This window comes from Metabacillus crassostreae (genome assembly GCF_016908395.1).
GTDB lineage: Bacteria > Bacillota > Bacilli > Bacillales > Bacillaceae > Metabacillus > Metabacillus crassostreae.
The window spans coordinates 173,015-230,685 of sequence record NZ_JAFBDU010000001.1; the positions used below are offsets into that span (position 1 = coordinate 173,015).

Annotated in this window: 59 protein-coding genes (2 of these 59 running past the window's edge); 46 read left to right on the forward strand and 13 right to left on the reverse strand. The window is 32.7% G+C overall.

The annotated features are described in order from the left end of the window. The 8 genes from JOC75_RS00900 to JOC75_RS00935 all read left to right on the forward strand — a co-directional run. On the forward strand, positions 1-129 hold the final stretch of the coding sequence (locus JOC75_RS00900) for a Cof-type HAD-IIB family hydrolase (protein ID WP_204952255.1). 690 nt of this gene lie to the left of the window's left edge; 129 of the gene's 819 nt are visible here — the last part of the coding sequence; its start codon lies off the left edge, out of view; it ends in the stop codon at positions 127-129. A gap of 77 nt (positions 130-206) precedes the next feature. Beyond that, positions 207-1,247: a LacI family DNA-binding transcriptional regulator gene (locus tag JOC75_RS00905; RefSeq protein WP_204952256.1), complete on the forward strand. Its 1,041-nt coding sequence runs from the start codon at positions 207-209 to the stop codon at positions 1,245-1,247. Positions 1,248-1,494: 247 nt separating this feature from the next. Then, positions 1,495-2,286 (forward strand): HAD family hydrolase, encoded by a 792-nt coding sequence (locus tag JOC75_RS00910; protein WP_204952257.1) that lies wholly within the window; start codon positions 1,495-1,497, stop codon positions 2,284-2,286. A 258-nt stretch (positions 2,287-2,544) separates the two neighbouring features. Then, the gene (locus JOC75_RS00915) at positions 2,545-2,913 is read left to right on the forward strand and encodes a hypothetical protein (RefSeq protein WP_204952258.1); all 369 of its coding nucleotides are present in this window, start codon (positions 2,545-2,547) and stop codon (positions 2,911-2,913) included. 415 nt (positions 2,914-3,328) lie between these two features. Next, positions 3,329-5,560 (forward strand): AAA domain-containing protein, encoded by a 2,232-nt coding sequence (locus JOC75_RS00920; RefSeq protein WP_204952259.1) that lies wholly within the window; start codon positions 3,329-3,331, stop codon positions 5,558-5,560. Positions 5,561-5,659: 99 nt separating this feature from the next. Next, on the forward strand, positions 5,660-6,361 hold the full coding sequence (locus tag JOC75_RS00925; protein ID WP_204952260.1) for a ZIP family metal transporter: 702 nt from the start codon (positions 5,660-5,662) through the stop codon (positions 6,359-6,361). Between the two features lie 227 nt (positions 6,362-6,588). Further along, positions 6,589-6,912 carry an ArsR/SmtB family transcription factor gene (locus tag JOC75_RS00930; RefSeq protein ID WP_204952262.1) on the forward strand — a complete coding sequence of 108 codons (324 nt, stop codon included), beginning with the start codon at positions 6,589-6,591 and terminating at the stop codon, positions 6,910-6,912. Between the two features lie 114 nt (positions 6,913-7,026). Beyond that, positions 7,027-9,090: a heavy metal translocating P-type ATPase gene (locus JOC75_RS00935; protein WP_204952263.1), complete on the forward strand. Its 2,064-nt coding sequence runs from the start codon at positions 7,027-7,029 to the stop codon at positions 9,088-9,090. Between the two features lie 116 nt (positions 9,091-9,206). On the opposite strand, the gene JOC75_RS00940 is transcribed toward JOC75_RS00935, so the two are convergent. Further along, complete coding sequence (locus JOC75_RS00940) at positions 9,207-10,214, reverse strand: hypothetical protein (RefSeq protein ID WP_204952265.1); 1,008 nt, start codon at positions 10,212-10,214, stop codon at positions 9,207-9,209. Between the two features lie 251 nt (positions 10,215-10,465). On the opposite strand from JOC75_RS00940, the gene JOC75_RS00945 reads away from it, so the two are divergent. After that, positions 10,466-10,720: a hypothetical protein gene (locus JOC75_RS00945; RefSeq protein WP_204952266.1), complete on the forward strand. Its 255-nt coding sequence runs from the start codon at positions 10,466-10,468 to the stop codon at positions 10,718-10,720. Positions 10,721-10,890: 170 nt separating this feature from the next. Here JOC75_RS00945 and JOC75_RS00950 read toward each other — a convergent pair whose 3' ends face one another. Together JOC75_RS00950 and JOC75_RS00955 are read right to left on the reverse strand one after the other, a co-directional pair. Then, complete coding sequence (locus JOC75_RS00950; protein ID WP_204952267.1) at positions 10,891-11,622, reverse strand: 3'-5' exonuclease; 732 nt, start codon at positions 11,620-11,622, stop codon at positions 10,891-10,893. Positions 11,623-11,628: 6 nt separating this feature from the next. After that, positions 11,629-13,545: a DUF294 nucleotidyltransferase-like domain-containing protein gene (locus tag JOC75_RS00955; protein WP_204952268.1), complete on the reverse strand. Its 1,917-nt coding sequence runs from the start codon at positions 13,543-13,545 to the stop codon at positions 11,629-11,631. A 165-nt stretch (positions 13,546-13,710) separates the two neighbouring features. Here JOC75_RS00955 and JOC75_RS00960 point away from each other — a divergent pair, with 165 nt between their 5' ends. The 4 genes from JOC75_RS00960 (at position 13,711) to JOC75_RS00975 (ending at position 16,676) form a co-directional block, all read left to right on the forward strand. Next, a complete protein-coding gene (locus JOC75_RS00960; RefSeq protein WP_204952269.1) occupies positions 13,711-14,367 on the forward strand; it encodes a peptidylprolyl isomerase in 657 nt (218 codons plus the stop codon). Between the two features lie 168 nt (positions 14,368-14,535). Then, positions 14,536-15,177: a DsbA family oxidoreductase gene (locus tag JOC75_RS00965; protein ID WP_204952270.1), complete on the forward strand. Its 642-nt coding sequence runs from the start codon at positions 14,536-14,538 to the stop codon at positions 15,175-15,177. A gap of 265 nt (positions 15,178-15,442) precedes the next feature. Then, positions 15,443-16,345, forward strand: coding sequence for an HD-GYP domain-containing protein (locus JOC75_RS00970; RefSeq protein ID WP_239589230.1), 903 nt, complete (start codon positions 15,443-15,445; stop codon positions 16,343-16,345). A gap of 10 nt (positions 16,346-16,355) precedes the next feature. Continuing rightward, positions 16,356-16,676: an 8-amino-7-oxononanoate synthase gene (locus JOC75_RS00975; protein WP_204952271.1), complete on the forward strand. Its 321-nt coding sequence runs from the start codon at positions 16,356-16,358 to the stop codon at positions 16,674-16,676. 159 nt (positions 16,677-16,835) lie between these two features. Here the strand turns inward: JOC75_RS00975 and JOC75_RS00980 are convergent, their stop codons facing one another. After that, the gene (locus tag JOC75_RS00980; protein ID WP_204952272.1) at positions 16,836-17,897 is read right to left on the reverse strand and encodes a PQQ-dependent sugar dehydrogenase; all 1,062 of its coding nucleotides are present in this window, start codon (positions 17,895-17,897) and stop codon (positions 16,836-16,838) included. Positions 17,898-18,161: 264 nt separating this feature from the next. On the opposite strand from JOC75_RS00980, the gene trhO reads away from it, so the two are divergent. The 7 genes from trhO (at position 18,162) to JOC75_RS01015 (ending at position 24,004) form a co-directional block, all read left to right on the forward strand. Beyond that, on the forward strand, positions 18,162-19,106 hold the full coding sequence (gene trhO, locus JOC75_RS00985; protein WP_204952273.1) for an oxygen-dependent tRNA uridine(34) hydroxylase TrhO: 945 nt from the start codon (positions 18,162-18,164) through the stop codon (positions 19,104-19,106). Positions 19,107-19,319: 213 nt separating this feature from the next. After that, complete coding sequence (locus tag JOC75_RS00990; protein WP_204952274.1) at positions 19,320-19,943, forward strand: YitT family protein; 624 nt, start codon at positions 19,320-19,322, stop codon at positions 19,941-19,943. Between the two features lie 206 nt (positions 19,944-20,149). Continuing rightward, a complete protein-coding gene (locus JOC75_RS00995) occupies positions 20,150-20,437 on the forward strand; it encodes a hypothetical protein (protein ID WP_204952275.1) in 288 nt (95 codons plus the stop codon). A gap of 634 nt (positions 20,438-21,071) precedes the next feature. Next, the gene (locus JOC75_RS01000) at positions 21,072-21,623 is read left to right on the forward strand and encodes a spore coat protein (RefSeq protein ID WP_204952276.1); all 552 of its coding nucleotides are present in this window, start codon (positions 21,072-21,074) and stop codon (positions 21,621-21,623) included. Positions 21,624-21,769: 146 nt separating this feature from the next. Beyond that, the gene (locus tag JOC75_RS01005; protein WP_338036535.1) at positions 21,770-22,165 is read left to right on the forward strand and encodes a hypothetical protein; all 396 of its coding nucleotides are present in this window, start codon (positions 21,770-21,772) and stop codon (positions 22,163-22,165) included. 244 nt (positions 22,166-22,409) lie between these two features. Beyond that, entirely contained in the window at positions 22,410-23,387 is a 978-nt protein-coding gene (locus tag JOC75_RS01010) for a ring-cleaving dioxygenase (RefSeq protein WP_204952277.1), read from the forward strand. An 11-nt stretch (positions 23,388-23,398) separates the two neighbouring features. Further along, positions 23,399-24,004 carry an alpha/beta hydrolase gene (locus tag JOC75_RS01015; protein WP_204952278.1) on the forward strand — a complete coding sequence of 202 codons (606 nt, stop codon included), beginning with the start codon at positions 23,399-23,401 and terminating at the stop codon, positions 24,002-24,004. Between the two features lie 88 nt (positions 24,005-24,092). On the opposite strand, the gene JOC75_RS01020 is transcribed toward JOC75_RS01015, so the two are convergent. Then, complete coding sequence (locus tag JOC75_RS01020) at positions 24,093-24,761, reverse strand: SOS response-associated peptidase family protein (RefSeq protein WP_204952279.1); 669 nt, start codon at positions 24,759-24,761, stop codon at positions 24,093-24,095. A 146-nt stretch (positions 24,762-24,907) separates the two neighbouring features. Between JOC75_RS01020 and JOC75_RS01025 the strand changes: the two genes are divergently transcribed. The 6 genes from JOC75_RS01025 to speD all read left to right on the forward strand — a co-directional run bounded on the left by JOC75_RS01025 (position 24,908) and on the right by speD (position 30,364). Continuing rightward, entirely contained in the window at positions 24,908-25,015 is a 108-nt protein-coding gene (locus JOC75_RS01025; RefSeq protein ID WP_146945931.1) for a YjcZ family sporulation protein, read from the forward strand. Between the two features lie 256 nt (positions 25,016-25,271). Then, on the forward strand, positions 25,272-26,108 hold the full coding sequence (locus JOC75_RS01030) for an aldo/keto reductase (protein WP_204952280.1): 837 nt from the start codon (positions 25,272-25,274) through the stop codon (positions 26,106-26,108). A gap of 192 nt (positions 26,109-26,300) precedes the next feature. Further along, complete coding sequence (gene dacB, locus JOC75_RS01035; RefSeq protein ID WP_204952281.1) at positions 26,301-27,770, forward strand: D-alanyl-D-alanine carboxypeptidase/D-alanyl-D-alanine endopeptidase; 1,470 nt, start codon at positions 26,301-26,303, stop codon at positions 27,768-27,770. 243 nt (positions 27,771-28,013) lie between these two features. Further along, the gene (locus tag JOC75_RS01040; RefSeq protein WP_204952282.1) at positions 28,014-28,658 is read left to right on the forward strand and encodes an SDR family oxidoreductase; all 645 of its coding nucleotides are present in this window, start codon (positions 28,014-28,016) and stop codon (positions 28,656-28,658) included. A gap of 88 nt (positions 28,659-28,746) precedes the next feature. Continuing rightward, complete coding sequence (locus JOC75_RS01045) at positions 28,747-29,415, forward strand: GNAT family N-acetyltransferase (protein ID WP_204952283.1); 669 nt, start codon at positions 28,747-28,749, stop codon at positions 29,413-29,415. A 133-nt stretch (positions 29,416-29,548) separates the two neighbouring features. Continuing rightward, entirely contained in the window at positions 29,549-30,364 is an 816-nt protein-coding gene (speD, locus tag JOC75_RS01050) for an adenosylmethionine decarboxylase (protein ID WP_204952284.1), read from the forward strand. A 30-nt stretch (positions 30,365-30,394) separates the two neighbouring features. On the opposite strand, the gene JOC75_RS01055 is transcribed toward speD, so the two are convergent. Then, positions 30,395-30,928 (reverse strand): YceI family protein, encoded by a 534-nt coding sequence (locus JOC75_RS01055; RefSeq protein WP_204952285.1) that lies wholly within the window; start codon positions 30,926-30,928, stop codon positions 30,395-30,397. An 834-nt stretch (positions 30,929-31,762) separates the two neighbouring features. Between JOC75_RS01055 and JOC75_RS01060 the strand changes: the two genes are divergently transcribed. Beyond that, positions 31,763-32,281 carry a DoxX family protein gene (locus tag JOC75_RS01060; RefSeq protein ID WP_204953460.1) on the forward strand — a complete coding sequence of 173 codons (519 nt, stop codon included), beginning with the start codon at positions 31,763-31,765 and terminating at the stop codon, positions 32,279-32,281. A 68-nt stretch (positions 32,282-32,349) separates the two neighbouring features. On the opposite strand, the gene JOC75_RS01065 is transcribed toward JOC75_RS01060, so the two are convergent. The 3 genes from JOC75_RS01065 to fdhD are packed head-to-tail and all read right to left on the reverse strand — an operon-like array spanning position 32,350 to position 34,428. After that, positions 32,350-32,577 carry a group-specific protein gene (locus JOC75_RS01065; RefSeq protein ID WP_204952286.1) on the reverse strand — a complete coding sequence of 76 codons (228 nt, stop codon included), beginning with the start codon at positions 32,575-32,577 and terminating at the stop codon, positions 32,350-32,352. Between the two features lie 12 nt (positions 32,578-32,589). Next, positions 32,590-33,612 (reverse strand): GTP 3',8-cyclase MoaA, encoded by a 1,023-nt coding sequence (gene moaA, locus JOC75_RS01070; RefSeq protein ID WP_204952288.1) that lies wholly within the window; start codon positions 33,610-33,612, stop codon positions 32,590-32,592. Between the two features lie 21 nt (positions 33,613-33,633). Next, positions 33,634-34,428, reverse strand: coding sequence for a formate dehydrogenase accessory sulfurtransferase FdhD (gene fdhD / locus JOC75_RS01075; protein WP_204952290.1), 795 nt, complete (start codon positions 34,426-34,428; stop codon positions 33,634-33,636). A gap of 572 nt (positions 34,429-35,000) precedes the next feature. On the opposite strand from fdhD, the gene JOC75_RS01080 reads away from it, so the two are divergent. From JOC75_RS01080 to fabF, 13 genes are all read left to right on the forward strand, one after another. Continuing rightward, the gene (locus tag JOC75_RS01080; protein WP_204952291.1) at positions 35,001-36,272 is read left to right on the forward strand and encodes an L-lactate MFS transporter; all 1,272 of its coding nucleotides are present in this window, start codon (positions 35,001-35,003) and stop codon (positions 36,270-36,272) included. A 72-nt stretch (positions 36,273-36,344) separates the two neighbouring features. Next, positions 36,345-36,704 (forward strand): Na-translocating system protein MpsC family protein, encoded by a 360-nt coding sequence (locus tag JOC75_RS01085; RefSeq protein WP_204952292.1) that lies wholly within the window; start codon positions 36,345-36,347, stop codon positions 36,702-36,704. A gap of 298 nt (positions 36,705-37,002) precedes the next feature. Continuing rightward, positions 37,003-39,363 carry an FdhF/YdeP family oxidoreductase gene (locus JOC75_RS01090; protein ID WP_204952293.1) on the forward strand — a complete coding sequence of 787 codons (2,361 nt, stop codon included), beginning with the start codon at positions 37,003-37,005 and terminating at the stop codon, positions 39,361-39,363. A 335-nt stretch (positions 39,364-39,698) separates the two neighbouring features. Further along, positions 39,699-41,051 (forward strand): MFS transporter, encoded by a 1,353-nt coding sequence (locus JOC75_RS01095; RefSeq protein ID WP_204952294.1) that lies wholly within the window; start codon positions 39,699-39,701, stop codon positions 41,049-41,051. 88 nt (positions 41,052-41,139) lie between these two features. Beyond that, positions 41,140-41,340 (forward strand): hypothetical protein, encoded by a 201-nt coding sequence (locus JOC75_RS01100; RefSeq protein ID WP_204952295.1) that lies wholly within the window; start codon positions 41,140-41,142, stop codon positions 41,338-41,340. Positions 41,341-41,479: 139 nt separating this feature from the next. Beyond that, a complete protein-coding gene (locus JOC75_RS01105) occupies positions 41,480-42,250 on the forward strand; it encodes a DUF4397 domain-containing protein (protein WP_204952296.1) in 771 nt (256 codons plus the stop codon). Positions 42,251-42,382: 132 nt separating this feature from the next. Further along, positions 42,383-42,622 carry a hypothetical protein gene (locus JOC75_RS01110; RefSeq protein ID WP_204952297.1) on the forward strand — a complete coding sequence of 80 codons (240 nt, stop codon included), beginning with the start codon at positions 42,383-42,385 and terminating at the stop codon, positions 42,620-42,622. Positions 42,623-43,074: 452 nt separating this feature from the next. Then, on the forward strand, positions 43,075-43,785 hold the full coding sequence (locus JOC75_RS01115; RefSeq protein WP_204952299.1) for a response regulator transcription factor: 711 nt from the start codon (positions 43,075-43,077) through the stop codon (positions 43,783-43,785). Then, positions 43,782-45,239, forward strand: coding sequence for a HAMP domain-containing sensor histidine kinase (locus JOC75_RS01120; protein WP_204952301.1), 1,458 nt, complete (start codon positions 43,782-43,784; stop codon positions 45,237-45,239). The genes JOC75_RS01115 and JOC75_RS01120 overlap by 4 nt, the downstream gene beginning before the upstream one ends. Before the next feature lie 7 nt (positions 45,240-45,246). Next, positions 45,247-46,323, forward strand: a complete 1,077-nt coding sequence (locus tag JOC75_RS01125) for a LolA family protein (protein WP_204952302.1) — start codon at positions 45,247-45,249, stop codon at positions 46,321-46,323. Positions 46,324-46,356: 33 nt separating this feature from the next. After that, positions 46,357-48,063: a M56 family metallopeptidase gene (locus JOC75_RS01130; RefSeq protein ID WP_204952303.1), complete on the forward strand. Its 1,707-nt coding sequence runs from the start codon at positions 46,357-46,359 to the stop codon at positions 48,061-48,063. A gap of 27 nt (positions 48,064-48,090) precedes the next feature. Beyond that, entirely contained in the window at positions 48,091-48,243 is a 153-nt protein-coding gene (locus JOC75_RS01135; RefSeq protein WP_204952304.1) for a hypothetical protein, read from the forward strand. 516 nt (positions 48,244-48,759) lie between these two features. Then, entirely contained in the window at positions 48,760-50,004 is a 1,245-nt protein-coding gene (gene fabF / locus JOC75_RS01140) for a beta-ketoacyl-ACP synthase II (RefSeq protein WP_204952305.1), read from the forward strand. 131 nt (positions 50,005-50,135) lie between these two features. Here the strand turns inward: fabF and JOC75_RS01145 are convergent, their stop codons facing one another. Together JOC75_RS01145 and JOC75_RS01150 are read right to left on the reverse strand one after the other, a co-directional pair. Further along, positions 50,136-50,558, reverse strand: a complete 423-nt coding sequence (locus JOC75_RS01145) for a VOC family protein (RefSeq protein WP_204952306.1) — start codon at positions 50,556-50,558, stop codon at positions 50,136-50,138. A gap of 12 nt (positions 50,559-50,570) precedes the next feature. Further along, a complete protein-coding gene (locus JOC75_RS01150; protein ID WP_204952307.1) occupies positions 50,571-50,879 on the reverse strand; it encodes a hypothetical protein in 309 nt (102 codons plus the stop codon). A gap of 262 nt (positions 50,880-51,141) precedes the next feature. Between JOC75_RS01150 and JOC75_RS01155 the strand changes: the two genes are divergently transcribed. Then, positions 51,142-52,239, forward strand: coding sequence for a PRK06851 family protein (locus JOC75_RS01155; RefSeq protein WP_204952308.1), 1,098 nt, complete (start codon positions 51,142-51,144; stop codon positions 52,237-52,239). 95 nt (positions 52,240-52,334) lie between these two features. Here JOC75_RS01155 and JOC75_RS01160 read toward each other — a convergent pair whose 3' ends face one another. Beyond that, positions 52,335-53,012 carry an SIMPL domain-containing protein gene (locus JOC75_RS01160; RefSeq protein ID WP_204952309.1) on the reverse strand — a complete coding sequence of 226 codons (678 nt, stop codon included), beginning with the start codon at positions 53,010-53,012 and terminating at the stop codon, positions 52,335-52,337. 126 nt (positions 53,013-53,138) lie between these two features. Here JOC75_RS01160 and JOC75_RS01165 point away from each other — a divergent pair, with 126 nt between their 5' ends. Next, the gene (locus tag JOC75_RS01165; RefSeq protein WP_146945905.1) at positions 53,139-53,408 is read left to right on the forward strand and encodes a DUF1292 domain-containing protein; all 270 of its coding nucleotides are present in this window, start codon (positions 53,139-53,141) and stop codon (positions 53,406-53,408) included. A 42-nt stretch (positions 53,409-53,450) separates the two neighbouring features. Here JOC75_RS01165 and JOC75_RS01170 read toward each other — a convergent pair whose 3' ends face one another. Beyond that, on the reverse strand, positions 53,451-54,344 hold the full coding sequence (locus tag JOC75_RS01170) for an MBL fold metallo-hydrolase (RefSeq protein ID WP_204952310.1): 894 nt from the start codon (positions 54,342-54,344) through the stop codon (positions 53,451-53,453). A gap of 318 nt (positions 54,345-54,662) precedes the next feature. On the opposite strand from JOC75_RS01170, the gene JOC75_RS01175 reads away from it, so the two are divergent. The 4 genes from JOC75_RS01175 to JOC75_RS01190 all read left to right on the forward strand — a co-directional run. After that, positions 54,663-55,589 (forward strand): DMT family transporter, encoded by a 927-nt coding sequence (locus tag JOC75_RS01175; protein WP_204952311.1) that lies wholly within the window; start codon positions 54,663-54,665, stop codon positions 55,587-55,589. A 70-nt stretch (positions 55,590-55,659) separates the two neighbouring features. Continuing rightward, complete coding sequence (locus JOC75_RS01180; RefSeq protein WP_204952312.1) at positions 55,660-56,226, forward strand: cysteine dioxygenase; 567 nt, start codon at positions 55,660-55,662, stop codon at positions 56,224-56,226. Positions 56,227-56,424: 198 nt separating this feature from the next. After that, on the forward strand, positions 56,425-57,183 hold the full coding sequence (locus JOC75_RS01185; RefSeq protein WP_204952313.1) for an exodeoxyribonuclease III: 759 nt from the start codon (positions 56,425-56,427) through the stop codon (positions 57,181-57,183). Positions 57,184-57,275: 92 nt separating this feature from the next. Next, positions 57,276-57,671 carry the 5' portion of a branched-chain amino acid aminotransferase gene (locus tag JOC75_RS01190; protein ID WP_239589232.1) on the forward strand. 198 nt of this gene lie beyond the right edge of the window, so the window shows 396 of its 594 coding nt (coding positions 1-396); its start codon is at positions 57,276-57,278; its stop codon lies off the right edge, out of view.

Sequence of the window (57,671 nt, forward strand, 5' to 3'; positions counted from 1 at the left end):
GGTGTTGCTATGGGAAATGCACCTGATGATATAAAAGCAATCGCTAATTTTGTTACGGATACAAATATGAATGATGGTGTGGCGAAAGTAGTAGAAAAATTCATTTTGTCAAAAAAACTAACGGTATAAATTGAGCAAGAAGGTGAGTTGAGATCTTTTTCATATTATTCATTTTCTTGTTTCGTACGCAAGCATGAGGTGGTTAGATGGGGAAGAAAATTACAATCCAACATATTGCAGATTATCTTGGAGTATCAAAATATGTTGTTTCAAGAGCTTTAGCTGGTAAAAGTGGTGTTAAAGAAGAGACAAGAATAAAGGTGTTAGAAACAGCAAAGCAACTTGGCTACAATAACAATGGTCAACTATTTTCTTCAAATCAGACAATTACTGAACATCAATTAAAAATATCTCAACAAAATGTACTTGTTGTCTTACCAAAAAGTCAATATCAAAATTCTATGTACTGGGGTAAAATAATTGATGGTATTTCTAGTGAACTTTCTGAATTTAGCTTAGGAATGGTTATTGTAACTGAATCTGATCGCTTTTCAACTGTTTTTAACTCTGAAGTGTTTTTGGGAATTATATGTGTTGGTAAATTATCAACATCAGTGCTATTGGAATTTAAAACATGGAAGGTTCCTGTTGTTTTAATAGATTATGAGGAACCGTTGTTTAATGCAGATACAATCTTTGCAAATAATTACGATAGTAGTTATAAGCTAACAAGTTATCTAATTGGTTTAGGACATCGTCACATAAAATTTGTAGGGAATTCTTACTTTTCGCGTAGTTTTTATGATCGATGGCTCGGATATCGTTCTGCTCTTGAGTATCATGGACTATCAATTAATCAAAATTCAAAGCTCCTAAATGAGGGAGAAGATTTGACTGCTATGTGTGAAAATATAAAAGATTGGTTGATATCAGAAGTACAAACGATAGAAAAATCACCTACTGCTCTTGTATGTGCTAATGATACAATTGCTTTATTTGTACTAGATATATTAAAGGAGCTTGAAGTGAAAATACCGGAACAGATATCTGTTACTGGTTATGATAATATTGACAACTCTTATTTACAGTCCCCTACATTAACAACAATTCATGTGCCAAAAGAGCAAATGGGGAAAAGATCTGTTCGTTCATTGATTGACCAAATGAGCAGGGAGAAAGAGAATGCTGAAAAAATATTACTGTCCTGTGAACTAATTTTACGAGAATCAACTGGTAGAGCTAGATAAAGTTATACTTTGTCTAGTTCCTATATACGTTGATATCAAAAACTGGTAATGATTGAGCAGGTTTTTCTTTAAAAATAGAAATCAGTAAATTATGATAATTCTATTTACTTATGAATGAAATCTCTGTAAGCTATTGTTTAAAAAGAAATATGATATGAATGAGATTGTAGATGAAGAATGTGGTATACATAATGCAGCGCTTTACTATTTGTATGCTTAGTAAATATTTATTATAGGGGGATTACTGTTGATTAAAGCAATTTTCTTTGATCTAGATGATACGTTATTATGGGACCAAAAAAGTGTAAAAGAAGCATTTGTTAGTACTTGTAAATTAGCTGAAAAGAAATATCAAATAGAAGCTGAAAAGTTAGAGGAAGCAGTTCGAAAAGAAGCAAGAGAATTATATTCTTCCTATGAAACGTTTGAATTTACACAAATGATTGGAATTAATCCATTTGAAGGTCTTTGGGGGAACTTTAATGATGACACTGAGGATTTTCAAAAAATGAAAAAGATCGTTCCTACATACCGCAAAGAAGCTTGGACGAAAGGTCTAAGAGCTTGTGGAATTGACGACGAAGAATATGGAGCTTTTCTGGCTGAAGAATTCCCAAGACAAAGACGTAATTCTCCATTTGTTTATGAAGAATCATTTAGTGTTCTAGACCGTTTAAAGAATTCATACCGACTTCTTTTATTAACAAATGGTTCACCTGAATTGCAAAATATTAAATTAGAAATCACACCAGAACTTGTTCCGTACTTTGAACAAATTATCATATCTGGTGCTTTTGGTAGAGGTAAGCCTGACGTAAGTATATTTGAGCATGCATTAGAAAAAATGAATGTGACGAAAGATGAAGTAATTATGGTCGGTGACAATTTAATGACTGATATACTAGGTGCATCTAGGCTAGGGATGAAATCCGTTTGGATTAATCGCCATAACAGGGAAAGAAATGAAGTACAGCCTGATTTTGAAATTACTCATCTAGAAGAACTATTTCCTTTATTAAGTAAACTTAATGAACAATAAGTAATTTGAATTTAAAAAAAGAAATTAACCAGTCTTATTTCTTCTTTAAGAGTTAATGGTCTGGTTTTTTCTTGTGGTAAATAGTCCTTAGAATGTCAATGTTAATTTTATTAAAGTCAAAGGTCAGATTCAATTACTTGAATAACATCATCCACCACTATATATTGAATTTAGATAAAAAAACTCACTTAGGTTCATACTTGTGTGAGTATAGTGTGTGTATGTATAAAGTTGAGTAAATGTTAGGAGGGGATAGCAATGTTGGTATATCCATTGGTAGGTATATTCTTACTGGCTATTGTCATGATTTTGATAAAACGGAATTCTTCACTAAAGAGTGTACCTTGTATAGATGTTCATCAGAACCAGGTTCATTCGCAGGTAATTGATTTTAGAGATTACAATAATATCCCAAATCAATTACCATCAAATACAATTGTTATTCCCATAGCTTATTTAAAAAGGTATTACCATGAAATTCCAAGTAAGGATGTGCATGTTGTTGCATCAACTAAGCTAGAAAAAAATATAGGTATTCGCTTTTTACAAAAAAACGGATTTCATGTAACGAGCTATAGCTTAACAGAATGCACATGTACAACTAAAACATCTGATTTGGTTATCTAAGAAAAGAGCAGGGAAATTGAGAAATCTAAATCACATTAAATATTATTGTAGCTAAAGAGTTGGAGGATAGCTGTATCGTATCTGAAGAAATGTAATGACAACAGTTAATTGCTTCAATGACGCTATTATTGTTAGTTGCTAACAGGATTAAAAGTGTTAACCAAGCAACTAGTAAAAGTGAAATTTTGAAGAGATAGTAGTAATAGAGGCTGTAATTGATTCGTTAAAAACTGATAATAGGATGAAGTTGGGGCTGATTGCTTCAACTTTTTTGGTATGTATTACTTTTTTAGGTAGAAGCAAGTACTTAACTGATATCATTCTAGATTATCATTCTTAAACATGCTATAGTATGAGACTGTACAAAAATGTAAGAATTCTATTTTGTATCATGTAAAAGAAGGAAGCTGAATTTATGCATTCTACTAAATTTTATATTCAAATATGGCAAAAAGCTTTAAGAGCTGAAATCATACATTTAAAGAAATATGGAAGTGTTAAATATTCATTGAAAAATGGTCAGTTAGTGAACCAAGATGTAACCTATACTTATTATTTTGAAACAACTCAGCCAATACGAATTCCGATTGGATCTAGTATTAAAGTGGAAGCAAAAAAACTAAGTGTGAATGGAAGAATCTTATCCTCAGAAGGAAATAGTGTAGTTATTGCTGTTGAACAATACCTTGGGTTTATAGAATCAGGATTATTTTTATCTCATGATCCTTGGGAACTTTTAGATCAATTACACGAAAGATTAGAGGAAATAAAAGATAGTAAGAAAAAACGCTCTCGAATAAAAAGACTTATGAATCCTTCTAATGAAACGAATCATCCTACAGAAAATATAAAATCCAATGTGCATGAACTTGTGTTACGAAGTAAGTATAATTCAGTCACATTTGTTTGGGGACCACCTGGGACAGGAAAAACTTATACATTAGGAAGAGTAGCTGCTAATAAATATTTTAAAGGTCAATCTGTTTTAATACTTTCACAAAGTAATCAAGCTGTGGATGTTTTAATGAATGAAGTATCTCGTTTTGTGGATAAAAAAGGGAGATTCCATGAAGGTGATCTGTTAAGGTATGGCTCACAAACTAGTATTGTTTCACAGGTGTCTTTAACTACAACTGAGCTTTTAGTAAAAAGGCATCCGGAATTAGCTCAGCAAAAGCAAAAACTACAAGAAGAGAAAAATGATCTAAAAAACGATTTAGGGATATCCTATAGTCATAGGGATACAGAAAAACTACTTTCAATTGAAGGAGAACTGGCTACTATATTAGAAAAAATACGTTATAAAGAAATAGAATTTGTTCATGAAGCTAAAATGATTGGAACAACCTTATCAAAAGCAGCAAATGATCCAACCATTTATGAGAAAAGTTATGACGTTGTTATTTTAGATGAAGCAAGTATGGCTTATATACCACAAATTGCTTTTGCTGCTTCACTTGGACAAAGGTTGATTATTTGTGGTGATTTTAAACAACTTCCGCCTATTGCATCTGCAAGAAACGCACTTGTTGATGAGTGGTTGAGAGAGGATATATTTCATAAAACAGGTGTTGTTGACTTGTTAAGTGGTGAAAAACTGCATCCAAATCTCTTTCTCTTAAAAGAACAAAGAAGAATGCATCCAAAAATTTCAGCCTTCACAAACAAACATATTTATCATTCCCTTGTTGGCGACCATTCTAGTGTGAAGACCGCAAGAAATGAAATCGTTGAGAAAACACCTTTCCCTAATAGAGCCTCAGTTCTATTGGATAGCAGTTATACAGGTAAACATTGTCTTCGTGATAAAGATACAAATTCTAGATATAATCTATGGCAACTTCTCTTATCATTTCAATTAACTCATGAATCATATCTATCTGGTGCAAGATCTATTGGTTATATAACACCTTATAAAGCACAAGCTATGTTAATGGAATTACTTTTAAAAGAAATTTATTCAGTGGAGTTAGTTGATGCCGATATTATTTCAGCAACAGTACATCGTTTTCAAGGAAGTGAACGTGATGTGATGATATTTGATACTGTTGACAGTTTTCCGCAAGACCGACCAGGAATGCTTTTAGTAGGGAAAGATAGTGAGCGATTAATAAATGTTGCTATCACAAGAACACGAGGAAAGTTTATTCATCTTAGTGATCAACATTTCATTAAAGCAAAGGTGTTTAAAAATAAAACACTTCGACAGCTTGTTGATCATCAATTAATGAATAATCAAGAAGTATTACCAAATGAAATAGGTACATGGATAAAACATCAACACGCTAATGTTACATGGATGCATGCCAAAAAGCTTGATTTGTTGAAAAGAGATATAGAAACAGCAAAAAAGTCGATTATAATTGGTGTTCCTGCTAATAAGAAATTACCTGATGAAATGATTAATCTTGTTTCAAGTAAAAGTAAATATACTTTGTTAACGATTATGGCTAGTGAAGAGGAAGCAAGTTTAAAAGGTAGTAAGTTCATCAAAAAAATAAATGATTTCCCTTTTCTTATAATTGATGAAAAGTATTTGTGGTTAGGTATACTCTTTGAAATAGCTGATTATATAGAACCACCATATGTAAGTGTTCGTTTAGGGTCTAACAAAGTTTGTGAGTATTTCTTAACTCAACTGAAGTGACAATAAATAAACCTATCTTTTCAACTTGTACTAAACAAACAAGATCATTCATAAATCTAGTATAGATATTATGTAGAGTTTTGTTTAGGGGGGAGAAGTATGGGTTTTTCTTTTTGTCTAGCAGTATTTATTTCATTACTAATAGGTGCACTGCTTGGGGTATTTATATCCAAATGGCTTAAAAGTAGTGTTCATTACATATCTTCTCTTTGTGCAGGAGCTCTGGGTGGAGTTCTTTTTTTAGAATTAATACCACATAGCTTTGGAGAATATGATTATATAACAGTGCTCTTAGGTATTTTAATCGGATTTCTGCTAATATATAGTTTTGATTTTTCAGTACATTGTTTTTTAGATAAGAAAATAAAAGATAGTAAACTTGCTTTCTATTTTCTACTTTTAGCCATTACAATTCATAATGTTCCTTCTGGTTTAGCGTTAGGAAATCATGCTGATAGTAGCGGTCATTTATCACATATTATCATTCTCCATCATATTCCTGAGGGGATGTCATTAATGTTAATTGCTTATTCAGCATTCATAAAAACAAGACAAGTAATAATAATTTCTTTTGCTTTTCTAAGTGTAAGTTTATTTGGTGTTGTTAGTTTTGGTTTGCAATTTCCGATCACAAACAATCATTTAGTAGAAGTTTTATTAGGCTTCTCAATAAGTACTTTTGGATACGTAATTTTTATTGAATTATTACTTCCTGCTTTAAAGGTAGGTTCTAAATCACTTCATTTTCTTAGTGCTTTATTTGGTATTTTTATTATACAAGTAGTACTGTTTATAGGCTGAGGTTAAATTATGGCAAGAATTTTCCTTTGTGAAAGCTCAATAGCAGTAGTTCTTGAGAGCTTTCCTAGATTGTTTCCCTCTATTTAAAACAAAATTACATTTCTCATAATCGTTAAAAATCAACAATTAGCTTTGACATCGGCTAATTTTTTTTATAAAATAAATAGTATAATATGAACATATATACATATTGGAATATATACTGTTAAGGAACGGGGTGTATCTCATTGACTAAAGGTACAAATGAAGATTTTCAGTTTGAACAGCTTGATGAGGAGACGTTATTTATTGTTTCACAAACATTTAAAGCATTGGGAGATCCTACAAGAATTAGGATTTTATATTTATTATCGCAAAATGAGCATTCAGTTAATGATATAGCAGAGAAGCTATCTCTTTTACAATCAACCGTATCACATCAGTTAAGGTTTTTAAAGAATTTACGGCTGGTTAAATATAGAAGAGAAGGGACAACATTATATTATTCTCCAGATGATAATCATGTTATGGATGTATTACAACAAACAATAAACCATGCACAGCATCATTAAATTAGGTAAGGTTGTATTCTGTTGAAAATTGTCGTTAATTTCACTTTAATATGTTAATTAGCAACAAAGTTTATGAAAACAGCCATAAGCCATTAAGATATGGAGTTGAGCAATATGAATGAATTTAAAGTAAAAGGCTTAACTTGTGTGAATTGCACGAGAGAGCTTCAAGAAGAGATTCAGAAGTTGCCTCAAGGAGATACAGCTTCCTTAAGCTATAATACAGGAAAACTTCGACTCGAGAGTGATGTTGATATGAATAAAGTGAAAAAGATTTTATCTTCAGATGGAGCTTTTATAGAGGAAGATTATGAAGATGGAGATAATCATACTCATGATCATGGTTGGAACAATTGGATTTTGATCTTATCTAGCTCAACAGTTTTCTTCATTGCTGCATTCATTTTGGAGCAATGGATAAATGAATACATCTCAATAGGTTTATTTCTTGCAGCAACAGTATTAAGTGGGTACCAGACTTTTATTAAAGGCTTAAAAAATTTAATCAAGTTCAAATTCAATATAGAAACGCTTATGACAATAGCTTTAATTGGTGCACTTAGTATAGGAGAATGGAAGGAAGGTGCTCTTGTAGCTATCCTTTTTGGGCTAAATGAATATTTAGAAGGATTAGGAATGCAAAAGGCACGTAAGTCAATGGAAAAGCTACTTGAAATCGCACCCAAAGAGGCAACAGTTATTGAAAATGGTGAAGAGCGAATTGTGAAAATTTCGTTATTAAAAGAAAATGACGTTGTTTTAGTTCGTTCCGGTGAGAAAATCCCTTCTGACGGAATAGTCAAAGAAGGCAAAAGTTCTGTAAATGAAGCAGCAATTACAGGAGAATCGATGCCAGTAGAAAAGTCCGTAACCGAACCAGTTTATGGGGGGAGTATAAATAATGAGGGTGTTTTAAAAGTTACGATTACGAAAGCCTATGAAGATTCATCATTGGCAAAAATTCTCCATCTTGTGGAAGAAGCTCAAGAAACAAAAACACCAACAGAATTATTTATTAATAAGTTTGCAAAATATTACACCCCGTTAATTATGATTATAGCAGCATTTGTTATGTTTGTTCCTCCACTGCTATTCAACGGTAGTTGGGGAGATTGGTTTTATCAAGGATTAGCAGTTTTAATCGTAGGCTGTCCATGTGCACTAGTATTAGCTTCTCCAATTGCTATTGTTTCTGGAATCACTAAAAACGCACGAAACGGAATTCTAATTAAAGGTGGTGTTTTTTTAGAACAGCTTGGGAAAATATCAACGATTGCTTTTGATAAAACAGGTACATTAACAAAAGGTGAGCCTTATGTGGAAGAATATATTGCATATGATTCTAGATTTCTTCAACTATCAGCATCAATTGAAAAATCTTCATCACATCCAATTGCAAAAGCTGTGTTAAGAAAAGCTGAGGGTTTGTCTTTAATAGAGCCAGATGAAATAAACACTATCTCTGGAAGTGGCATTGTAGCTAAGATGAATGGAGATACTTATTATCTCGGAAATGAAGCACATGTAAGTAAAACAACATTCGATGAAATCGTAAAAGAAGATCTTAAGAAATACAAAGATAGAGGGATGACACTTGTCATTTTAGCAAATAAAGAAAAAATCTTTGGCATCATGGGTATATCTGATGAAATTCGTGAAGAAAGTAAAGAGGTTATACAAAGGCTTAGTTCAGTAGGTATTAATCAAACGATTATGTTAACTGGTGATCACGAAAGCACTGCACAAAAAGTGGCAAAGAAAATTGGGATAACATCTTATTTTGCTGGCTTACTACCAGACGAAAAAGTAGAGAAAATAAAAGAAATAGCTCAAACACATAAAGTAGCAATGATTGGTGATGGAATAAATGATGCACCTGCACTCGTGACGGCTGATCTTGGAATTGCAATGGGCAAGGGAACAGATAGTGCAATTGAAACAGCTGATATTGTTTTAATGCAAAATCACCTTACCAAACTCCCAGCAGCAATTAAATCAGCTAAAAAAGTAAACTTTATCATTAAATTAAATATCACTTTAGCACTTGGCTTAAAGCTAATTGCCTTATTATTAACAATTCCTGGTTTATTAACACTATGGATTGCCATTCTTTCAGATATGGGTGCTACAATTCTTGTGACATTAATCAGCTTAACGGTTCTTTATGATAAGGAATAGAGCATTTAAGAATATTAAAGTAAATAAATATAGAGTACCTAGATAATTTTAAATGACATAAAAAATACCTTAAGTGGATAAACCTCTTAAGGTATTTTTTTATAGTATATAATTGTTCAAATATCCTCAATATCCATTTTCCACTCCTCAGTTTCAAACCCTATGGAAGTATCTAAATCTATTACATCTATACTAGCTGAAAGCCATTCATAATTTGAGAGGTTTTCATTCAATAAATCTTCTAAATGAAATATTAATTCACCTTCTGATTCGTCTCTATGAATCTGATAGGATTCATAATTAAAAGTGTTTCCTTTAGAGTCATTTAACGTAAGATTTAGTCTGTATGCCATATTTGTTTTTGGTTTAATCTTAAAGGTTAATGCTGTATTTTTATAATTGTTGAATTTTGGCATGTGCAAAAGACGGCTTTGATCAATTTCAATCCCAGTTTCCTCTTCTAATAGAGAGTGTAGAGAGCTATTTTCTAATACATTTGAAATCTGCTGATTTTCGTGCTCTGTTCTCAAATAAAAGGCCTCATTTGTTTCAACATCTTTTGGGTCAACTTCTTTTGTGGCTCCGTATAATAATACATAATCATCAGCAAAAACTTCTTGCGGGTAGATAGCGTGGTATTTATCTTGATAGTTCCAAAATGCATCCCATCTAAGTTCAAGTAAATTTAGATTTCGAATTTTTTGCCATTTTGAAAGAGGAAAGTGATGAGATGGGAAATAGTGATAAGCAAAATGATGGCCATATTCGTGAGAGAGCGTTTCTTGATATTGAGATGGTTCTTGATAATGATCGCCTTGATATAGTTTTATTGTTTTGTTTAAGTAATCATAGCTACCCTTTGACAAAGAACCGTCTAAGGTTGTTCCGATTACCTCAACTCCTCTTAATAACTTTAGCTCGTTTCCATGTTTATTTTTTGCTAATTCATGATATAAGTCTATCAATTTTGATTTATTCCATTGAGTAGAAAAGCTTTTAAATAAAATGCCTTCTGGTGATTGATAGATTGCTTGTAATTTTGGGTTATAAGGATTGGTTTCAAAGCTAGTAAGAAAGGGAAAAGATATTACTAATATAATAAAATACAATTGAATTTTTCTCAATCATGTCACTTCCTTGTTTACATAGTAACATGGAAATCTTAAATCGTAATTGGAATATATTACTGATAGAAAGGGAGGTATATACAATTAATTAATAAATAACAAAAGGTAATGATGATGAGAAATCATTCTTTTCATGATTAACAATAAAGATAAAAAAATTTTCAAAAAATAGTTTTCAAACTAATCACTTTCGTGTATTATATAAATAATCAGAAAATACTGAAATTAAAAAATGTGAGGTGCTTTAAATGAAATTTTATAACATTCCTTTAGAAAGTCGTATCGAAACTAATCCTTTTGTTCATTATCTACAGGACGGAGATTTAGTGATTAAATCTGAAAATGAAATTATTTTGAAGCATTTACACGAGCTTCCACAGGATTTCATGGAAATGACTTTATTTGACCTAGATGGATTAGGGTGTGTTTATGGATTTTCCCATATAATTAACACTGAAGCAGGGGAAATGTCATCAAAGGCCGCTGTTTTTAAAAAAATATAGAAATATATAAAAGAGGCTGATCCACTATCAGCCTCTTTGTTTGTAGACAAAGTATATTTATAAGTTTTCTTTTTTGTAATTGTTTAACCTTAGTAACATCCTTGCTATATGAACCTCATACATTATTGTTTTCTTCTTACTTTTAGTATAACAACTCACTGTATAAAAACTTAATCTCGATAATTCGAAAATTCTTGTTGTAGCTCCTTTACATTGGTTACATTCTTCTTTTGATAATGTTTTAACAAACGGATGAAAACTTCTGCCGTCATAACTGCATCGTTTAAGGCATGATGACGATCGCGTTCTGTTATCTGAAATTTTGTTATTAAATCATCTAAGTAGTTCCGCTCCCCTGAATAAATATCGTTTGCTAACAAATGGGAATCAAGAAAATCTGGATTAAAGTGGGGGAGCTGCCATTTGTTAATTGTAGTTGATAAAAAATCAATATCAAATGTTGCTGGATGAGCAACCAATATTGATCCTTTACAATAATCAATGAATTTTTTCATTCCAATAGGAAATGAATGAGCTTTATCTAGTACCTCTGGTTCTAAGCCTGTTAACTCTTGGACTGTTTTAGGTACTTTATTAACAGGCTTAATAATTGTATAAAAGGCTTCATCAAATAAAATTTGAAAATTTTTAACTTTAATAGCTCCAATTGAAATAATTTCATCACCCATATTAGGGAAAAAACCAGTTGTTTCTAAATCAAAGATAGTAAAGGTAGTTGATGAAAGATCCTGCTTATTAAGATTGCTTTGGCTTTTTAAAAATTCATCAATGGATGTTTCAGCCTGATTATGCTCTGGCAAATGAATTCGTTTATTAATATGATATTTTAAGAAATATTGGTCCCAAAGATAATACTTTAAAATTTTTATATCATTTGGCAAGCTGTTTTACACCACCCGGTTTCGGTTAAAGCTAATTTTCGTCACTTGCTGCATCCGATGTGCAATCTGTAATGCTTCCTTTAGCTTTATTCGATCCTCTTTTGATAGCTCCATAATGTTTATTTCATTAGAAACCTCTTCATTATTTTCTAATTGATTTAAGTTTTGTTGTAATCGATAATAATGCAAATAATGAAGAGCTGTTTTTGCATTTTCAACATCTCGAGGATGCATCGCATGAATTTTTTTTAATACATCTAATCGTTTAATTGTACTTACTTCATGTACTCCGTATTTAATGGCATTGATTCTAATAGAATAAATAATTTGGGTTAAACCAGTTTTCTTTATATTTATTTTTTTTGTTTTTTGTTTTAAGTTTAAGATTCCAAAAGGATGAGTTGGGATTTTGAAGCGAAGTGCATCCTTCATTAATAGTTGCTGCAATGTTTTCGAACGTTTTGCTTTATCTGTTAAATACATTCTAATTTCTTCTGCTAAAGAAAAATCTCCATAAATCGGTCTGAAATCATAAAACATAGTAAAGTTTTGAATTTCTTGGGCATCAAGCTCTGTTTTCCAGGTTTGGATTTCCTCTTTCCATTGAGTCAAAGATTTTCTCCATTTAACCTCTTGTGCCATAATGCCTCCTGTACATTTTGGAAAACCAGATAAACTTAAATGGTGATTAATTTTGCGAGTGAAAATTTCAAAATAGTTTTCTATTGCAGATTTATTTGGAAGATGTTCAAAATCATTTAAGATCAAACCATTATCTTGATCTGTATGGAATCCTTGCTCATGTCTTGCCTGACTTCCCATTATAATAAAGCAATAATTAATAGGAGGAGTACCATATCCTTCATTCTTCATTTCATTAACAATAAGCTTAATGATTTGCCTGTGCAAGTTATCATTATGGTTTGTGATGGCTTCTGCAACTTCATAAGCATAACTATCTTTATCAACTAAATCTTGAACAAACGATTGTAATGTTACGTTTTCTAATGGTCCTTGTTTAATAAGTGAAGATATATTGTGAGAATTTTGTACATTAAAGGTGATATCTAAATAACTCGAGTCTTCAAGATTTAAAAAAGAACGACTTGATAATACGCCTATTACAGTCTGGTTATGAACGACTGGGATAAAGTCTAGAGCTTTATTTTTAATAAATGAAAGTGCTTCAAATGAAAAAGAATTTGCATGTACTGTGAAAGGGGTTGTGTTCATCCAATCCTTCACTTTGTTTTGATAAGAAGAAGGCTGTTTAACATAGTTTAATATTTCATCGTTAGTAATAACACCATTAACCTTAGCTGAATCATCACTTACAACTAAACCACTTGCATCATTTTGTTGTAAAATCGAAGCTGCTTCACTCATCGTTGTTAATGAAGAGATAAAGATGGGTGGTGTCATCATTGTGTTAACACGTGTTCTTAAAAGCTCAAGATTTTCGTCATCGTCGTCAATCGTTTTATTTTTCATTTCATCATACAAAGATTTTGTCCGTTCACCAATGCTTTCCCAGATTACCTTTGAAAACTCATTGTTTCGTGTCATAATTTCAAAGAAGTGACTTTTATTAAGTTTAAAAACCGTACAATCCTCAAGTGCTTGAACAGAAAAATTTAGTTCGCCACTAGTAAACATGACCATTAGTCCAATAATGTCACCTGGATAATAGTACCTGAGGGAAATTTGTTTACCATTTCGTTGATGCAATATGTTTTTAGCTAAACCAGATACAAGAAAATACAAATCTAAATTTTCAGCTGTTTCATCTTCATGTAATAAAAATTCATTTTTAGAAAATGTTGTTTGCTTTGCTTTATCTGTCATATCTTGAAGCTGATACTCTGTTAACAAAGTAAATGGGTAGTAATCTTTCAAAAGATGCATTAATTCAGTATTAGCCATGTTAGACACCACCTTACGTAATCATGTTTACTTTAACGGTAACATAGATTAATATGAAAATTAAAGCCTGATGATTTATATATAATAAAATGGCTGTATATTGTTTTTAGGATATAAAATTTGGTGCGAAATATCAGCTATAGAAAAAAGGAGTAAGGAGTACATATGAAGAAATTTAGCAAGCATTACAGCATTTTACTTTTAATATTTCTGTTCATATTAACTGGATGTGGTACAGCAGATAATACAACAGAGAATAACCAAAGTAATAATGGATCATCAAAACCTGCACAAAAAATTGAAGATAATCCTATTGTTACGATTGAGATGGAAAATAATGATTTAATCAAAATGGAATTATATCCAAATGTTGCACCGAACACAGTAAACAATTTTATTTCTTTAGTAGAATCCGGATTTTATGATGGACTTATTTTTCATAGAGTTATTCCTGACTTTATGATACAAGGCGGTGACCCTGATGGTGTTGGAACTGGTGGTCCAGGATACACTATAAAAGGTGAATTCGAAGACAATGGCTTTGAAAATAGTTTAAAGCACGAAAGAGGTATTGTTTCAATGGCAAGATCACAAGCACCAGATTCTGCTGGCTCACAGTTTTTTATAATGGTTGCTGATAGTAGTAACTTAGATGGAAGCTATGCTGCCTTTGGTAAAGTAATTGAAGGAATGGATGCAGTTGATTCAATCGTTAATGTGAAAACAGATAAACAGGACAAGCCTAAAGAAGATCAAAAAATAAAAAAAGTAACAGTAGAAACTTTTGGTATAGATTATCCAGAACCTAAAAAAGCTGAGTAAATAGAGTAAAAAACAGTAGTTTTTAGAAAAATTACTGTTTTTTGTATTTTAAATAATCTCACAGCGAAAAAAGTGCAACTTTTTAAGGCATATTTCTTTACTGAAAATTAATAGTGTTGATAAGATGGACAAGATTAGATTGAATAGTGAAAGGGGCTAATGATTAATATGCATATAGAAGTATGGTCGGATATTGTGTGTCCGTTTTGTTATATAGGGAAAAAGCGATTGGAAGAAGCACTAGAACAGTTTTCTTATAAAGAAGAAGTGAAAGTTGAATTTCGTAGCTTTGAGCTTAATCCTCAAGCACCAATTCATGCAGAAGGAGATTATGTAGAGCTACTAGCGAAAAAGTACAATACATCAAAAGAGCAAATCATGACTATGAATAACCAATTAACAGAACAAGCTAAAGAAGTTGGTTTAATTTATCATCTCGATCAGGTAAAGCCTACAAATACATTTGATGCACATCGATTGATTCATTTCGCAAAAAAACATGGAAAAGAAAATGAAATGGTTGTTCGTCTATTTGACGCTTATTTTACAGAAGTTAAGCAAGTGGCTGATCACTCCACTCTTATTGAGCTTGCAGCTGAGGTTGGTTTAAATAAACAAGAAGTAAAAGAGATGTTAGATAGTACTAATTATGGTGATGATGTTCGCAAAGAGGAACAAGATGCAAACCAGATAGGTGTTACTGGTGTACCTTTCTTTGTGATAAATCGCAAATATGCTATCTCTGGTGCTCAACCTTCTGAAGTGTTTTTAGAGGTATTAGAAAAGGTTAAACAAGAAGATAGTGAATAATAAATTAAGTTTAGTAAAATGCCAAAAAACCCCTTCATAGTCTAAAGGGGTTTTTTGGCATTTTGTGTTTCTAAATAGTATGAGTCTAATTGAGTGGATGACTGAAGGGTACTTTAGACTATTAAAATGTTAAAAACTAGCATAATTTTCTATTTTTCTTATCGTAGATATGGTATAATATTCATTTTTCATAATTTCTCTATACGAAAGATCATTGGTTTTATATAATAGAGTGAAAAGAAAAATAGAAAGTAAGTGAGGTAAGATGAAAGAATTAGCTAATAAAAAGGATTTTATCGAAACCGTTCAGATGAAAGGGTTAACCATATCTCTCCTTGCTTCAGCTGATTCTACTGAAATTATCCATCATAAGCTTGAACCAAACTCTAGATGGGGATTAGAACCTGAAGAGGGCTGGATAGCTCTTGAATATATATTTATTTTATCTGGTGAGTTAAAACTATTAACAAACAATGGCTTTACGATATATAAGGCAGGAGATTCTTTTTACAGAAGTCCTGTGAACGAACATTATCTGTTTCAATCAGTTGGTATAGCAGAGTTTTTGTATGTTACATCACAACCAGTGTTTCATCGCTATAGTCAAGTTTCAAAGGATTTGGTAAAACTAGCTATCTCTATTGAACAAAAGGATGGCTATACAAGTGATCATTGTGGTAGAATTAGTAAACTATCAATGCTAGTAGGGGAGCAGTTAGCGTTAAACTCACAACAATTACTTCGATTAAATATGGCCTCTTTTTTTCATGATATTGGCAAGGTGAAAATACCATTAAATATTTTACTAAAGCCAGGGGAGCTTACAGAAGAAGAGTGGATGATCATGAAAAGTCACTCAACCTATGGTAGACAGTTACTAGAAGAAACGAAACTCCCTTTGCTGAAAAATGTTGGTGAAATTGTTGAGCAGCATCATGAACGTTATGATGGAAAAGGTTATCCTTATGGATTAACAAGTGAAGATATTAAAATTGAGGCTTCGATTATTTCAGTAGTTGATTCATTCGATGCGATGACAACAGACAGGCCATATCATAAAGCAAAGTCAAGAGAAGAGGCAATATCAGAAATTATTCGTTGTCGAGGTACAATGTATGCACCAGAAGTAGTTGATGCGTTTATTTCTATACAATCCCATATGAATTAGGAGTGATTTTATGAAAAAGTTAGGATTAATAGTTGCTGCATTATTTTTTGTTATTTTAATAACTGTAACACCAGCAAAAGCTGCTTATCTTCCGGAATATGATAAGTATGTTGAGGTAAGTTATGAGGATGCTAGATATATAGCAGACTTAGTAGGGTTAAAAGGCATTCCACTTGGTGAAGAAACAGCAAGACTGAGTTTTGAATTTCAAGAAACACTTATTGCAAAAATTGAAAAACGATTAAACACGGAAATTGATCACTATTATATTTGGTTAACAGTAGACGGTCAACCTGTATTAGGCATAGATCCTCCGGTACCAATGTTTTAATAAAATCTCTCTTTATCAAGATTTATAGTTGATAAAGAGAGATTTTTTTCTATTTAGATTGTAATAATAATTTTCTTTTTTACATCTGTACAAGTATTAGTTGTAGCATTCATCTAGTTTGAACAGAATTAAATTTTTAAAAATGAGGATTCATTATAACTACATTTCTTGATCTAATCCCGTTAATTTAATTAATAGATCATCATCATTAGAAGGGTTTCCACGACCGTCTCGATTACTTGTTATTGAATATAAAATATCATCTTTAATTAAGATGTCACGCATTCTGCCACTATTTGAATGAACAACGTCAACGTCTTTTGTTGTTAAATCAAAGCTTTGTATTTTTTCGCCTCTTAATGTTGCTATGTACAGTTTACCGTTAGAATAATCAATGCCAGAAGGTGCCCATGTGTCTTCACCCGTGTGATAAAGAGGTGACTCCATATTTTGAGCTTTTTCATCACCTTGAATGACAGGCCAACCGTAGTTTGATCCAGGCTTTATTAAGTTGATTTCGTCATGCGCGCTCTGCCCATGTTCTGTGCTATATAAAGTACCTTTTTCATCCCATACTAAGCCTTGTGGATTGCGATGTCCATAAGAATAAACGTAAGAGTTAGAAAATGGATTATCCTCTGGGATATGACCATCTAATGTCATACGTAATATTTTCCCGGCTAAACTGTTTTTGTCTTGAGATAAACTAGTATTACCTGAGTCACCTGTAGTTGCATATAACATGTTATCAGGTCCTATTTTGAGTCTCCCACCATTATGAATGACTCCACCTGGTATATCTTCTAATATAACTTTCTTTTCAACCCAAGTCTGATTTTGTTTCTTTAAAAGGACAACTCGATTTTTAAGTAGGTTATTTTCCTTATAGGTATGGTAAGCATATGCTTGCTTTGTTGTCTTGAAGTCAGGAGCTAGGATAAATCCAAGTAAACCTCCTTCACCCTCGTGTTGAACCTTTTTTGTAACAGCTACTTCTTGTGAAGTCTTATTATCAGACTCGATTTCTATTATTTTCCCACTACGTTGTGTAAGATAGAACCTTTCATCTTGTTTAGCAATTGTCCATGGAATATCCAGGTTCTTTGCTAAGATTTCTATTTCTGAGCCTGAAGCTGTGACATCTTCTTGGCTGTCAGTAGAATCTCCTAAAGAACAGCCCGATAAAAGACCTAATAAGACGATATATTTAATGATTTTCAATTAAATCACTCCATCTACCAAAATGTTTGTCTAATTCATCATAACAAGATTTAAGGAAGTAATCAAAAGTACTAATCACAAGGATATTCACTATAAGAGAAAGATAGAAATATGATGATTTTGTTACAATTAAATGTTTCATTTGTAATTTTGCAGAAAATCTGCTTTAATTAGATGTTGCATTTTAATAAAAATGTAAGATAAAAACGCAAGGAACCATCTCTGTATGTATATCTTGCAAATATAATATAGAAGGTGAAATAAATGTCGAAAGAATATCGAGTTTTATTATATTATCATTATGTTACCATTGATCAACCTGAAGAGTTCACCCAGCAACATCTAGAATTTTGTAAAAGCCTAGGGTTAAAGGGGAGAATTTTGATTGCCCATGAAGGGATAAATGGAACAATCTCTGGTACTGTTGAACAAACTGAACAGTATATGGCTGCGATGAAAAAAGATGAGCGCTTTGCAGACATGGTCTACAAAATTGACGAAGAAGAAGGACATGCTTTCAAAAAAATGAAGGTTCGTTATCGTCCTGAGCTTGTGACTCTTCGTTTAGAAGAAGATGTTAATCCTTTGGAGTTAACAGGCAAATATTATAGCCCTCAGCAATTTCTTGAAGCAATGAAAGATGAAGATACAGTTGTGATTGATGCAAGAAATGACTATGAGTATGCAGTTGGTCACTTCCGAAATGCGATCCTACCTGATATTAATACATTTAAAGATTTACCAAATTGGATACGTGAAAATAAAGAGCAATTTGAAGGCAAAAAGATCTTAACGTATTGTACTGGTGGAATACGATGTGAAAAGTTTTCTGGCTGGTTACGTAAAGAAGGATTTGAAGATGTTGCTCAGTTACACGGTGGGATTGTTACTTATGGGAAGGATCCTGAAGTTCAAGGGAAAGATTGGGAAGGTCAGTGCTATGTATTTGATGAGCGCCTTACTGTACCTGTCAACCAAGTAGAACCAACCGTTGTAGGAAAAGATTACTATACTGGTGAACCTTGCGAACGTTTTATTAATTGTGGAAATCCTGAATGTAATAAAAAAATTCTTTGTTCAGAGGAAAATGAGCATAAATTTCTAAGAGCTTGCAGTCATGAATGTCGAGTTCATGAAAGAAATCGTTATGTTACAGAACATGAACTAACAGAAGAGCAAGTAAAAGAGAAATTAGCAGCATTAGTATAATAAGATCGAAAAAAAAACCATCTAACAAATTAAAGTTAGATGGTTTATTTTTTTCATGTATTTTCAAACCCTCATTCTATGAAAATCCATAAATTTCCTAAACTATCATTCTTTTTCAAATAAACGTAAGATTCCGAATAATTCTCAGCTTATTGACCTTTATAAGCTAGGTGTTATAAGTTAATAGGAGACATTGTAAACTGGGGGGAAGATATGTCTACCATAAAAAAATTACTTTTTGTATTACTCGGATTGGTTATTACATCTTTAGGCATCAAAATTCTCTCAAACAGTTTATTAACTTTTGGAGGAACAGCTGGAATTGCAACCATTCTAACATATGTCACGAACATTTCTTGGGGTGTTTTATTCTTTATTGTAAACCTGCCTTTTTTCTTTATTTCCATTCAAGAGCTTGGAAAATGGTTTACAATTTCGAGTCTGTTATCTATTACAGGCATTTCATTTATTCGAGAAGGACTAGATTTGTGGATTCCTGCATTTGATATTAATATCATATTGGCAACAGTAATTGCTGGTCTACTCATTGGATTTGGTGTTACATTTGTGCTAAACAATGGTTCATCATTAGGCGGTATTCATATTTTAGGTTTATATATAGATAAGAAATTTGGACTAAATAGAGGTATTGTTCTTTTTGTTTGTGATTCTCTTATTATACTGTTTGCAGTTGCAATAGTCGGTTGGTATAAAGGATTATTATCGATTTTTTGTATCTTTATTGCAAGTACTATTATTGGTCGATATAAGAAATCACCTATTAAAGAAATGGAACGAGACCAAGAGGAACATTATGTTAGACAAAATGTACATTAAATCCTTTTTTTAAGATTGTTGTTTTTTGAACTACTATTCATGACGTAACGATACGCTGTATACTCACTTGTTTCGTCCGAGTTTTCAAGCAATAATGTTTCGAAAAACAGACCACTTAATGGTTTACTACTCAAGATTGGAAACAATTTTAGGGTAGTTTTTTTTTCGTTTCTTCTCTAAAGTATAGAGTAAGGGAGAGGAATAAAATGAAGAAATACAGACCTGTTCATGAAATTTTAGCTAGTAAAGATGTTATATTAGCAAAAAGCTTCTTAAAGGAATTATGGTATGCAATTGAAGAGGAATATTTTTCTTTGTCTACAAATTATAAAGTATATAAACAACAGTTAATGCATTTACGTGCAAGTGCACCTGTTAATTGGAGTTTAAATTGGAATGGAAGCCAATTCTATTTATCTACTATTATTGAAAATCACAGTGTATTGCATGTGTCTATTAAATCGAATGGTCATGTTGAATATCATTTTAATTGAGTCATGGCTCTACTTTAAGTGACCATGTTTTTTGTGGTAATCATATGAAGTTGATTGGAGCGAAAGGTGCGGACTTCTGCAGTTGGTCAATTCACTAATTTGCCCTTCAGAAAGAGAGCATACTGTAGCGAAAATCAACTTTAACAGTACATGTTTCTCATAATGAAGTTTTGAAAATTATTTATAGAATTGTGAATGTGAATTATTTTTCCCTTCTCATTTTCACTACATTAATGATCACATTACTATTTCTACCTCGTTAAGAAATCCATTTTGAAGCAACAATAGATCAAGTAGTCATCACTCCTAATTCTTTGTCAATCATTGTTTAAACACTTCAATAATTCTCAATTCAACATAAATGAACCTCTGATTGTCTTAACAAGTTTATATTCCTGTAATTTAGCCAAATCACTTTTTTAACTTCTTTAAAAACCGTGTTTAAGCACCTCCATTTTATATAATGAATTTAAAGGTAACTCTTTGAATAGTTATCTTTTCTCAAAACGTGAAAGTGTTTATTTACAATGAGTAAAAATATTCGTTTTTATTGTTTATATAAAATGAATATTTCTGATGAGTTGGTGGGAATTTAAATTTGGCTTTACAAAAAGTGCAAAAAGGAGGGAAACCTATGCAGGTTCAACTGGGTGCTCATGAATTAATTGAAATCAATGAAGTCTTAAGCTGTATGGTCAATTCGATTAATCAATTTCAAATTTATAAGCCTTACTGTCAAGATCAAGAACTAAAAAATATTTTGGAAAATCAATTGTCATTTATGACGAATGAGTATAATTCAATCGTCATTACGTTACAACAGAAAACAACGAGAAACCAGTTACCTAATGTGGATCAGAAAATGGATGTTACACCGATCTACGGAATTAATAAAAACTCAGTACCAGAGGCACCAAATGCTTCAATAAACCAGTTAAATGATCGTGATATCTCATCAACTATGAATGGTAGTCACAAAGCATTAGCTGTTCTAAAGATGCAAGCTGCACTTGAGTGTACTGATTCACAAATTCGCGAAATGATGATTCAAAGTTCAAAAAATTGTGCTGATCAAGCTTTTGAAACATGGACTTATATGAATAAAAAAGGCTATTATCAAGTACCAGTTTTTGACCAAGCAACATCTAAAACCATGATTAATGGTTTTCAACAAAGTAGTTTCTAACATAATCAATAAGGCATCTTTTTGTAGTTTTGCTGCTACTACTATTCATAATAGGTCAAGTAACACATTGCTATCAAGGAGTCTCAATTAAAGTAGTATATATCATAACCAATAAAAATAACTTTTAATCATGGAGGGAATATCTTATGCATACACCACAACATGCAATGCAGCAAATTAATGAATGTCGCCAAACAGCGCAACAACTTATCCAACAAACACAGCAAGGAAGTCAACAATATAAACAAATGCTTCAGCAAGAGCAACAAAATGCTCAAATGCTTCAACAATTATTACAAAGAGAACAACAAGCTGTACAAATGATTCAACAAAGCTTACAAGGGCATAACCAGGCAATTCAACAATGTCAGAATATCATAAATGTATGTAATCAAATGCAACAGGAGTTATCACAAGGATCTACCAATTTTTCAAATTTCCAACAACAAGATCAATCACATTTTATAAATAATCAAGCTCAATCACATCAAATCCCAAGCTATAGAAACTATCAACAAAACACTCAATATACTCAGTCATAATAAAAAGGGTTAACGAATGAAAAAATTCGTTAACCCTTTTTCAAGACTCCTCTTCGATAGCTATATATAAGTCTGATAAAAACATTTATTATATAGATATCATATTAAACAGCTAGATCTTCTTTTAGAACAAAACCTTAAAAAGAACATTGGTTGACAGAAATCATCCTATTCTCTATAATTTATCTTGAATTCAAGATTATTGCAATTGAGATATTTAAGTCCTTATAAAGGAGTGTTTTTTATGAATTTAAAATCATTAAAAGGTATACACCATGTATCTGCTATTACAGCTAATGCAAAAGATAATTATGATTTTTACACAAAGGTGTTGGGATTAAGGTTAGTTAAGAAGACAGTTAATCAAGATGATACATCAGTTTATCATTTATTTTATGCAGATGAACGGGGTAATCCTGGAACAGATTTGACATTTTTTGAAATCCCTCGTGCGGGCAGAACCTATGTTGGTACAAATAGTATTACATCAACTTCTCTAAGGGTGAAAACTGATCGCGCACTTCAATATTGGAAAGAAAGATTTGCGGAATTGAATATCGATCATGAAGAAATTAAAAGTGATAGTGGTCGTGGAACCCTTTCCTTTAGAGATCATGAAGGACAACGTATGGTTATTGTGTCAGATGAGAAAAATGTTGGAGTCGCAGGAGGGACACCATGGGTTAAGAGTCCTGTTCCCCAAGAATATGGAATTGTAGGACTAGGACCTGTTCAATTAACAGTTTCTCGTCCTGAACGAACGATTCATGTTTTAACAAATGTAATGGGTTTTCGTGAAATAGAAAGCTATAAAGAAGTAGAAGGTCAAAGGCTTGTAAGGGTATTTGAAACAGGTGAAGGTGGAACGGGTGCAGAAATACACCTTATTGAAGAAAATGAGTTGGAACGTGAAAGACCTGGTAGAGGTAGTGTTCATCATGTAGCATTTCGAGTAGAAAATGTAGATGAACTAAATATGTGGGTAGAGAAACTAAATGAAAATCATTTACCAAACTCAGGGTTTGTTGAGCGTTATTATTTCCGCTCCCTTTATTTTAGAGAACCAAATGGTATATTATTTGAGCTAGCAACAGACGGGCCAGGCTTTGAAGGTGACGAGGATTTTGAACACCTTGGTGAAAAGTTAGCTTTACCACCATATTTTGAGAGTAAAAGAGAAGAAATTGAAGCAAAGCTAAAGCCATTAGAAACAAAAAATTAGGAGGTAGTTTTATGGAACATATATTTAAGGAAGGCAATGATAAGCAATCACCAACTTTATTATTATTGCATGGCACAGGTGGAAATGAACGTGATTTGTTACCCATTGCAGAAATGATTTCACCTAATTCGTCTGTACTTAGTGTAAGAGGAAACATATTAGAAAATGGGATGCCTCGCTTTTTTCGTCGATTAGCTGAAGGTGTTTTTGATGAAGAAGATCTAATTTTTAGAACGAAGGAATTGCATGATTTTATAGAAGAATGCTCTAACCAATATCAATTTGACAGAAATAATGTTCTAGCTATTGGATATTCAAATGGTGCTAATATTGCTGCCAGCATGATGTACCACTATCAAAATGCTTTAGCAGGTACTATTTTATTACATCCAATGGTTCCAATTAGAGAAGTTGAGCTTCCTAATTTAGCTAATACACCTATTTTTATTGGAGCAGGATTGAATGATCCAATCATTCCAAAAGCAGAAACAAAAGAATTAATAGATACATTACGTGCAGCGGACGGAACTGTTACAGAATATTGGGGAGAAGCTGGGCATCAATTAACTCGAGAAGAAATTGAACAAGCAAAACAATGGTACGATGGTAACTTTTGACGCTAAATAAAGGTCGCTTTTTTTGAGCGACCTTTTTTAGGTTCAGGTTCTATAAGGAAGATTTGCGTGTTATTTTACTCTGAGAAAATTATAAACTATTTAACCTTTCTAAACACTCTGCAGAATCGTTGTGTGGAGAATTAACGATATTTGATACAGGATACTTTTCCATTTCCTCCTCATTATAAGGAATAAGCAGTGATTTTAACTGTTTCATATCTCCAAAGTCTCTATCTAACCATTTGTTGTGAGCATCTGCTGGTAAGATAACGGGCATTCGGTCATGAACATCCTCTGTCAGTGTATTAGCTTTCGTTGTAATAATTGTACATGTGAACAAAGGGGTATCACCCTTATCCCATCTCTCCCACAGTCCAGCAAAAGCAAACGGAAGATTATTTTTCATTTTAAATCGGTATGGTTGCTTTTCTGTTCCATTTTTCTTCCATTCGTAAAAACCATCACTTAATATTAAACAGCGTTTTCTTAGAAATGGGTTTTTAAAACTAACTTTTTCATCGATCGTCTCAGATCTAGCATTTATCATTTTATAGGAGATTTTTGTGTCTTTAGACCAAGGTGGAACAAGTCCCCATCTCATCTTGGTTCCAACCCGCTCCTTGCCATTTGATCCAATAACAAGCACATTTTGTGAAGGAGCAATGTTATACCTATTAAGAATTTCATCATTTAAAATAAAATTAAATTGATTTTGTAAAATCTCTTGATCTGTTGCTAGTGAAAATCGGCCACACACTTTAACGACCTCCATTCTATGCTATACATAGTTATTATTTTACAAGAAAATAATGATAAATAGAATTTTTATAAATTTGAGATTTAACCATAACGAACTGCGACCTCCTTACATATAGTAATACATAAAAATATGGAGGTGATATCATGGGTGCTGTTGCAGGTGGCGGTTACGGTTATGGAGCAGGTTTTGCTTTAATCGTTGTATTATTCATCTTGTTAATCATCATTGGTGCTTCATATGTTGGATACTAATTAACATCCAATATACCGCTAAGCCTATTATCAAATTTGATAATAGGCTTTTTAGTAGGTAAGCTTTTATGTCGCTTAAGTGGATTGGTGCAAACCTTAGCTCTTTAGATTAAGCAATTAGGAATAACAGATGCTTTATGAGATAAGGAGCAGAATGAGCTTTTCTTAGTATCATCTGTTTATGAGCAAAATACTTTTCATAAATAATAAAATGATGCAAGATAATAAGAAAGAATGGAAGGAGAGTGCTAAATAGATGAATGGTTTACATAGTACAACAACATTACATAATGGTGTGAAAATGCCATGGTTTGGTTTAGGAGTTTTTCAGGTTGAGGATGGTGAAGTAGTTGTAAATTCTATTACTGCTGCTATTGAAGAAGGATATAGAAGTATCGATACTGCTGCGATTTACGGAAACGAAGAGGGTGTTGGAAGTGCTATTGCAAAAAGCAGTGTTCCAAGAGAAGAGCTGTTTATAACAACAAAGGTTTGGAATGGTAACCAAGGCTTTGAACAGACTCTTGCAGCATTTGATGAAAGTATGGAGAAACTTGGTTTGGACTATCTTGATCTTTACCTCATACATTGGCCAGTACCAGAGCATGGGAAATATATTGAGACGTGGAAAGCATTAGAAAAGCTTTACAAAGATGGTCGAGTTCGTGCGATTGGTGTAAGTAATTTCAAGGAACATCACCTTCAAGATCTTTTCAATTCATGTGAAATTAAACCAATGGTTAATCAAGTTGAGTATCATCCGCGTTTAACTCAAACAGCTCTTCATGAGTTTTGTAAACAAAATGGAATACAGCTTGAAGCATGGTCTCCATTAATGCAAGGTGGTTTACTTGATGAACCTTTACTAGTAGATATTGCAAATAAATACAACAAGTCAACTGCACAAGTTATTCTAAGATGGGATTTACAAAACGGAGTTGTAACAATTCCGAAATCAGTAAAAGCACACCGAATTAAAGAAAACGCAAACATATTTGATTTTGAATTAACTCAAGAAGATATGGAGAAAATAAGTTCTCTTAATCAAGATAAGCGTATTGGACCAGATCCAGATGAATTTAACCGCGTTTAATCTAGGCGTTTAAAATATTAGCATTAAAATAATAGTTGTATGAAGTAACAATTAATAAACAGCCAGCTGATCCTAGAGATCAGCTATTTTTTCGTCTTCTTAGTTCATAACTAAATGAAGTTTAAGCTGTATAGTAAAGAAGTTGTTCGAAAAGATTATAAGAGATCCATAAATGAAAGGAGCTCTTCTTTAATGCAAAAATATGTTTTTTTCTTAACATTTTTCATCTTGTTTTTAACTCCTCAATTCGATAGCACCACTGAAGCAGCAGTTCCCCAGCAAAATTATAATAATAAATTAACAGAATACTTAAGAACAAATCCTAAATTAAAAGGATCGATTTCTGCAGTAAGTATTCGATCAGCTTCCACTGGTCAATTATTGTATTCTTACAATGGAGAAACAAGGTTAACGCCAGCATCTAATATGAAGCTATTTACAGCAGCAGCAGCATTAGAGCTTTTAGGCCCTCAGTATCGTTTTGATACGGAAATATGGACAGATGGTGCTGTGAAATGGAATGGATTAGTAGGAAATCTTTACTTAAAGGGAAAGGGTGATCCAACTCTTTTATCTAAAGATTTTGATCAGCTAGCTAAGAGATTAAAAAGTAAAGGTATTCATTATGTTTGCGGTGATTTAGTTGGTGATGATACTTGGTATGATGATGTTCGTTACTCAATTGATTTACCATGGAGTGATGAAGCAGAATATTATGGGGCACAAATTTCAGCTTTAACAGTAGCGCCAGATGAAGATTATGATGCTGGAACAATAAGAATTGACATTACACCTGCTAAGAAAGAAAATGAACCACCTATCATTAAGGTGCTTCCTAAATTAGACTTATTTAAGGTACATAATTTAGCTACGACTGTTTCAAATTCAGAAAAAAACTCATTAAAGATTTCTCGTGAACATGGGACAAATGAGTTAATAGTAGAGGGAGAAATTTCAATTGAAACAGAAACTTTAAAAGAGTGGGTGTCAGTTTGGGATACCTCAAATTATGCTCTTTCCTTGTTTGAGAAATCCTTAAAAGATAATGGAATAAAACTTATCGGAAAAACTGGGATAGGAAGTGTTCCAATAAAGTCTGAATTGTTAACAAAGCATTCGTCAATTAAACTTTCAGAACTTATGGTTCCTTTTATGAAGTTAAGTAACAACACACATGCTGAAGTGCTAATAAAGGAAATGGGGAAAGTAAAAGGAAATGAGGGTAGTTGGAGTGCAGGAATACAAGCTGATATTGAAGTGCTAGAAAAGCTTGGAGTTCCTGTTCAGAAAATGGTTATAAGAGATGGCTCAGGAGTTTCTCATATGAATTTAGTTGAAGCAGATATCATCACTAAACTTTTATATAATATACAAGCTGCTAAATGGTTTGGTGATTTTTATCATTCTTTACCTGTTTCAGGAGTGAATGATAAATTGGTAGGTGGCACACTTGCAAAACGGTTTACAAACGGGGTTTTAAAAGGGAACATAAACGCTAAAACAGGCTCGTTAACAAATGTGAGTTCTTTGTCAGGATATACTAAGGATAAATATGGAGATAACATTATTTTTTCAATTTTACTTAATCATTTGAAAGAAAATCAAAATGGAAAACAAATTGAAGTAGATATTCTTAAATTAGTAACTAACGATGAATTATAAAGTCTGTTTTCGAACTTATTGCTTAAGATAATAAGGAAATAACACTGTATTAAGTCTTAGTAGAACATTTTCTTCTTAGGAAGTCCCTTTGTTAGGATACAAACATTTTATTAACAGGAAAATAGGTTAATTAACAACAATCCCTTCAGAAAAGAGCACATATAAAAGCAAACATTTTGAAATCAAACTTTTTTTTTGAAATAATGAAATAGTAAAGAAGTGAAGAGAGGGGAGATTTTGTTTATGAAGATATTAGTTGTTGGTGCAAATGGTCAGATAGGGAAGCATCTTGTTGAATTAATTCAGAATTCAGAAGAACTCTCCGTGCGTGCTATGGTAAGAAAACAAGAACAAGCAGATGGGTTGATAAGAAAAGACATTGAAGCAGTTGTAGGTGATTTAGAAGGATCTGTTGAAGAACTACAGAAGTTGGTTGAAGGAACGGATGCAATTGTTTTCACTGCTGGCTCTGGAGGAAGTACTGGTTCAGATAAAACATTGTTGATTGACTTAGATGGTGCGGTAAAAGTAATGGAAGCAGCAGAAAAAGCTGGAGTTAAAAGATTTGTGATGGTAAGTGCTCATCAAGCTAATAATCGAGAAAACTGGCATACTAGTCTTAAACCATATTATGCAGCTAAACATTATGCAGATAGAATGCTTATGCATTCTAATTTAGATTACACCATCATTCGTCCTGGTGGTCTTTTAAATGAAGATAGTATTAATAAAATTCAAGCCGGAGAAAAGCTTGAAAGAGGAGCAATTCCTAGAGCGGATGTAGCAAAAACAATTTTAGCTGTAATTAAGAATAATCAAACGATTCATAAATCATTTGATCTTATCTCTGGAGAAACACCAATTGAAGAAGCAATAGATAAAATATAATCCGGAAAATAGAGGATGGTTCAAAGGCTGGGGTCAGACCCCTTTTGGATCATCCTCTTTCTAAAAAAATAAGAAGGAGAGGGTGTTTATGTTCAAAAAAGAGCTATATGTTTTTGGTCAAAACAATCCAGTTAAAGCAACCATTCGTAATTATAATAAGGAAGATTTTGATCAATTAATACATATTCAACAAAAATGTTTTCCACCACCTTTTCCAGCAGAATTATTGTGGAATAAGGAGCAATTAAATAATCACATAACATTATTTCCTGAAGGAGCTTTATGTGTCGAAATTAAAGGACAATTAGTGGGTTCCATGACAAGTTTAATGATTAAGTATAACGAGCAACATAAACAGCATAAATGGGAGGATATTACGGATAATGGCTATATCAGAAATCATAATCCGTTAGGGAATAGCCTCTATATAGTCGACATAAGTGTAAATCCTGAGTTTCGTCAATTAGGTTTAGGAAAATGGCTTATGTTTTCAATGTATAATATTGTTGTTGAAAAAAAGCTAGAGAGGTTATTAGGTGGTGGAAGGATGCCTGGCTATAAAGCAAAGGCTGATGAAATGACTGCGGAAGAATATATACAGCATGTTGTAAAAGGAAAAATAAAAGATCCTGTCATCACATTTTTGCTTCGCTGTGGAAGAGTACCATTACATGTTATCCCTAACTATTTAGAAGATGAAGATTCTTTGAATTATGGAACCTTAATGGAATGGAAGAATCCATTTATAAATAGCTAATAAATTTCTAAATGAAACCATTCAACATAACCATTGTTGGACAAACAAACTAATAAATGATTTTTCCTAATAAAAAAAGGGTATGTTAATAATGTATAAACATGTATCGGAAAACTTGTAAGGGGGATTTACAATGAAATTAACACCAGAACAACGCATACAGCTCCATGAATTTAATAACTTAACAAAATCACTTAGCTTTAATATGTATGATATTTGCTATACAAAAACAAAAGAAGAACGAGAAGCTTATATAGAGTATATTGACGAGCAATATAATGCAGATCGATTAACTAAGATATTAGAATCAGTTACTGACATTATTGGGGCACATGTACTGAATATTGCAAAGCAGGATTATGTTCCTCAAGGAGCTAGTGTTACGATTTTAGTATCTGAGGGACCAGTAGTTGAAGTACCAAATGAATCGTATGATGAATCACCAGGACCACTACCATCTGCAGTTGTGATGGGACTAGATAAAAGTCATATAACTGTTCATACATATCCTGAATATCATCCAAATGAAGGGATTAGTACGTTTAGAGCTGACATTGATGTTTCTACATGTGGTGAAATATCTCCATTAAAAGCTTTAAATTATTTAATTCATTCATTTGATACTGATATTATGACAATGGACTATAGAGTTAGAGGGTTTACGAGAGATATTAATGGTCATAAGCTATTTATAGATCATGATATAAGCTCTATACAGAACTATATTCCAGAAGAAGTGAAAAATGAATTTGATATGATTGATGTAAATATTTATCAAGAAAATATTTTTCATACAAAATGTAAGCTTAAAAAATTCGACCTAAATAATTACCTGTTTGGTTATTCAAAGGATAAATTGAGTAAGGAAGAACAGGAACAAATTACTGATAAATTAACAAAAGAAATGAATGAAATCTTTTATGGGAAAAATATAGAGGAAAATAAATAAGGTGGGAGTAAGCTCCCACCAGTTTTCATTTTATGCTTCTTTTGCAGCTTGAAGTTGAAGAGAGATCTTAATTTGATCACCAACTAAAACCCCACCAGCTTCTAATGGAGCATTCCATGTTAAGCCATAATCACTTCTTTTAATTTTACCTTCTACAGAGAAACCAGCTTTTTTATTACCCCATGGATCAATACCAGTTCCTTCAAATGCAACGACAAATGTTTCTGATTTTGTTTCACCATGTAATGATAAATCTCCAGTTACGTTATACTCATTATCATCAGTTTTCTCAATACTAGTTGCTGTGAATGTCATTTTTGGATGATTTTCTACATCAAAAAAGTCTGCAGAACGTAAGTGGTTATCACGGTCTTCATTACGAGTATCAACACTTGATAAATCTACAGAAAAAGAAATGCTTGCAGTAGTTAAATCTGTTGGATTAGCTTCAATATTAGCTTCAAAGCTTTGGAAACCACCTTTAACAGTTGCGAACATCATATGTTTTACAGAAAAATCAACACTACTATGTGTTACATCAAGATTCCATTTTGCATTCGTCATTTAAAATTCCTCCAATATTTTGTTTAATTAATATATCTCGACTTAAAGATTTATAACTTCGAGATAATTATATGTTTTATAATAATAATTGTCAATTAGATTGTTTGGATTATTTAACATGCTTTCATAAACAAGCTAAATTTTTCGGTAGATGCTAAGGCACAATGAAAAATTATCCAAAAGTACATAAGCTGCATTAATCCTTCGCCTAATAGGTAGGTCTTTTTTGTGTTTCGATAGAACTTTTAATTTTATATACTATTTGTAAGAATTAGTGAAATGGAGCGGAAGATAATCGACTCCTTACTGGTCCTGGTAGAATAGAGGGAGTGCTAGAGAAGATCTAACCAGGATATCTGTGGATGCTCTGCTTCCTTCCCGGCGACCCGAGTGTCTAGAGCAATGGAACAAGCTTGTTTGTCTAGCTTTACTTATTAATAGAAACATTAGCTTAGATACTGATCTCCAGCCTTAATCTTTTTAACTATATGTAAAATGATATTAAAAGATGGCTGTTTTTTTGTAAATTTTGTTGTTCGTAGAATACAGATTGTATAAACAAGAGTTAACAGTACTATTAAGGATTATCATAAAGGAAATATCTTTATATACTAGAAAATCAGTGAGCTTTATCACAGTAAGAGGATTTTTCTTTTTATTCTGAACAGATTGTGAAGTCTCTTGTTACTTTGATGAAAAAGGTGTAAATTATAAATATAGAAAGTAAGTGAAAACATTCACAAACTTTCTACTTTAAAAGCTAGCTAGCAGACTCGTTGATTTAATCTCATATGTGAATTTCTTCACAAAAAAATAAGGAGATGACTAATCATGATGAACATTATAAAAGGACCGAAAATGGCGATCATATGGACAATATTACGTGTATGGTTAGGTGTTCAATGGCTAAAGGCAGGAATACCTAAGGTGACAGGTGAATTTGATGCTACAGGATATTTACAAGGTGCAATAGCAAATGCAAGTGGTGATCATCCAGCTGTGCAAGGCTGGTATGCAACATTTCTTGAACAATTTGCACTTCCTAACGCTGGATTATTTAATATATTAATTCCATGGGGAGAAGTACTAGTCGGAGTTGGTTTAATAGTAGGAGCTGCAACATTACCTGCATTAATTGCTGCAGGATTTATGAATCTTAACTTTTTACTTGCTGGAACAGTTAGCACTAATCCAATACTATATACAGCTGCAATGATCTTAATAGGAGTAGGGACAGCAAGCTACTTCTACGGAGTAGATAGAATTCTACTTCCTTATGTAAAAATGAAAATTGAGCAACGACGTGAGAAAAATAAAAATGATCATACTCATAAACATCTACCTGTACACTAAATGTAAATGGATAACAAAAAAGGACAGATTAAGTCACTGTCCTTTTTTTGTTATCTTAATATAGTGATTTATTGAAATAAATCTTCGAATTTTTTATTGCGTATTTGTTTTTCCTCATCTGAAGCTAAGTCATATTTCTTTAATAAATGAAATACTTCATTTAATTCAGTTTGTTTAAGCGATGAATTTAAATAGTTTAAACAACTGGTAGCTAATTCTTCAGGTAGATATGCTATTTGTTCTGTTAGCTTTTTCTTAACATCATCTAAAGAATGATCAATTTTACACGAACTCATTATTACTTCCCCCTAACCACCGATATGAGACATCTCAATTTTTTTACGAGTTTTAGAAGAATCGCTTCGATCTAAAGAGTAACGATCTTTTCGGTTAAACCAAATTTTTTCAACTAAATCTTTTAGTTGATCATCCGATGCTCCTGATCTAATTGGCTCTCTTAAATCATGTCCTATAGAAGCAAATAAACATGTATACAACATGCCGTTAGCAGAAAGACGAGCTCTATTACATGTTGAGCAAAAAGCATCTGATACAGAAGATATAACCCCAATTTCCTCATGTGATCCACTATAACGATACCGCGAAGCAACTTCACCAGTATAATTAGGATCAATTGCTTCAAGAGGCATCACTTGATGGATATCTTGAATAATCTCTTTTTTTGAATAGACATCTTTTAAGTTCCACTTGTTTGTGTTACCAACATCCATGAACTCAATAAAACGTAATATATGTCCTCTTTCACGGAAATATTTAGCCATCGGTATGATTTCATGTTCGTTCATACCACGTTTTACAACCATATTTATTTTCACTCTTAAACCAGCTTTATCAGCAGCATCTATTCCATCTAACACAGTTTTAACTGAAACATTGCGACCATTTATTTTTCCAAATACTTCATCCTGTAAGGAATCTAAGCTTATAGAAACTCGTTTTAGGCCAGCAGATTTTAAATCATTAGCAAATTTCGGTAAAAGTGAGCCGTTTGTTGTCATGGCAATATCTTCTACACCTTCAATTTTATTAATCTTCTCAATGAGGTGGGGTAAATCCTTTCTCATTAAAGGCTCTCCACCAGTGATTCTAATTTTTTGTACTCCTAGGGAAGTAACAAAGATTTGCGTTAATCTTTCTATTTCTTCATAAGATAATAGCTGATTTTTCTTTAAAAAAGGATAATCAGGCCCGAAAATTTCAGCTGGCATACAATACGTACATCGAAAATTACATTTATCTGTAACGGAAATTCTTAAATCTCGCAGTGGGCGATTAAAGTAATCATAAACCGCGTTATCTTTTGAATTCAAACCTGTATACCTCCTTTTGTCTTAATCTGCTTTAATCCGCTCAGGATGTGAATACACATTAAATGATTGACCGCGAATAAATCCTACAGCTGTAATGTTCAAATCCTCAGCAAGCTTTATAGCTAGATCAGTAGGAGCAGATTTTGATAATACAATTCCTACACCAATTTTAGCAGCTTTTACTAAAACTTCCGAAGAAATTCTCCCGCTGAATACAATAATCTTATCACGAACAGAAATTTTATTTAAAATACTATATCCATATAATTTATCTAAAGCATTATGTCGTCCAATATCAGTCATACTTACAAGTAGTTCTTCATGTGTACAAAGTGCAGCATTATGCACACCACCTGTGTCTTTAAAAACAATACTGCTCGATTGCATATCACCCATAAGCTGAATACATTGTTCGGGAGTAATCGTTAATTTTGCAGTTGACGTCTTTGCTGTTTTTACATCATTTTGAAAATAAAATTGTCTGCTTTTACCACAACAAGATCCGATAAATCGTTTTGTATATTGCTGTTGATTTGATGAAATTTCAACATGTAATGTTACATAAGCAAAGCCGGTACCCTCATCAATGTGTAATGATTTAATATCATCATAGTAACGAATAACGCCCTCTGAAGCTAAGAAACCAATAATCATCTCCTCAAAATGAGTAGGGGTGCAAACCATTGTGGCAAACTCTTGATCATTTACAATAATAGTTAATGGGAATTCTGAAACAATATGATCATCAGTATCGATCAGTTTTCCGTTGAAATATTTTATGATTTTACGATTAACACTCATATCCATACTATCCATATCATTCTCACCTGAATTTTTAAGATTACTAAAGTATAAACATAGAATGTTTTTTTAAACAAGTAGTAAAGATTAGCTCTTACTAAAATCGATTAATAACATACTAGTTTGATATAATATGCGTTAGCTCCAATCTGGAATAAAGTATATAAAAATTTTGGATTAACCATACTATTATAGGGAAGCTTTTGAATGACAATAATATGCAAAGGGACATATTTATCAAATCACCTATATTTGAAAAAATAGCGTAAAGCATCAATGTTGGGAAATAAATAAAAAATTGTTGCGGTAATAAAAATATCATGGTAGTATTTCTTTACAAAGTTCATGATTTTGTAACATCTTGTTCTCGTGGCAGCGAACCTGTCTACGGCTCAGTATGTTGCATTAATGTAAGCGATTAACTGTTGGTCCGATAGTAGCGATACCTGCTTGAAACTAACCGTCAATCACCAAAAATTTGCACAGCTATGTTGCATGTTTTTGGAGGTTGGCGGTTTCTTTGTATTAGGCTCTTTTAAAAGAAGTAAGAAAACAGCCTTAAATTAAATGAATGAGGAGATGAATTTGTGAAAAAGACAAAAAATCGGTGGCTAATTGCTGCATCTGCAGTAGGGATTCATATTTCAATTGGATCTGTATATGCGTGGAGTAATTTTACAAATCCGTTGATGGAAGAATTCGGATGGACATCACAGCAAGTTCAATTAACATTTAGCTTAGCGATCTTATTTTTAGGTTTATCAGCAGCATTTCTAGGTCATTTTGTTGAAAAATATGGACCAAGAGCAGCTGGACTTCTAGCAGCAGCATTTTTTGGAGTAGGTGTAATTGGTGCAGGATTCGCTGTTAGTATTGGTTCACTTACTCTCCTTTATGCTACATATGGTGTACTTGGAGGAATTGGTCTTGGAGTAGGTTATATTGCTCCGGTTTCTACATTAGTTAAATGGTTTCCTGATCGAAGAGGATTGGCAACTGGTCTTGCCATTATGGGCTTTGGATTTGCAGCAGCGATTAGCAGCCCAGTAATGGAAATCTTAATCAATTCTGTCGGAATAGCAAATACCTTTTATATTTTAGGTGCATCTTATCTTGTTATTATGACTTTATCATCACTTTACTTAGAAAAACCACCAGTTAACTGGGTTCCTGAAGGCTTTAACGAAAAAATCAAATCTGGAAAATCAAGAATTAAAGAAGATTTGTCACAGTTAACGGCAAATGAAGCAATCAAAACATCAAGATTCTACTATTTATGGATTATGCTATTTATTAACGTTACATGTGGAATTGCTATTTTATCAGCAGCTAAACCTCTCGCACAGGAAAGTATTGGACTTTCTACAGCAGAAGCAGCAGCTTTAGTCGGTGTTTTAGGAATTTTTAATGGTCTGGGCCGTATTGGTTGGGCTTCAATTTCAGACTTTATTGGTAGACCAAACACATACACAACATTCTTTGTTATTCAGATCATATTGTTTGCGGTTTTACCACATACACAAGAAGCGATATTATTCCAAGTTATGTTGGCAATTGTTTATACATGCTATGGTGGTGGGTTTGCGGCAATTCCAGCTTACATCGGCGATTTATTTGGAACAAAACAGCTTGGTGCAATTCATGGTTATATTTTAACTGCTTGGGCAGCAGCTGGATTAGCAGGTCCAATGTTCGCAGCATGGATGAAAGATACAACAGGAAGTTATGCTACTAGCTTAACGTTCTTCGCTGGAATGTTTGTTATTGCACTTGCCGTATCGATCTTGATACGTCGAGATATCAACAAGTTACGTCAACAAAATGCAACTAAAAATCCTAACAGCACTATGGCAGGCTAATTCTCCTTCCAAAACGTTCATAGATGTGGTAGAATACCTCATGCTAACACCTCTAGTAGGTAGGAGGGTATTATGAATAAGTACGAAGCTGAATTTAGTAATATAGTAAGATCCTTTCGAAAAAAACATATGGGTAAAGGTCCTAGTAAAATTACAACAACGTTTTGTAAAAATTGGGCAATATGTGAAATGGAAGGTAATTTGTCACCAGTGGAAAAATTTATAGCAAGTGCAGATGAAGGGAAACAAGCCCTACGATCTGCTAGAACTGAAATGGTTAAGCAAATGTATAAGAAGCATCCTCCAGTTGAAATGGAAGATTTCTTAGGATGTCATTTTGTAGACCTTTTTGTAGACATTGATATTGATAGAGACTTTGGTATGTCAATATTTGTTTTTGATGAAGATATTCAAGATAAATTTAGTAAATAAATAATTTAGGTATGGCACTTAGTAGCGACCCTGCAAAAGACTAACCACCGTTTAACTCAAATCTAACTAATTTGGGTATTGACGGTGGTTTTTTATTTAATTGTACATTTACTTTAATTATGGAAGGTAGACCAAATGAAAAACAAATTATGTTTTCATACGAAAAATTAGCTTATTGCTATTTCATCTTAATTACCAATAAGCTAGTTTTTCTTCTGAATTCCATTAATGTGTTTTCATATTAAAACACATCAGTTAGAGCTTTCTTTCATAGTTTAATAGATAAGGAGTGATTCATATGGGAGAATCAAAACATCAAGGCCCTATAAAAGCAACAAAATCACCACAGCCTAAACATTGGGTAAGTCCAATTCCTTTTGGCTTGGGCAAAGTGAAGCCACAACATTTTCGTGATACGATGAAAATTGCATGGGATAACAGAGATAATTTAGGTTATGCAACACGTATAGTAACCAAAGGTGTTTGTGATGGATGTGCATTAGGCGTTTCCGGTTTATATGATCAAACATTAAAAGGACCTCATATGTGTACAACAAGGTTAAATGTATTACGCCTAAACACAATGCCGGCTTTAAAAGAAGAAATTGTACATGCGGACATTGATGAGCTAAGAAAATATAGTAGTACAGAGCTAAGAAAGTTAGGAAGAATTCCATATCCACTTATTCGACGAAAAGGAGAAAGGAAATTTTCTCGTTTATCATGGGACGAAGCAATGGATGTGATTGCAGAAAAAATGAAGAAATTAGATCCTAAGCAATATGCTTTTTACTTAACATCACGTGGAATTACAAATGAATCTTACTACGTAGCAGCAAAGGTTTCTCGCTTTCTAGGTACGAATAATATAGACAATGCTTCACGTATCTGTCATTCACCAAGTAAAACAGCATTAAAGCGTTCAATTGGTGTAGGAGCCTCTACGGCTAATTATCAAGACTGGTTTGGTACAGATGTACTATTATTCTGGGGAAGTGTAGCATCTAATGCGTCTCCGGTTTCGACTAAATATATGTTAGAAGCTAAAAAACGAGGAGCAAAAATTATTGTTGTTAATCCTTATAAAGAGCCAGCAATGGATGAATATTGGATTCCTTCTAATATGGAGTCTGCTTTGTTTGGAACAAAAATAGCAGATGACTTTTATCAGGTAAACATTGGTGGAGATATTGCCTTTATGCACGGCATAATGAAGCATTGGTTTGAAATGGAAGAAAAATCTCACGGCTCTGCTATTAACCATGAATTTGTCCAAAAACATGTTAATGGTTATGAAGAGTTAAAAGCAACAGTTGAACAACAGTCATGGGATGAGATTATCAAATCATCTGGTATATCTCAGGAAAGAATTGCAGAATTAGCGATTTTACTTGCCAATAGTAAAAATGCTGTTTTTGCATGGGCGTTAGGATTAACCATGCATTCATTTGCAACAGATAATATTTCTCAAGTAGCAAACCTAGCTTTATTAAGAGGCTACTTAGGTCGTAAAAATAGTGGATTAATGCCGTTTCGAGGACATTCTTCTGTTCAAGGATCTGGAGAAATGGGCGCAGATCCATTTGTGCTTCCTGGTGGAGGATTTGATGCAGAAAATGTAGAACGGATTGAAAAAATTTGGGGATTTGATCTTCCAAAGTGGCAAGGAGATATTGTAGGAGTTACTCTTGAAAATATCGTTCTTCCAGAAGATCATGAACGAAAAATTAAGATGTACTATTTATCTGGAGGTAACTTCTTAGAAACAATGCCAGATCCTGACTTTGTGGAAAAAGCATTGTCAGAGCTAGATATTCGTGTGCATCAGGATATTATCTTTAATACATCAACACTAGTTGACGCAAAAGAAGCTGTTATTGTGTTACCAGCGAAAACTCGCTATGAACAAGATGGTGGAGGCACATCTACATCAACAGAACGAATGGTGTATTTCTCGCCTGAAATTGAAGGCAATAAAAACTATATTGAAGAAGCTCGATCAGAATGGAAAATTTATATTGATCTTGCCAAGCGTGTGAAGCCGGAAACTGCACATTTAGTAGACTTTAAAACTGGTCAGGAAATTCGCAATGAGATTGCAGTTGCAAACAGAGATTATGATGGAGTTCAACATTTAAAGAAGCAGGGTGATGTGTTCCAATGGGGTGGTGCATGGCTATGTGAAGGTGGAGTATGTCCAACACCAGATGGTAAGGGTAACCTAATTTCAGTTGAAATTCCTGATTTGAATAGAAAAGAAGGACAGTTCATTGTCACTTCTAGACGTGGTAAGCAATTTAATTCAATGGTCTATAAAGAAGTTGATCCTTTCAATGGTGCTGAACGATATGATGTCCTAATGAATGCAGAAGATGCAAAACGTCTAAGCATTGCAGATGGAGAAGGTATTGTTGTTTATAACGGCTTCGGTGTGTTCCAAGGAAAAGCCAAATTTGTTGATATTGCCATAGGTAATGTAGAGGTTCACTTCCCAGAAGGAAACTTCTTATTACCAAGAGGAAGATATGAAAAATTTGCAGGTATTCCAGATTATAATATCACGGCAACCGTTGAAAAAGCAGATCGCTTTAACGCACGAAAAGATGTTCAGTACCAAGAGAAAGTAATTGAAGATTTAGAGGTTAATGCACCTGTTTAAATAAAAGACATCCTTTTAAAATTAGAATATACATGGTAAAAGCCTGCATAGTATCAATTTATGCAGGTTTTTAGTTTTTAAAATATCTTATAGTACCTTTAAATGTGTTAAAAATCGTGAAGACATCTTTTTTTTCGTGACTCGAAGCATTTTGCTTTTATTTCTAACAGAATAAGGATTATGATATAGAAAGCAATTATTTAAGAAGGCTGTTTAAGAAACTTTGTTGTTTTTAGAATCATGATGGGAACACAGATAATGACGTCTATTAGCAACAATCTTTCTGAAAAGAGTCTTTAAGAAAGAAATAAGGTGATGGTATTTCAACTTTAACAATGAATGCAAAGCAACAAAATGAAGCTATACAAGAAAACAAGGTTGTATTATTTTGGAGTTTTACTGTTTGGCTTGTGGTTATGAATACCACAATGTTTAATGTGGCTTTACCAAGTGTATTACAAGATCTTTCCTTAGATTCAGCCACTGCCTCTTGGATCGTTTCTGGATACTCGATCGTTTTTGCAATTTCAACTTTAACATTTAGTAGATTATCTGATTATCTTCCAATTTCAAAGCTACTTTTGATAGGATTGTCTATTTTGGGGATTGCCTCAATTATTGGTTTCTTTTCTACTAATTTCGCTTTGTTACTTGCTTCTCGTGTTTTACAAGCAGCAGGTGCAGGTTCAGTTCCTGGTTTAGCAATGGTATTAGCAAGTAGGTATATTCCGATTTCCCGTAGAGGGAAGGCAATGGCCTTAATTGCTTCAGCATCTTCATTAGGATTTGGACTAGGACCTGTAATTGGTGGAGCCATTACTCAATATTTAGGCTGGAATTACTTATTCGTCATAACAGGGTTAGTTGTTTTACTTATCCCGATTTTTAAAAGGTTATTACCAAAGGAAGATGTACAAATAGTAAAATTTGATACGTTTGGTGGTATTTTAACAGCGTTAACTGTAACAGGCCTTTTATTATTTTTATCAAATTTCAATTACATTATTTTATTAAGTAGCTTAATTTGTATGGTTGTAATGTGGAAGCATATTCATAAAGTAGAAATTCCCTTTATTCAACCTAAATTACTTAAAAATAAGGAATATCTTAAATTACTATTTATTGGGTTCACTGCTTTTGTCAGTCATTTTGCAGCATTATTTCTTATGCCGATTATACTGACTACAGTTTTTAAGAAAGATCCTGCAGAGGTAGGTATGATTATATTTCCTGGTGCAATTTTATCAGCAATTGCTGCTCAATTCATTGGGCGCTTAATTGATCGTTTTGGCAACAAGCCGTTAATTTTATTTGGTCAATTATTTTTATTGATTAGCACAATTTTATTTGCGTTTTTCTCAACTGTATCTCCATATTTTATCTTGTTTACTTATATGTTTATGAGCACAGGATTTTCTGCACTTACCTCTAGTGTGGCAAATGAAGTTTCTAGAATACTACCTAAAGATGATATAGGTACTGGAATGGGAATGGCTCAGCTCATTCAATTTTTTGGAGGAGCTTTTGGAGTTACCCTAACTGGAATTATGATTACCCTGCAGCAGGAATTAGTAGAAGAAGTTATTTATCGTAACATTTTTACTGGCTTAATAATATTAGTGGTAATCGCAGTTATGACATTCACTCTTTATTTAAAAAATAATCGAAATAATGTTCACGCCACTTAAAATAGGAGATTATCCTGTCACACTCGTCCACACATCTGTTTATCTTGTACATAGAATATAGAAACAGATGGAAAGGAGTGGTTATAGGATGTCAGAGCAAAGAAGAAGACCTGTTATTAATGCAGAGCGTGTAATCATTAATGCAGATGAGGTTATTGTTATTGAAGCAAATGATAAAAGACGTCATCGTAGAGAAGATGTTGCTGGAATCGAAGATAGAAGAAAGTATTACGATGATGATAATGTACTAGGTGTAGAAGATAATCGTAAAAGACGTTTTCCTTGGTAATTTGAAAGACTTTTAATTAGTGGTCAAATCCTGAAATGGGGTTTGACCACTTTTTTTGTGTGATATTTTAGGAAATTGGAAACAAATCGGGCGTTTTACATATGTTATTGTATTGAAAATTTTCTATTGAGGTGAAATTATGCATAATAATCATGAACAGTTGCTTGTGTTAAGTGCAACTAAAAATGAAATGTTAGCCAATTTTTACAAATATTCAAATCCTGCTTTATCGATGATGTATTATCAAAAGCATTTAATGTGTATTCAACAATTAGCAGCAGCTGATTACCAAAATTATCATGGCAATCAACTGTACACAAGAGCAGGTGAGCAAAAATCTTTTGTTAGAGTTCTTCATACATCCCCAGACGCACCAGCTGTTGATGTTTATGTAAATGGTCATAAAGCGGTAACGAATTTAACGTTTAAAGAAACAACTGATTACTTACGATTATCACCAGGGCAATACACGATAGAGGTATATCCTGCAGGTGATATGTCACAGCCTGTTTTACAGGAAAGGATTGCATTAACTAGGAACACATACTATACAGCAGCTGCTACTGGAAAGTTAGCTAATATCATGCTTAATGTATTTGTTGATAAACCATATGTTAGTCCTAATCAAAGTAAAATAAGAGTAATTCATTTATCTCCTGATGCCCCTAATGTAGACATTTTTGTGAAGGATGGAGATCTATTATTTAAAAATATTCCATTTGGTAAGGCAACAGATTATCTTACATTCTCTCCAATGACAGTTAATTTAGAGGTTAGAATTGCCGGTACTAATAATGTTGTATTATCGATTCCTCAAGTACAGCTTCAAGAAGGGAAAACCTATACAGCTGTTGCAGTTGGCTTAGCAAATGGTATGCCAGAATTAGATGCTATCTTTTTAATGTCATAAATAATAAGGGAAAGTTAAGAAGTGACTTTCCCTTATTAATGTCTTTTTAGATTTAGGCACTGTACAACATTTTTATTGATTTCCTTTACAGGCAGCATTCGTAGAAAAATGTTTAAAAAGGAGCTACGAGTTGTGAAAACATTATTCATTGTCTTATTAATTATATTTGTTTTATTAACACTACTAAACAAGTCTAAAGAAAAAGGTAAATTATTTCAGGTTTATTCTATTAAGGATTTTACACAATTAAATCATCAAGGTTCTGTAGAAAAGGATGACATCTTTCATAAAGTGAATGAGTTTTTTAAGGGAAATCATTCGAAAATAGATGATCAATTTCATGAAAAAACAGATGATGATGGTGGAGAGTAAAATAATGCTTTTTTAAGTATAAGGTAGAAAACAAATACAATGGAACTATCAAGATTTATTAATAAAAAAAATTTTTGATAATTCAATATAAAGACTGATTATAAAGAGGATTTCATGGTAAAATAAAAAAGTTCTTATATATATCAGGGGGTAACAGATGGACGCAGCGGTTAAAAGGTATATAGAGTTATATCTTCACTTTTCAGAGGAATTAGGTCGTTTTTTAACAAAAAAAGAGCAGGATTTCATAAAGTGGTTAGTTATTAACGAATAAATACATAGAACACATAAAGAAAGGTTAACAATTTATATGTTAGCCTTTTTATTTTGTAAAAAATATCCATAATATGATCAATCAGCTAAAATATTAATAACAGTCAATTTATAAAGAGTTTATAAAGAAAATAATGGTATTGTTTTTCTTAGATATAATTGTAGTGAAAGAGGGGTTAATGTTGAGTAATGAATCCATATTATTAGTAGAAGATGATCAAGAGATTGCTAGAATTGTTTGTGATCATCTTAGAAAAGAAGGCTATCATATTACTTGGGCATCAACAGGTAAAGAAGGATGGGAAGATTTCAAGCTTAACACTTATCAGTTAGTACTGGTTGATTTGATGCTTCCCGAAATGGATGGATTAACGCTTTGTAAAAAAATACGATTAGAAAGTGAAATCCCTTTACTTATTATTAGTGCTAGACATGAGGATGAAACTAAAATCAAAGGATTAGATTTTGGGGCAGATGATTATTTAACAAAGCCATTTAGTCTTGAAGAACTAAGTGCAAGGTTAAGCTCACATTTAAGAAGGTATCGAAGGTATTTGAGAAAAGATGATCAAAATGTGATCTCGAAATATGCTCATGGATTGCAAATTGATTTTCTGAAAAAAGTAACTTACGTAAATGGTGAACCTATCTTGCTAACGACGAAGGAATGGGAATTGCTGCTGATACTAGCTAAAAATCCTTTTCAAACTTTTTCTAAATCAGAGCTATATGAACACATTTGGCAACAAGAGGATATGGAAGGCAACAATACGATTACAGTTCATATTAAAAGCTTGCGAACAAAGCTACATGATGTAAGTCGTTCAGCTAAGTATATACAAACTGTTTGGGGAATTGGCTATCGGTTTATTGGTGAGGAGATTATATGAAAATAAAATATTGGTTGATGATAAGCTTTCTAATTGTCATGCTTTTACCAATCATCACATTATATCTGCTTTACAGTAGTCTTAGCAGTTATGATGAAGAACAGGACTTTGTTGAATACATGAGTGTATATAATCAAACAAATCATATTGAAGCTAAGCTACAAAATCCAGATTTGTATACCATTCAGCCTAGGGAAAAATATAAAAGCATAGATAGTTTAGTAAGTAATAAGATTAAGATTGTCCTTTATCGATATGACGGAACAATTCTTTACTCTTCAATAGAGGATCCATCATCAACAATGATGTATCAAACCAATCTTAACACTTTATACCAAAATTTAAATGAAATACAAAAAAAACACAAATCCTATGTAATCAAAAAGCCAACCTTGCAAGAAGGTAAAATCATTGGGTTTTATGAAATAACGGTAGCCAGGGAGCAATGGGTAGAAGGTTTTAATGAACGCTCTATATTTTTATTTAGTGTAGTTGGTAGTTTTTTTCTTCTATTATATATAACGGTTGTGCTTTTACTAAATCGTAAACTAAACAAACCTTTATCTATTTTACAATATCAAATGAGTGCTTTTGCTAAAGGTAAGAATATAGAAAATTCATATCCTTATAGAAAAGATGAAATTGGTGATTTATTTATCCACTTTGATCAAATGAAAAAGCAAATCGAAGAAACAAGACTTGAGCTTGATAAACAGCAAAAGGAAAAAGAATTTATAGTAGCTGCTCTTTCACATGATTTAAAAACACCACTCACTGTTGTTCAGGCTTATACAGAGGCACTTTATCAAGATAAAACGCTAACACAGGAAGAAAAACGAGATTATAAAACGATTCTGTTTGATAAATTAAATTATATGAGACAAATGCTAGATGATTTAGCAATATATGCGGTACTTCAATCAACACAAGAAAAGATCGAACTAATTCATGTTGAGGGACAAGAATTTTTTGAAATGCTTGTTTCTAGTTATGAAGAACCATGTGCTAAAAGAAACCTTCACTTACACGTTCAGCAGGAAGTAGAAGGTAATTATAAAGTAAATGTTAAACAGATGATTAGAATTGTTGATAACTTAATGACAAATGCGATCCGTCATACCGAAAACGGAAAATCAATCTGGCTTGCTGTGCTATCAGAAAGAACAACTATTCCAAATTGGGTGTTTTCACCATTTTCTAAAGAACTAGATTTGTGGAGGCAGGATGGAACCTTAATTCTTGTCCAAAATGAAGGAGTTGAAATACCAAGTGACCTTCTAGAAATTGTTTTTGAGCCATTTAAGCAGGTTGAAGGAGCTAGGGGACTTGGAGGAAGTAGTGGTTTAGGCTTAAGTATAACGAAAATGTTAATTGAAAAACATGATGGGAAAATTAAGTTATGGTCAAAAGAAGGTTATGGCACCTTAGTAGCATGCTGGATTAAGGAAGGATGAGTAAAATATGAAACTGAGCAAATTATTAATAGGCACAACAATTATATCTCAAATCGTTTTTTTAGGAGGTTGTTCTGAAGAGGCAGCAGCTTCTTCTGGAGAAATTGTTCTTAATGTACTTGAAGCAGGGAAAGAAGTAACCGAATATTATGGAAAAGCTACGATCAAAATGTATTCAGAAGATGAAGAAACTGAACAAATAGAAATTGAAGAATTTGTCGCAAAAAATGGTCAAAGAAAAGTAATCACAACAGATTTGAACAATAATCATCAATCATTTGCCTATAATACTGGTGATAAGTTAATTACATTTGATGAAAGCACACAACAAGCTATAAAAATTGATCTAAAAGGTGAAGATCTACCAACAAGTAATACGCAAAAAGAACAACTTATCAATTTATTAGATGGAATGAAGAAAACTCATAGCTATGAAGTAGTTGGTGAAGAAACAATAAGTGGGATAAATACGTATCATTTAAAAGCTACACCAAAAACTGAGGATTCAATTCTTGGGACAATGGAATTTTGGGTTGATAAAAAAACTTGGTTTATGATGAAAACAGTTACGACTACTGCTGATATCACGTCAGAAATTGTTTACAAAAAAGTAGATTTTTCTCCAGACTTTTCAACGACAACCTTTGAAGTTACATTGCCAGAAGGAATTGAAGCATTTCCGTTAGATACAGAAATGAATAGTCAAACAGGTACAATTAAAGAAGCTGAAAAAGCAGTGGAAAAAAAGATCCTTGCATTTTCTGAGGATAAAGTAAAGATAGAATCAATAGACTGGCAAGAGATAGGTGGAGAGATCAATAGAACTGAAGTAAATATGATGTATGCTGATAAAGACAAATCTACTCCTGCTTTTTTAGTATCAGTATTTCCAACTCCAACAGGTGAAGGAATGGACATTCAAAAATCAAAATGGATGGTTCGTGGTCATCATGCGGAATATATGGAGGAAATTAGAGCAATTAGTTGGGATGAAGATGGACTTCGATATAATGTGATGATCAATAATCCAGATCTAAGTATTGAAGAAGTTATAAAGTGGACAGAGGATATGGATTATCAGTAAATTGACTTTGTCAATGAGAAGGCAGGTGTGATCATGATTCCAAGTTTAATAGAAGTAATTGTGTATATATTAATTGGTTGTTGTATCCAGCTAAGTGGGGCTTTAATAGGGAAACATTATAAAAAGCTTGGTATAGCAACAGAGCTTTTTCTAGGTATTAGTGCAATAGGATATGTGTTTTATGCATATCCCTTTTTAAATAGCTTTATTTATCTAGCACTTCTTTCTAGTAGTTATTTTACCTTGATCACACTTACTTCCGGGCGAAAAAAGTATGAAGAAATAATAATAGAGATTAATAATTTACAGGTACAAGAAATTGAATTACAGAGAGATGTAAGAAGGATTTTATTAGATATAACAATATCACTTATGGTTTTCTTTTTCGCTATATTATTTTTAGTGCTAGGACCTAAAGATAGCCCGTTAAAATTTTTTATTATAATAAGTCTTTTCACAGCCATTGCTGAAATGGTGAAACGAGTTTTCACATACTTTCAGGTAAGGGTATTTTATGAACAGCAAAACAATACACTTTTTATTGTTTCAAAATATGACTCAAGAAGGTTTACTCTGGAAGACTGTACACTTGCTCAAGTAGAGTCTAAAGTTGATGTTTTAAAATTGCATCCATTCTTAACTCTATTTATGACAAATACTGATTTTACGACGAGCTTACATAGAGTTTTAAAACTAACATTACCAGGGGAAACTATTTATCTATCAATTAAAGAACTAAACAAATTTAAAGATATATTAAAAGAAAATAGTCAGCTAGAAGAGCATGAACAAATCAAGGTTCTCCCTTTTTATCATAAAAAGAATTTAAAAAGGCTATCAGGTAAACTTTATTTTGCTGCAACTATTAAGGGTGTTTCTGCTTATTCTGGAGTATTATTGCTTTTGTATTATTTGAAAGCTCCACCTTTGATCATGATAGCTGTTGTTTTACTTTATTGGCTATTAAATTTATATTTATCTGATCGTGTGTTAAAAATTGCGATGGATGCAAAAAAACTTGATAATCATGAAATAATTTCTTTAGCAAATAAGATGTGTGAACGAGCAAAAATTAAAAAAGTTGAAATCTATGAAGCAGAATCATTAGAATTTAACGGACTTGCAACAGGAATGAATATTGGTAGAGCGATGATCACCTTTACATCTTCAACATTGAAACTACCTTTACATGTTATTGAAGGAATTCTTGCACATGAACTCATTCATGTGAAAAAAAGGGATGTAATGTGGGGACAAATTTGGCGCGCAGTATATCTATTAATGCTTCTTATATTTGTTTTGACTATTCAAAAACATGTTACAAATATTGATGATTATAAGATACCATTGTTTTTTGCAATTTGGTTTTTGATGATATTTTATCCGATTTATCAGTCATTCGTTTTACAATGGATGGAGGTAAGAGCAGATCATTTGGGTTCTACATTAGTAGATAATAGAAACGCACAGATGGCTGAAAGTCTAAGAATCCTCTCAACCGAACAGGATAAAGCACTTAATAAATCGATTTCTTATAGTTTATCAGATGCAGAACAGAAAAAGGAAGCTTCTTCATTGGAACGTGATAGTTGGATATGGCGTTTTATAGAATTTCAATTTATGGCACATCCTCCAATGTATTGGCGTGTTCAATCTTTAATAGAAAATGATAAAGGATGGGGGAAATTGATACTAAAACGTTGGGCTACTGATCGTATAAAAGAGTCTTTTACAAAATAATCATATAGTGATAGAGGGGGTGTAGTAATGTTTGCGAAAATCTTCTTTATTATTGGTGTGTGCTTATTTCCTATTGGTATTTATCTTACTTCTCTTTCAATTATAGGTTTGCTTTTAAGTATAATAAGTGGATCGTTTATCTTCTTTAGTGCACCGTTGCTATCGTGTAGTGTAGATTGACTTAAGATAAAAAAGGTGTGTAATAGAATATCTTTTTAAAAAAATCTCCGATAATGGAGGTTTTTTTGTTAACTGTAAATATATTTGGCTTACTTTGCGATTTTTAAATGCCTTTTGATTTACCAAATAATTCTGTAGTTTAGCTGTAACATTTAATTCAATACATGAACATAGAAACAAACAGCAACTTTCATTTTAATAGATTTTAGTATAAGATATATATATAAGGTATTAGTACCAACTATTAATTTTATTAAATAATAGGCTATGTTAAAGGTTAATGTTGATTTTTAGCACTTTGTTGATTGGAAGTGAATATATGAGACTCCTGCTTAGAGAAGCGTGTCAAAGGGAGACCCCACAGGCGCGCAGCTTACGAGGAGGCTCCCGGACCTAGGAAAAGAGGTACTTTTTTCCCGGGAAAGCGAATGCCTGTAACGGAAATCAACAACAAAGTTTAACAGAGCCGAATAATAAAAAATATCCTGATACTGTAAGTGAGAGAAGGGAGTATGAATGATGAAGAAAAGAGTTGTCATTACAGGAGTGGGAGCCGTTACACCAGTAGGGAATGATGTTGAAACATCTTGGAACAATATAAAAAATGGTGTTTCAGGTATTGCACCTATGAAAAGAGTAGATACAGAAAAGTTTAATGTAAAGGTAGCAGGTGAAGTGAAGAACTTTGATCCTGCTGAATATATTGATTATAAAGAAATTAAAAGAATGGCTCGCTTCACTCATCTAGCTATTGCAGCTAGTAAAATGGCCATTAAAGATGCAAATGTAGAGATTGGGAAAAATGTATCAGCAGAGCGTGTGGGTGTTTGGATTGGCTCTGGAATTGGTGGACTTGATGAATTCGAGGAACAGCACAAGCGCTTTTTAGATAAAGGTCCAAGACGTGTTAGTCCTTTTATTATCCCAATGTTTATCCCTGATATGGCTTCAGGAAGAGTTTCGATAGAATTGGGTGCAAAAGGAATAAATAATTGTTCAGTAACTGCTTGTGCATCAGGAGCAAATTCAATAGGAGACTCTTTTCGGGTTATCCAAAATGGTGACGCAGATATGATGGTAACAGGTGGAGCAGAAGCTGCTATTACAGATATGACTATTTCAGGATTTGCCAATATGACTGCTTTATCTACTAATTCAGATCCTCATACAGCAAGTCGTCCTTTTGATAAAAATCGTGATGGGTTTGTTATTGCTGAAGGAGCAGGAACGCTTATATTAGAAGAGTTAGAACATGCCCTTGCAAGAGGTGCACAGATTTATGGAGAGTTAGTTGGTTATGGAGCAACAGGTGATGCTTATCATATTACAACACCTGCACCAAATGGTGAAGGTGGACAACGTGCAATGAAGCTAGCGTTAAAGGATGCTAGTCTGTTAGCAGATACAGTAGACTATATTAATGCTCATGGCACAAGCACACATTACAATGATTTATATGAAACAATGGCAATAAAAGAAGTTTTTGGTGAGCATGCCTATCAATTAGCTGTTAGTTCGACAAAATCAATGACAGGACATTTGCTTGGTGCTGCAGGTGCAATTGAAGCAATCTTCTCGTTATTAGCGATTAAAGAGGGGATACTTCCTCCAACAATTAATTACGAAACGCCAGACGAAGAGTTGGATTTAGATTATGTAACAAATGGTGCAAAGCAAGCAAATATTAATGTTGTGTTATCTAATTCACTAGGTTTTGGTGGACATAATGCGACATTGATATTTAAGAAATTTGAAAAATAAGAAAGATGTAAAGTCCAGTTAAATCATTGATAAAACTGGACTTTTATCTTTCTATGTGTCGTTTTCACGCTTTGATAGTTCTAAAGTATAGTCCTTTAAAGACATCTATTAAAACGAATAAACATGAGTAATTATATTTTAGGAGAAGGATAATCACAATACTCTATTATAGTGCCTTCTGTGTCTGCAGGATTTAAATAAATTAATCTCCTGCCATGTTTGTTAGTCCTAAGGGTATCTTCTAATACACGTATTCCTTGTGCTTTTAGGTATATAATGGCATCGTCTAAATTTTCTACTTTGTATGCGATATGGTGAACACCTTTTCCCTTTTGCTTAATAAATCTTGCAATCGGTGAAGTGGTGTTATTTGTTGGTGATAATAGTTCAATTCTTTCACCATCTAAATCAATAATCGCAATTTCACTTTCAACGCCTTTTGCATGACTTGTGTAGCGATCTATTAATGTAGCATCAAGAATTTTCATATAAAAGGACAAGCTACTTTCTAAATCACGGACTGCTATCCCTATGTGATCTAATTTTTTTCTCATGTTTACATGCTCCTAATCAGTGTTTTTCTTTATATTACTTATTTCCTCTGATACAACAAATGCTAGATCTTCATTGCCAAAAAGAGATAATACATTCAGTAATGTTTGATCTGGAATTTCTCCAGCTTCCTCCTTTGACACCGTTAAATCTATTGCTTGTTTTAAAGCAGGGTTTTGTTGTTGATTTGGATATGCTTTTACATATATTTCATAAGGATCAAGACTATGATTTACACACCATTGTGCAAAGATTAAGATCATCATATTCTCGTCTTTTTGATAGTTTTCTATTATTTTATTTTCTACATCTTTAGAATTCACATTTAAATCTCCTTTAGAACATATTCAGGTAGGTTATAAATATCTTTATAACCTACCTGAATTTATTATACCTGAAAATAGGTTAGTTCATAAGGATTACTATTAAGTTAGCATTTTTTCGTTTGATACCAATGCAGGTTTTCGGCTTGTATACTCATAAATGCTATGAAAATCAACATCGATTCATAATCTTAAAATAGGCATTCACCTCTGTAAGATTATCTACATATGTTGTAAGAAATAGGCTTGAAAGGGTGATTTGATGAGTGGAAAGGTTCGTCATTATTACGCTGGAGGTAATACAGCAAAAGGTTTTTACAGTCTTTATGATTCTGCTTTAGATGATTTAGAGCGTTTATATATTTTAAAAGGTGGACCTGGTACTGGAAAATCCTCATTGATGAAAAGAATCGGAAATGCAATGGAAGAGAAGGGGATAGATGTAGAATATTTACATTGTGCATCAGATACAAACTCGATTGATGGTGTTATATTAACAAATGAAAAAATCGGTGTTGTTGATGGCACACCACCACATATTATTGAACCTAAGGCACCTGGAGTAATTGAAGAATATGTAAACTTAGGTGTAGCTTGGAATTCACAGCAGTTAATAAAAAATAAAGCTGAAATACTTAAGCTCAATGAAAATATTGCTCTTAAATTTGAAGCAGCTTATGAAACATTTGCTGAATCATTGAGTGCACATGATGATATAGAAGATATATATATATCGAATATGGATTTTACTAAAGCTAATGAATTGACAGATAAGCTAATTTCTCAATTTTATGGAGAAGCTTTCCTGAAAAAAGAGTCAAAAATTAAACATAGATTTTTAGGTGCAGCTACTCCAGATGGAGCAGTAGATTTTATTCAAAATTTAACAGAGGATATAGAGAAACGTTATTTTATTAAAGGTAGAGCGGGATCAGGTAAATCTACCATGCTTAAAAAAATTGTTGCAGCTGGTGAGCAAAAAGGCTTTGATGTAGAAGTATATCATTGTGGCTTTGATCCAAATAGTCTCGATATGGTCATACTTCGCGAAAGAGGTATAGCTATTTTTGACAGCACAGCACCACATGAGTATTTTCCTGATCGAAACTCTGATGAAATTATTGATATGTATGAGTCTTGTATAACTCCAGGTACTGATGAAAAATTCGCATCAGAAATACAAAGAACAACAAAAGCTTATAAAGATAAAATGAAAGAAGCGATTGGTTATTTATCAGAAGCGAAGAAATTAAGAGATGAATTAGAGTCTTATTATATAGAGGCGATGGATTTCAAAAAGGTTGAAGAAATTCAGCAAAATCTTTTAAGTGAAATTGAGATATTACTCAAAGAAAAATGATAAATAAAGACGGATGATTTTTCATCCGTCTTTAATTAAGCAAATGAAGTGAAATAGAGCCATGCAGTTGAGTTAGTAAAAATTTCTTATAATGTTTAATAATAATATTCTGCGGTTAAATTTGCTTCTATTGAAATGTCCCTTTGTTGAATTGGAGGCGTGTCATGAAGGTTTGTTTCAGCAGTGAAAGAATACATAACATCTCTTAAAGGTTGAGGTGAAGAATTTTCGGTTATTTTTATTGGAATCGTATTAATAGTAACACCCATTTGCTGACCAAGTGATATTGCTTTTAATGTTGCTTGTTTTAACGCCTTTTTCAACGCTTTATCATAATAATAATTTTCATTAGAAAGAGAAAATTTTAAGCCTTCAGCAATATTTGCTCCGCTTGAGACTGCGACTTTATAAACTTCTCCGATTAAATCTAAATCGAATAAAGTTACTTCAAGAATATGACTTATTTTGTAGCCTGTAAGAACATTTTGCTCATCGACATATTGATAAAGCGGTTGTATTGTATAGGAAATTGTTTGGATCTGGTTATTGCTAATTCCACTTTTTCGCAGTGAAATTATTACGTTATTTGTAATAATTGAATTTTTATTTTGTGCTTTTATTACATCTTGATCTTCAGTTATAATCCCTAAAGTAATGGATGATTTATCAGGCTTTGTTGTTATAATACCTTTACCTTCTACTGTTAATTTTCCTTTGTGATGTTTATCATTAAAGGGTAATGAAGATTTTAAATAATATGGTCGAATAGCCATCCAGTTATCTCCTTTTTAGCACATATTTAATAGGGTTTTCCCTTTAAATAGGCATTAAATTTCTTATTAATGGCAACATTATTGAAGTAATGGTACTATATGTACGTTAGAAGGGAGTTTTTATTCATGGAAAAGATTGAAGTAGGCGAAGTATTTACAATTACAGATGAACAAGGTCAAGAAAATGAAGTAGAAGTGTTAGCTGCAATAACTCTAGAAGACACAGATTATGTAGCAGTAGGGTTTGTTGATGATATTCAAGATGAATCTGAAGAAGATATTGATGTTTTCTTTTTAACGGTTGATGAAGAGGGAGACTTTTCACCAATCGAAAGTGATGAAGAATTTGAAAAGGTTTCATCTGCTTTTGAAGATTTAATGGAAGAAGAGGAATAGAGGGGAGAACCCCTCTACTATTCTCCAAATCAGCATTATATTTTATTTGGTGCGTATATAACTTTTTATTTCCGTTCCCCTCACAATATAACCTAGTCTTTCAAGATGCTTACGAATTCCACTTCGTTCCCAAGTTCTCAGTAATGTATGTTCAAGTGTCTTCTTTGGGTAAAAGATACCGATAGAAGATAATTCCTCAAAATCCATTCCCGATTGTACATGTTTAGAAATGATGTCATCGCGTTGATCAATGATGGCTAAATAATCACTCATGCTCCTTGTGAATTCAGTTTTTGTGAATACACCTTTTTGATGACCAGTAATATAAACATCAGCATCAAGGTTTAGTAGACGCTGTCCTGAGCGAACAAAATCTTCAATGTCACCGTCTGTTCCATTATACCAAGGACCAAATGATGTCATATCATAATCTCCTGTATAAACTATACCTATATCAGGGAAATAGGGACAGGCAAATCCCTTTGTGTGTCCGGGAGTATGTAATAAGATCATGTTTACATCACCCAAATTGTACTGTTTTTCATATTCGTATGTTCCATTAATACTTAAAAGAGAGGTAATCCATTCGTCAGGAATTGTTTTTTTCCATTGATCAACACCTTCTTTTCCCCATTCCTGAAAAATCCCATTTTCTTTTGCTACATTTTCAATAGATGAAACAGTTTCAAACTCTATCGGATTAATCCATTTTTCAGTGTTAGGAAAAAGGTAATTATGACATGTGTGATCGGGATGATAATGTGTATTGATGATCAAATTCATACTATGCTTTTGCTCGAGATTTTCAAGGGCTCTCGGATCTGCACCAGTATCAATTAACACTTTTTCAGCACCATCGATAAATAAGCTTCTAGAAAAAGGCACTTTACTGTCATTAGGGCCTTCAATTATTTTAATCGGACCGATCTGTTTCAAGAATATCCCCTCCAAGTTGAATCATAAAATATCACAATAAATGAATGAGTGTTCACTCATTGTAACATAGATTGTATGTAATATGGCTGTTTTCTCGTACTTTGTTATTAGAACTACTGAAAAAATTTGCACTGAAATAAGTCTAATAACATTACTTCTTCAAAAAGTGCTCTCCTTATAAACTATTTTATTTTTTGGATATAGCTACAATTTTTCAGCAAAGTGACCTAAAAATAAATCTTTCTCTTCATTTTATACATGCTTATACAGGACAAGCATAGGATAAGATATATTATATTTCTGAGGAGATAAAGCCTTATGAATTTTCCGACTAAGAATGCTGCTGCAGCCTTATATGCTACTATGTCGATTACTTTTTGGGGAGTGTCCTTTGTATCGACAAAAGCCGTTTTAGATAAGCTTGATCCATATACATTACTTGTCATTCGTTTTGGCATTGGTTCTTTATTTCTACTTTTATTATTATTACTTTTAGGAGAAAGGCTTAATATTTCCTTTACATATATTCCACACTTAATTGTTTTAGGGATATTAGGTGTATTTATTCATCAAGTACTTCAAGCAACAGCACTTTTAACAATTGAAGCTTCTGCTGCAGGGTGGATGATTTCTTTTTCTCCCGTTTTTACAGTAATTCTTTCGATGATTTTTTTAAATGAAAAAATGACAATTATGAAAGCAATAGGCATGGTTTTAGCGATATTTGGTGTAATGATGGTCACAACAGCAGGATCTGAAAATGGAATTGCACCAAAGTTAAATATTGGTTATCTATTAATGATCTTAAGTACGTTGAACTGGGCTGTTTATTCTGTTCTTTTGAAAAAATTAAACATAGGTGCGTCACCCTTAGTCATCACATTTTATATGAGTTTCTTAGGATTTCTTTTAACATTACCGTTTTTATTTCGAAATAATAGCTGGAAATCCCTCTCCTTACTTAACAGTGGAGAGTGGGGTCATTTGTTTTTCCTAGGAATATTTGTTTCAGGTGTTGCTTATTGGTATTGGGCAAAAGCACTGACTGTTCTAGAGGCATCTCAAGTTTCTGTTTTTCTATATCTAGAGCCATTGGCGACCTTAATTGCTGCAATCATTCTTCTTAATGAAAAAATCATGATCATAAGTATTATAGGTGGAATCATAATTATAATAGGTGTCATTTTTGTAAATGGTCAATTTTATAAATTATACAATCAATTTTTTCAACATAAAAGACGATAATAATTGAACTAATATCCTTTGAATTGACTATCTGTTCGCGGTTTTTGTGAAAATAAGGAGGTCGATTTTTTTGGATGTAATAGCTTGGATTGAACATGTTTTACAAAATGCTGGGGATTTTTCAAAAGAAGGTTTAAAAAAGTCATTACAAAGGTTGGATATTAAATTTGAGGATCTTCAATATCTTTTAGTAAATAGTGATACAGCTGGAAAACCATATTATCGTAAGCTATTATTTAAAAATGATTATCTAGAGCTTTTAGTGATGAACTGGTCTGAGTTGGAGTGTGCACCACATGATCATGGTCAATCTTGTGGCTGGATTCAGGTTGTTAAAGGAGCAGCAAAAAATACTGTATATGAAGCATCTGGAAGCTACTTACCAAAAGAGCTTCTAGCAGAGATTCAGGAAGAAGGAAACATGTTTTTTGCACCACGCAAAGGAGTCCACAAAATGGCCGTTTCTCTAGATTCGAAACTTGTAACTCTTCATCTATATTCTCCACCAATAACAGGGATGAAGGTGTTTGATCTGGAAAAATGTGCAGCTTGTGTAGTATCTGATGATTGTGGTGCATGGTGGCCAGATGAGCAAGTTCAGAAAGTGAAAGAAATAAAGATGAGCAAAGCTGACTAATTACAGTCAGTTTTTTTTGTGGAGGAGTACTTTCTTAATAGTGATGTTTGATGAAGTGTTGGTGAACAAAGTTTTTCCTAAATTCGGTGATGAAGTCCTATTTTATCAAAGGAATAGATAATAGTTTAGAAAAATAGAAAAATAGTTTATGATAGTACTTTGTTCATTCAATATTTGAAATAAGGAAGTTGAGTATAGATGAAATTAGTATCTTGGAATGTAAATGGAATACGAGCTTGTGTTAAAAAAGGATTTTTAGATTATTTTCATGAAGTTGATGCAGATATTTTTTGTATTCAGGAATCAAAATGTCAAGAAGGTCAAATTTCGTTAGAGCTAGATGGCTATCACCAATATTGGAATTATGCTGAAAGAAAAGGTTACTCTGGAACAGCTGTGTTTACTAAGCAAAAACCACTATCTATTTCTTATGGTTTAGGCGACAAAGAGGATGAAGCTGAAGGCCGAATTATTACATTAGAATTTGCAAAATTTTATTTTGTAACAGTATATACACCCAACTCTAAAAGAGATCTTGCTAGACTTGGCTATCGTCTACAATGGGAAGATGAAGTTCGTGATTATATGGTGTTATTGGAAAAAACGAAACCTGTCATTTTGTGTGGAGATTTGAATGTTGCACATAATGAGATTGATCTTAAAAACCCTAAATCTAATAAAGGGAATTCAGGTTTTACAGACGAAGAACGAGGAAAAATGTCACTGCTATTAGAATCCGGGTTTGTTGATAGTTTTAGATATGTTTACCCCAAAAAAGGTGACTGCTTTACTTGGTGGTCATATATGAGTAAAGTGAGAGAAAGAAATATTGGATGGAGAATTGACTATTTTATTGTATCAGATAAAATAGCAAATAAAATTAATGACGCAGAAATCCATTCAGAGGTCATAGGTAGTGATCATTGCCCAATTTTACTTGAGATTGACTTGTATTAAGTACCCTGTTTTCATGTTAGTGAGATATTCTGATATAGTTAGTAAAGTAGAAGAATGAAACATCAGTAATAGCGTTGAATGGAGGATATATATTGTTAAAAGAACAAGTAAAGCAGATAATTTTACCGCTAGTCGAAGATAAAAAGGAATTACTATTTCAAGTAGAGATAGATTACCTTAAGAAACATGAACTATTAACAGAGGATATGACGAACCTTAAGGCGGATAATCCAATAACTCGATTTGATGATGCGTATATTGAACGAAGTAATAAAGAAACAGATGAAAGTATAGCTGTTGAAAAATCAGATTTCCTTAAAGAATCAATAACGTACCTAAAAAAACATAAAGCTGAATTTATTTATGTTGAGTCTAAGTGGTTCGATGTTATTGGTGTTGACTCCATGTCATTAGAAATTGATGATGTCTTTGGTACGTATGAAGTAATGCTTGGTTTAAAGCTGAAAAAGAAAGCTGAAAACTTTATT

Excerpts from the sequence above, each read along its gene's own strand:
- JOC75_RS00905 (WP_204952256.1), top strand. The coding sequence starts at position 207 with ATGGGGAAGAAAATTACAATCCAACATATTGCAGATTATCTTGGAGTA.
- JOC75_RS00915 (WP_204952258.1), top strand. The coding sequence starts at position 2,545 with ATGTTGGTATATCCATTGGTAGGTATATTCTTACTGGCTATTGTCATG.
- JOC75_RS00920 (WP_204952259.1), top strand. The coding sequence starts at position 3,329 with ATGCATTCTACTAAATTTTATATTCAAATATGGCAAAAAGCTTTAAGA.
- JOC75_RS00925 (WP_204952260.1), top strand. The coding sequence starts at position 5,660 with ATGGGTTTTTCTTTTTGTCTAGCAGTATTTATTTCATTACTAATAGGT.
- JOC75_RS00935 (WP_204952263.1), top strand. The coding sequence starts at position 7,027 with ATGAATGAATTTAAAGTAAAAGGCTTAACTTGTGTGAATTGCACGAGA.
- JOC75_RS00945 (WP_204952266.1), top strand. The coding sequence starts at position 10,466 with ATGAAATTTTATAACATTCCTTTAGAAAGTCGTATCGAAACTAATCCT.
- JOC75_RS00955 (WP_204952268.1), bottom strand. The coding sequence starts at position 13,545 with ATGGCTAATACTGAATTAATGCATCTTTTGAAAGATTACTACCCATTT.
- JOC75_RS00960 (WP_204952269.1), top strand. The coding sequence starts at position 13,711 with ATGAAGAAATTTAGCAAGCATTACAGCATTTTACTTTTAATATTTCTG.
- JOC75_RS00965 (WP_204952270.1), top strand. The coding sequence starts at position 14,536 with ATGCATATAGAAGTATGGTCGGATATTGTGTGTCCGTTTTGTTATATA.
- JOC75_RS00970 (WP_239589230.1), top strand. The coding sequence starts at position 15,443 with ATGAAAGAATTAGCTAATAAAAAGGATTTTATCGAAACCGTTCAGATG.
- JOC75_RS00975 (WP_204952271.1), top strand. The coding sequence starts at position 16,356 with ATGAAAAAGTTAGGATTAATAGTTGCTGCATTATTTTTTGTTATTTTA.
- trhO (WP_204952273.1), top strand. The coding sequence starts at position 18,162 with ATGTCGAAAGAATATCGAGTTTTATTATATTATCATTATGTTACCATT.
- JOC75_RS00990 (WP_204952274.1), top strand. The coding sequence starts at position 19,320 with ATGTCTACCATAAAAAAATTACTTTTTGTATTACTCGGATTGGTTATT.
- JOC75_RS00995 (WP_204952275.1), top strand. The coding sequence starts at position 20,150 with ATGAAGAAATACAGACCTGTTCATGAAATTTTAGCTAGTAAAGATGTT.
- JOC75_RS01000 (WP_204952276.1), top strand. The coding sequence starts at position 21,072 with ATGCAGGTTCAACTGGGTGCTCATGAATTAATTGAAATCAATGAAGTC.
- JOC75_RS01005 (WP_338036535.1), top strand. The coding sequence starts at position 21,770 with ATGCATACACCACAACATGCAATGCAGCAAATTAATGAATGTCGCCAA.
- JOC75_RS01010 (WP_204952277.1), top strand. The coding sequence starts at position 22,410 with ATGAATTTAAAATCATTAAAAGGTATACACCATGTATCTGCTATTACA.
- JOC75_RS01015 (WP_204952278.1), top strand. The coding sequence starts at position 23,399 with ATGGAACATATATTTAAGGAAGGCAATGATAAGCAATCACCAACTTTA.
- JOC75_RS01025 (WP_146945931.1), top strand. The coding sequence starts at position 24,908 with ATGGGTGCTGTTGCAGGTGGCGGTTACGGTTATGGAGCAGGTTTTGCT.
- JOC75_RS01030 (WP_204952280.1), top strand. The coding sequence starts at position 25,272 with ATGAATGGTTTACATAGTACAACAACATTACATAATGGTGTGAAAATG.
- dacB (WP_204952281.1), top strand. The coding sequence starts at position 26,301 with ATGCAAAAATATGTTTTTTTCTTAACATTTTTCATCTTGTTTTTAACT.
- JOC75_RS01040 (WP_204952282.1), top strand. The coding sequence starts at position 28,014 with ATGAAGATATTAGTTGTTGGTGCAAATGGTCAGATAGGGAAGCATCTT.
- JOC75_RS01045 (WP_204952283.1), top strand. The coding sequence starts at position 28,747 with ATGTTCAAAAAAGAGCTATATGTTTTTGGTCAAAACAATCCAGTTAAA.
- speD (WP_204952284.1), top strand. The coding sequence starts at position 29,549 with ATGAAATTAACACCAGAACAACGCATACAGCTCCATGAATTTAATAAC.
- JOC75_RS01055 (WP_204952285.1), bottom strand. The coding sequence starts at position 30,928 with ATGACGAATGCAAAATGGAATCTTGATGTAACACATAGTAGTGTTGAT.
- JOC75_RS01060 (WP_204953460.1), top strand. The coding sequence starts at position 31,763 with ATGAACATTATAAAAGGACCGAAAATGGCGATCATATGGACAATATTA.
- JOC75_RS01065 (WP_204952286.1), bottom strand. The coding sequence starts at position 32,577 with ATGAGTTCGTGTAAAATTGATCATTCTTTAGATGATGTTAAGAAAAAG.
- fdhD (WP_204952290.1), bottom strand. The coding sequence starts at position 34,428 with ATGGATAGTATGGATATGAGTGTTAATCGTAAAATCATAAAATATTTC.
- JOC75_RS01085 (WP_204952292.1), top strand. The coding sequence starts at position 36,345 with ATGAATAAGTACGAAGCTGAATTTAGTAATATAGTAAGATCCTTTCGA.
- JOC75_RS01090 (WP_204952293.1), top strand. The coding sequence starts at position 37,003 with ATGGGAGAATCAAAACATCAAGGCCCTATAAAAGCAACAAAATCACCA.
- JOC75_RS01095 (WP_204952294.1), top strand. The coding sequence starts at position 39,699 with ATGAATGCAAAGCAACAAAATGAAGCTATACAAGAAAACAAGGTTGTA.
- JOC75_RS01100 (WP_204952295.1), top strand. The coding sequence starts at position 41,140 with ATGTCAGAGCAAAGAAGAAGACCTGTTATTAATGCAGAGCGTGTAATC.
- JOC75_RS01105 (WP_204952296.1), top strand. The coding sequence starts at position 41,480 with ATGCATAATAATCATGAACAGTTGCTTGTGTTAAGTGCAACTAAAAAT.
- JOC75_RS01115 (WP_204952299.1), top strand. The coding sequence starts at position 43,075 with ATGTTGAGTAATGAATCCATATTATTAGTAGAAGATGATCAAGAGATT.
- JOC75_RS01120 (WP_204952301.1), top strand. The coding sequence starts at position 43,782 with ATGAAAATAAAATATTGGTTGATGATAAGCTTTCTAATTGTCATGCTT.
- JOC75_RS01125 (WP_204952302.1), top strand. The coding sequence starts at position 45,247 with ATGAAACTGAGCAAATTATTAATAGGCACAACAATTATATCTCAAATC.
- JOC75_RS01130 (WP_204952303.1), top strand. The coding sequence starts at position 46,357 with ATGATTCCAAGTTTAATAGAAGTAATTGTGTATATATTAATTGGTTGT.
- JOC75_RS01135 (WP_204952304.1), top strand. The coding sequence starts at position 48,091 with ATGTTTGCGAAAATCTTCTTTATTATTGGTGTGTGCTTATTTCCTATT.
- fabF (WP_204952305.1), top strand. The coding sequence starts at position 48,760 with ATGATGAAGAAAAGAGTTGTCATTACAGGAGTGGGAGCCGTTACACCA.
- JOC75_RS01145 (WP_204952306.1), bottom strand. The coding sequence starts at position 50,558 with ATGAGAAAAAAATTAGATCACATAGGGATAGCAGTCCGTGATTTAGAA.
- JOC75_RS01155 (WP_204952308.1), top strand. The coding sequence starts at position 51,142 with ATGAGTGGAAAGGTTCGTCATTATTACGCTGGAGGTAATACAGCAAAA.
- JOC75_RS01160 (WP_204952309.1), bottom strand. The coding sequence starts at position 53,012 with ATGGCTATTCGACCATATTATTTAAAATCTTCATTACCCTTTAATGAT.
- JOC75_RS01165 (WP_146945905.1), top strand. The coding sequence starts at position 53,139 with ATGGAAAAGATTGAAGTAGGCGAAGTATTTACAATTACAGATGAACAA.
- JOC75_RS01175 (WP_204952311.1), top strand. The coding sequence starts at position 54,663 with ATGAATTTTCCGACTAAGAATGCTGCTGCAGCCTTATATGCTACTATG.
- JOC75_RS01185 (WP_204952313.1), top strand. The coding sequence starts at position 56,425 with ATGAAATTAGTATCTTGGAATGTAAATGGAATACGAGCTTGTGTTAAA.